At 64.9% G+C, this 52,419-nt stretch carries 42 protein-coding genes and 7 pseudogenes (1 of these 49 only partly in view); 24 read left to right on the forward strand and 25 right to left on the reverse strand.

Going from position 1 to position 52,419, the window contains the following annotated elements:
- Window positions 1-181 carry the 5' portion of a hypothetical protein gene (locus tag ACWDXS_RS07560; protein ID WP_449963242.1) on the reverse strand. 134 nt of this gene lie to the left of the window's left edge, so the window shows 181 of its 315 coding nt (coding positions 1-181); its start codon is at window positions 179-181; its stop codon lies off the left edge, out of view.
- A gap of 422 nt (window positions 182-603) precedes the next feature.
- On the opposite strand from ACWDXS_RS07560, the gene ACWDXS_RS07565 reads away from it, so the two are divergent.
- Window positions 604-816: a hypothetical protein gene (locus tag ACWDXS_RS07565; protein ID WP_449963245.1), complete on the forward strand. Its 213-nt coding sequence runs from the start codon at window positions 604-606 to the stop codon at window positions 814-816.
- A gap of 17 nt (window positions 817-833) precedes the next feature.
- Here the strand turns inward: ACWDXS_RS07565 and ACWDXS_RS07570 are convergent, their stop codons facing one another.
- Complete coding sequence (locus ACWDXS_RS07570; protein ID WP_449963248.1) at window positions 834-1,769, reverse strand: NAD-dependent epimerase/dehydratase family protein; 936 nt, start codon at window positions 1,767-1,769, stop codon at window positions 834-836.
- Window positions 1,770-1,885: 116 nt separating this feature from the next.
- On the opposite strand from ACWDXS_RS07570, the gene ACWDXS_RS07575 reads away from it, so the two are divergent.
- The 3 genes from ACWDXS_RS07575 (at window position 1,886) to ACWDXS_RS07585 (ending at window position 4,434) form a co-directional block, all read left to right on the forward strand.
- On the forward strand, window positions 1,886-2,494 hold the full coding sequence (locus tag ACWDXS_RS07575; protein WP_449963250.1) for a TetR/AcrR family transcriptional regulator: 609 nt from the start codon (window positions 1,886-1,888) through the stop codon (window positions 2,492-2,494).
- 1,211 nt (window positions 2,495-3,705) lie between these two features.
- Window positions 3,706-4,107 carry a YciI family protein gene (locus ACWDXS_RS07580; RefSeq protein ID WP_449963252.1) on the forward strand — a complete coding sequence of 134 codons (402 nt, stop codon included), beginning with the start codon at window positions 3,706-3,708 and terminating at the stop codon, window positions 4,105-4,107.
- A gap of 27 nt (window positions 4,108-4,134) precedes the next feature.
- Window positions 4,135-4,434 (forward strand): hypothetical protein, encoded by a 300-nt coding sequence (locus ACWDXS_RS07585; protein ID WP_449963255.1) that lies wholly within the window; start codon window positions 4,135-4,137, stop codon window positions 4,432-4,434.
- A gap of 104 nt (window positions 4,435-4,538) precedes the next feature.
- Here ACWDXS_RS07585 and ACWDXS_RS07590 read toward each other — a convergent pair whose 3' ends face one another.
- From ACWDXS_RS07590 to ACWDXS_RS07600, 3 genes are all read right to left on the reverse strand, one after another.
- A complete protein-coding gene (locus ACWDXS_RS07590) occupies window positions 4,539-4,805 on the reverse strand; it encodes a hypothetical protein (protein ID WP_449963257.1) in 267 nt (88 codons plus the stop codon).
- Window positions 4,806-4,847: 42 nt separating this feature from the next.
- A complete protein-coding gene (locus ACWDXS_RS07595; RefSeq protein WP_449963260.1) occupies window positions 4,848-5,105 on the reverse strand; it encodes a hypothetical protein in 258 nt (85 codons plus the stop codon).
- A gap of 228 nt (window positions 5,106-5,333) precedes the next feature.
- Complete coding sequence (locus ACWDXS_RS07600; RefSeq protein WP_449963263.1) at window positions 5,334-8,972, reverse strand: KAP family P-loop NTPase fold protein; 3,639 nt, start codon at window positions 8,970-8,972, stop codon at window positions 5,334-5,336.
- Between the two features lie 714 nt (window positions 8,973-9,686).
- On the opposite strand from ACWDXS_RS07600, the pseudogene ACWDXS_RS07605 reads away from it, so the two are divergent.
- A pseudogene (locus ACWDXS_RS07605) lies at window positions 9,687-9,932 on the forward strand (molybdopterin oxidoreductase family protein); the annotation flags it as partial.
- Between the two features lie 32 nt (window positions 9,933-9,964).
- Here the strand turns inward: ACWDXS_RS07605 and ACWDXS_RS07610 are convergent.
- Both ACWDXS_RS07610 and ACWDXS_RS07615 read right to left on the reverse strand, forming a co-directional pair.
- Window positions 9,965-10,292 (reverse strand): annotated as a pseudogene (locus tag ACWDXS_RS07610) (transposase family protein); the annotation flags it as partial.
- A 352-nt stretch (window positions 10,293-10,644) separates the two neighbouring features.
- Window positions 10,645-11,194, reverse strand: a pseudogene (locus ACWDXS_RS07615) (phosphotransferase); the annotation flags it as partial.
- A gap of 24 nt (window positions 11,195-11,218) precedes the next feature.
- Here ACWDXS_RS07615 and ACWDXS_RS07620 point away from each other — a divergent pair.
- The 3 genes and pseudogenes from ACWDXS_RS07620 (at window position 11,219) to ACWDXS_RS07630 (ending at window position 16,963) form a co-directional block, all read left to right on the forward strand.
- Window positions 11,219-14,338 carry a non-ribosomal peptide synthetase gene (locus ACWDXS_RS07620; protein ID WP_449963266.1) on the forward strand — a complete coding sequence of 1,040 codons (3,120 nt, stop codon included), beginning with the start codon at window positions 11,219-11,221 and terminating at the stop codon, window positions 14,336-14,338.
- A 71-nt stretch (window positions 14,339-14,409) separates the two neighbouring features.
- Window positions 14,410-15,724 (forward strand): annotated as a pseudogene (locus ACWDXS_RS07625) (condensation domain-containing protein); the annotation flags it as partial.
- 54 nt (window positions 15,725-15,778) lie between these two features.
- Window positions 15,779-16,963: a thioester reductase domain-containing protein gene (locus tag ACWDXS_RS07630; RefSeq protein WP_449963456.1), complete on the forward strand. Its 1,185-nt coding sequence runs from the start codon at window positions 15,779-15,781 to the stop codon at window positions 16,961-16,963.
- Window positions 16,964-17,011: 48 nt separating this feature from the next.
- On the opposite strand, the gene ACWDXS_RS07635 is transcribed toward ACWDXS_RS07630, so the two are convergent.
- A complete protein-coding gene (locus ACWDXS_RS07635) occupies window positions 17,012-18,733 on the reverse strand; it encodes an ABC transporter ATP-binding protein (protein WP_387443977.1) in 1,722 nt (573 codons plus the stop codon).
- Between the two features lie 112 nt (window positions 18,734-18,845).
- Between ACWDXS_RS07635 and ACWDXS_RS07640 the strand changes: the two genes are divergently transcribed.
- The 4 genes from ACWDXS_RS07640 (at window position 18,846) to ACWDXS_RS07655 (ending at window position 22,037) form a co-directional block, all read left to right on the forward strand.
- The gene (locus ACWDXS_RS07640) at window positions 18,846-19,403 is read left to right on the forward strand and encodes a TetR/AcrR family transcriptional regulator (protein WP_449963271.1); all 558 of its coding nucleotides are present in this window, start codon (window positions 18,846-18,848) and stop codon (window positions 19,401-19,403) included.
- An 86-nt stretch (window positions 19,404-19,489) separates the two neighbouring features.
- Window positions 19,490-20,440 (forward strand): ATP-binding cassette domain-containing protein, encoded by a 951-nt coding sequence (locus ACWDXS_RS07645; RefSeq protein ID WP_378987153.1) that lies wholly within the window; start codon window positions 19,490-19,492, stop codon window positions 20,438-20,440.
- Entirely contained in the window at window positions 20,437-21,249 is an 813-nt protein-coding gene (locus ACWDXS_RS07650; RefSeq protein WP_449963276.1) for an ABC transporter permease, read from the forward strand. Before ACWDXS_RS07645 ends, ACWDXS_RS07650 begins: the two co-directional genes overlap by 4 nt.
- Window positions 21,246-22,037, forward strand: coding sequence for an ABC transporter permease (locus tag ACWDXS_RS07655; protein ID WP_387443972.1), 792 nt, complete (start codon window positions 21,246-21,248; stop codon window positions 22,035-22,037). The genes ACWDXS_RS07650 and ACWDXS_RS07655 overlap by 4 nt, the downstream gene beginning before the upstream one ends.
- A gap of 789 nt (window positions 22,038-22,826) precedes the next feature.
- Here the strand turns inward: ACWDXS_RS07655 and ACWDXS_RS07660 are convergent.
- Window positions 22,827-24,185 (reverse strand): flavin monoamine oxidase family protein, encoded by a 1,359-nt coding sequence (locus ACWDXS_RS07660; protein ID WP_449963459.1) that lies wholly within the window; start codon window positions 24,183-24,185, stop codon window positions 22,827-22,829.
- A gap of 132 nt (window positions 24,186-24,317) precedes the next feature.
- A complete protein-coding gene (locus tag ACWDXS_RS07665; protein ID WP_449963280.1) occupies window positions 24,318-25,664 on the reverse strand; it encodes a flavin monoamine oxidase family protein in 1,347 nt (448 codons plus the stop codon).
- Window positions 25,665-25,725: 61 nt separating this feature from the next.
- Here ACWDXS_RS07665 and ACWDXS_RS07670 point away from each other — a divergent pair, with 61 nt between their 5' ends.
- Window positions 25,726-26,328: a TetR/AcrR family transcriptional regulator gene (locus tag ACWDXS_RS07670; RefSeq protein WP_378987169.1), complete on the forward strand. Its 603-nt coding sequence runs from the start codon at window positions 25,726-25,728 to the stop codon at window positions 26,326-26,328.
- A 1,211-nt stretch (window positions 26,329-27,539) separates the two neighbouring features.
- Here ACWDXS_RS07670 and ACWDXS_RS07675 read toward each other — a convergent pair.
- Window positions 27,540-28,103, reverse strand: coding sequence for a hypothetical protein (locus ACWDXS_RS07675; protein WP_449963283.1), 564 nt, complete (start codon window positions 28,101-28,103; stop codon window positions 27,540-27,542).
- Between the two features lie 464 nt (window positions 28,104-28,567).
- Window positions 28,568-29,584 (reverse strand): helix-turn-helix domain-containing protein, encoded by a 1,017-nt coding sequence (locus ACWDXS_RS07680; protein WP_449963286.1) that lies wholly within the window; start codon window positions 29,582-29,584, stop codon window positions 28,568-28,570.
- A 678-nt stretch (window positions 29,585-30,262) separates the two neighbouring features.
- On the opposite strand from ACWDXS_RS07680, the gene ACWDXS_RS07685 reads away from it, so the two are divergent.
- A complete protein-coding gene (locus ACWDXS_RS07685) occupies window positions 30,263-31,483 on the forward strand; it encodes a VWA domain-containing protein (RefSeq protein WP_449963288.1) in 1,221 nt (406 codons plus the stop codon).
- 773 nt (window positions 31,484-32,256) lie between these two features.
- Here ACWDXS_RS07685 and ACWDXS_RS07690 read toward each other — a convergent pair.
- The 4 genes and pseudogenes from ACWDXS_RS07690 to ACWDXS_RS07705 form a co-directional block, all read right to left on the reverse strand.
- Complete coding sequence (locus tag ACWDXS_RS07690) at window positions 32,257-32,781, reverse strand: hypothetical protein (RefSeq protein ID WP_449963291.1); 525 nt, start codon at window positions 32,779-32,781, stop codon at window positions 32,257-32,259.
- Window positions 32,782-32,806: 25 nt separating this feature from the next.
- Entirely contained in the window at window positions 32,807-33,151 is a 345-nt protein-coding gene (locus ACWDXS_RS07695) for a hypothetical protein (protein ID WP_449963294.1), read from the reverse strand.
- Window positions 33,152-33,268: 117 nt separating this feature from the next.
- Window positions 33,269-33,403: pseudogene (locus ACWDXS_RS07700) on the reverse strand (class 1b ribonucleoside-diphosphate reductase subunit beta); the annotation flags it as partial.
- A gap of 1,455 nt (window positions 33,404-34,858) precedes the next feature.
- Window positions 34,859-35,233, reverse strand: coding sequence for a VOC family protein (locus ACWDXS_RS07705; RefSeq protein WP_449963297.1), 375 nt, complete (start codon window positions 35,231-35,233; stop codon window positions 34,859-34,861).
- Window positions 35,234-35,344: 111 nt separating this feature from the next.
- Between ACWDXS_RS07705 and ACWDXS_RS07710 the strand changes: the two genes are divergently transcribed.
- Window positions 35,345-36,322 (forward strand): Lrp/AsnC family transcriptional regulator, encoded by a 978-nt coding sequence (locus ACWDXS_RS07710; protein ID WP_449963300.1) that lies wholly within the window; start codon window positions 35,345-35,347, stop codon window positions 36,320-36,322.
- A 136-nt stretch (window positions 36,323-36,458) separates the two neighbouring features.
- Here ACWDXS_RS07710 and ACWDXS_RS07715 read toward each other — a convergent pair.
- Window positions 36,459-37,370, reverse strand: a pseudogene (locus ACWDXS_RS07715) (RNA polymerase sigma factor); the annotation flags it as partial.
- Between the two features lie 258 nt (window positions 37,371-37,628).
- The gene (locus tag ACWDXS_RS07720) at window positions 37,629-38,417 is read right to left on the reverse strand and encodes an IclR family transcriptional regulator (RefSeq protein WP_449963303.1); all 789 of its coding nucleotides are present in this window, start codon (window positions 38,415-38,417) and stop codon (window positions 37,629-37,631) included.
- Window positions 38,418-38,590: 173 nt separating this feature from the next.
- Here ACWDXS_RS07720 and ACWDXS_RS07725 point away from each other — a divergent pair, with 173 nt between their 5' ends.
- The 4 genes from ACWDXS_RS07725 to ACWDXS_RS07740 all read left to right on the forward strand — a co-directional run bounded on the left by ACWDXS_RS07725 (window position 38,591) and on the right by ACWDXS_RS07740 (window position 40,744).
- Window positions 38,591-39,352, forward strand: a complete 762-nt coding sequence (locus tag ACWDXS_RS07725) for a CoA transferase subunit A (protein WP_449963306.1) — start codon at window positions 38,591-38,593, stop codon at window positions 39,350-39,352.
- Window positions 39,349-39,993 carry a 3-oxoacid CoA-transferase subunit B gene (locus ACWDXS_RS07730; protein ID WP_449963309.1) on the forward strand — a complete coding sequence of 215 codons (645 nt, stop codon included), beginning with the start codon at window positions 39,349-39,351 and terminating at the stop codon, window positions 39,991-39,993. Before ACWDXS_RS07725 ends, ACWDXS_RS07730 begins: the two co-directional genes overlap by 4 nt.
- Before the next feature lie 101 nt (window positions 39,994-40,094).
- On the forward strand, window positions 40,095-40,427 hold the full coding sequence (locus ACWDXS_RS07735) for a carboxymuconolactone decarboxylase family protein (RefSeq protein ID WP_449963462.1): 333 nt from the start codon (window positions 40,095-40,097) through the stop codon (window positions 40,425-40,427).
- 8 nt (window positions 40,428-40,435) lie between these two features.
- On the forward strand, window positions 40,436-40,744 hold the full coding sequence (locus ACWDXS_RS07740; RefSeq protein ID WP_449963312.1) for a hypothetical protein: 309 nt from the start codon (window positions 40,436-40,438) through the stop codon (window positions 40,742-40,744).
- Here the strand turns inward: ACWDXS_RS07740 and ACWDXS_RS07745 are convergent.
- Together ACWDXS_RS07745 and ACWDXS_RS07750 are read right to left on the reverse strand one after the other, a co-directional pair.
- A complete protein-coding gene (locus ACWDXS_RS07745; RefSeq protein ID WP_449963315.1) occupies window positions 40,708-42,105 on the reverse strand; it encodes a sensor histidine kinase in 1,398 nt (465 codons plus the stop codon). The genes ACWDXS_RS07740 and ACWDXS_RS07745 overlap by 37 nt on opposite strands.
- A complete protein-coding gene (locus ACWDXS_RS07750) occupies window positions 42,105-42,830 on the reverse strand; it encodes a response regulator transcription factor (RefSeq protein WP_449963318.1) in 726 nt (241 codons plus the stop codon). Before ACWDXS_RS07750 ends, ACWDXS_RS07745 begins: the two co-directional genes overlap by 1 nt.
- A gap of 173 nt (window positions 42,831-43,003) precedes the next feature.
- Between ACWDXS_RS07750 and ACWDXS_RS07755 the strand changes: the two genes are divergently transcribed.
- Window positions 43,004-43,402, forward strand: a complete 399-nt coding sequence (locus tag ACWDXS_RS07755) for a hypothetical protein (protein WP_449963321.1) — start codon at window positions 43,004-43,006, stop codon at window positions 43,400-43,402.
- Window positions 43,403-43,954: 552 nt separating this feature from the next.
- On the opposite strand, the pseudogene ACWDXS_RS07760 reads toward ACWDXS_RS07755, so the two are convergent.
- The 4 genes and pseudogenes from ACWDXS_RS07760 to ACWDXS_RS07775 all read right to left on the reverse strand — a co-directional run.
- Window positions 43,955-44,137: pseudogene (locus tag ACWDXS_RS07760) on the reverse strand (IS701 family transposase); the annotation flags it as partial.
- A 574-nt stretch (window positions 44,138-44,711) separates the two neighbouring features.
- The gene (locus ACWDXS_RS07765) at window positions 44,712-44,873 is read right to left on the reverse strand and encodes a hypothetical protein (protein WP_449963324.1); all 162 of its coding nucleotides are present in this window, start codon (window positions 44,871-44,873) and stop codon (window positions 44,712-44,714) included.
- 648 nt (window positions 44,874-45,521) lie between these two features.
- Window positions 45,522-47,069, reverse strand: a complete 1,548-nt coding sequence (locus tag ACWDXS_RS07770; protein ID WP_449963326.1) for a sensor histidine kinase — start codon at window positions 47,067-47,069, stop codon at window positions 45,522-45,524.
- On the reverse strand, window positions 47,047-47,751 hold the full coding sequence (locus ACWDXS_RS07775; protein ID WP_449963465.1) for a response regulator transcription factor: 705 nt from the start codon (window positions 47,749-47,751) through the stop codon (window positions 47,047-47,049). The genes ACWDXS_RS07770 and ACWDXS_RS07775 overlap by 23 nt, the downstream gene beginning before the upstream one ends.
- A gap of 356 nt (window positions 47,752-48,107) precedes the next feature.
- On the opposite strand from ACWDXS_RS07775, the gene ACWDXS_RS07780 reads away from it, so the two are divergent.
- The 4 genes from ACWDXS_RS07780 to ACWDXS_RS07795 all read left to right on the forward strand — a co-directional run bounded on the left by ACWDXS_RS07780 (window position 48,108) and on the right by ACWDXS_RS07795 (window position 51,855).
- A complete protein-coding gene (locus ACWDXS_RS07780; RefSeq protein ID WP_449963329.1) occupies window positions 48,108-49,067 on the forward strand; it encodes an ATP-binding cassette domain-containing protein in 960 nt (319 codons plus the stop codon).
- A gap of 233 nt (window positions 49,068-49,300) precedes the next feature.
- Complete coding sequence (locus ACWDXS_RS07785; protein ID WP_449963332.1) at window positions 49,301-49,873, forward strand: hypothetical protein; 573 nt, start codon at window positions 49,301-49,303, stop codon at window positions 49,871-49,873.
- A 72-nt stretch (window positions 49,874-49,945) separates the two neighbouring features.
- Entirely contained in the window at window positions 49,946-51,193 is a 1,248-nt protein-coding gene (locus tag ACWDXS_RS07790) for a sensor histidine kinase (protein ID WP_449963335.1), read from the forward strand.
- Window positions 51,190-51,855 carry a response regulator gene (locus tag ACWDXS_RS07795; RefSeq protein WP_449963338.1) on the forward strand — a complete coding sequence of 222 codons (666 nt, stop codon included), beginning with the start codon at window positions 51,190-51,192 and terminating at the stop codon, window positions 51,853-51,855. Before ACWDXS_RS07790 ends, ACWDXS_RS07795 begins: the two co-directional genes overlap by 4 nt.
- Window positions 51,856-51,893: 38 nt before the next feature.
- Here the strand turns inward: ACWDXS_RS07795 and ACWDXS_RS07800 are convergent, their stop codons facing one another.
- Window positions 51,894-52,178, reverse strand: coding sequence for a hypothetical protein (locus ACWDXS_RS07800; protein WP_449963341.1), 285 nt, complete (start codon window positions 52,176-52,178; stop codon window positions 51,894-51,896).
- Window positions 52,179-52,419 lie beyond the last annotated feature (241 nt).

A 52,419-nucleotide genomic window follows, 5' to 3' on the forward strand; every position in this document is an offset into this window, starting at 1 on the left:
TGGTCGCCCAATCGTGGAGCGGCGCCGGAATCCGGTATCTGACACCATCCTCGGCGACCAGATAGCTGTAGGTCGTTTCGCCGGGCAGGGCCAGGGGATTGTGGATCGCGATCTGGGCGACACCGAGAACCAGTCCCCCCTCCTCGGCGGTGAGCGTCGGCGGGTTCAAGTTGGTCTCCATACCCGGAGATTAGCTCAGCAAATATCTGGACAACTTCAGTTCGGCGCATCCCGCACATTGAGATCTCATGACAACGCCGTCGATCGAGGCGCGGCGGCGCACGCCTGCGGTGGTCCTGACTGCTACGCGCCAGTGCTCGGCCCGCGGGACTGGCAGGGTCGCGTAAACAACTGTCGCGAGTTCGTGGTGCCCAGCCGGACGGTTTCCGGGACCCGAGGGCCGGAAGCGTAACGGGTCCAGTCGGTAGCTGCGTGGGCAGCGGCGCGGGTAGTGGTCTTGTGGTGATAGCCGAGGGCGACGACGGGATCCGATCCCGATCGATACCAGCGACGACTCGCCCATGGCGGAGCTCGCCGGCGCGCTGCTGGCGCTTTTCGCGCACATGGAGCGAGTGTTCATGCGCGAGAGGGCCGCTCACGCCCGTGAGGTCGCCGACGCCGAGGGCGCCCGAGCCCGACGCCCCCGGCAAACTCACCGCCGCCCAGCTCGCCGCCGCTTCGGCCGCAGGGCAGCACATCGACGACCTCGTCCCAGCCTTCGGGGTCTCGCGGCCGACCCTGGATCGGTACCTCGCTGAAGCCATCGACTTCGAACAGGCCGGAACCTGCCGACAGTCTGGTGGGCAGACCGGCTGATGCTGCGCTCGCAGCGATCACATAGGCACGGTTCCCTCGGCAACGGCGTCGACCTGGTCCCGGATCGCGGTGTCGAGGTCGGTGGCGGTCAGGCCGAAGGTTTGCGCCGTTTCCGTCGCGTCCATCTGGAACGGTGCGTACCACTGGTAGTCCATCTCGGCCATCTCGCGGGCGATCGGCACGACGAGCCCGGCCGTGCGCATCACAAAGCGCGGCAGCTGGATCAGTTTCACCGGCGGTCTGCCCGCGGCCTCGGCGCAGCGCCGGGCGAATTCGCGGATGGTGATGGCGGGCGGGGACGGCACGTGCCAGGCGCGGCCCCACGCGCGTTCGTCCTGGGCGAGCGTGACCAGGGCCCGCGCCATGTCGCCGTTGAAGGTGAAGGTATGCGGCATGTCGAGGTGGCCGGTGATCCAGGCGGCGCGGCCCTCCTTCATGGCCGGCTCGATGAGCAGGGAGTAGATACCTGCCGCGTCTTTGCCGATGTAGTCGGAGCCGCGGACTTCGACCGTGCGGATACCTGCGCCGAGCGCCTGTTCCCACATCCGTTTTCGCAGCAGCCCTTTGTGCCCGGCGGCGGCCAGAGGGGTGTGCTCGTCCATCCTGCCGCCGGGCTGCTTGCCGTAGGCGTAGAGGCTGCCGGTGAGCGCCAGTACCGCGTCGTTCGCCTTCGCGGCGGCGATCACCGCGGTCTGCAGCGGCGGCAACAGGCGTTCCCACGTCGTGTAGGACGGCGGGTTTGCGCAGTGGTAGATCACCTTCGCACCGAGGGTGAGCTCGGTCAGGCGGGACGCGTCGGAGGCGTCGTCGGCGATTCGCTCCACCAGCGGGTGCTCGGGGCCGGACCCGCTGCGCGTGATGATCCGGACGCTTTCGCCGCGCTCGACGAGGAGGCGGGCGACGTTGGTGCCGATGGAACCGGCGCCGATGATGACGTGCTCGTGCTCGGCCATGACAGACCTTTCTTGTTCTAACGTTGTTAGATCTTTTAACATCGTCAGATTAGAGACGTCGTGGCAGCCCGTCAAGGTGGCGGATAGTGTCCGGACGTGAAACGAAGCGAGGGAGCATGGTGATCAGCGCGAGACGGGCGCGGGAACGGGCGAGCACCCGCCAGGCGATCATCGAGGCGGCGCTGCGCATCCTCGAGGCCGAGGGCGCCGCGGCGTTGACGATCCGGCGCATCGCGACCGACATCGAGTACACCGCGCCGATCGTCTACCAGTACTTCGCCAACAAGGACGCACTCGTGCTGGAGTTGGTCGCGCACGGCCACCGCCTGATGCTGGCCGAGTTCCGGCGAGCGGGCGAGGAGCCCGACGCCGACCGGCGCATGCTGCGGGTCGCGGCCGAATGCATCCGATTCGCTGGCGAGCACCCGCATCTGTACCAGGTGATGAATTCGCCCGAGGTCGACACCGACGAGCGCCTGCGTGCCGCGGAACCGGCGATCGCGTTCGTGGAGGAATTGGTCTCGGCCTGGGCGCAGGCGCACGACGTGGTCCTCGCCGACCCCCATGAAGCGTGCGAGATTCTCTGGGGCGTGCTGTACGGCGTTGCCTCGCTCGGCTACCTCGGCGCGGTCGGCCACCAGCGCGCCGAGCGGCTCGCCGAGCAGGCGCTCCGCGCGATCCTGCTCGGCTGGCGGACCCAGGCGCAGGAAAAGGGGTTCCGGTAAGAATCGCGCCACATGAGGCAATCGGGGGGGGCGATGGCCGCGCATGTCCGCGAGACGCACGAATCATTCCATCCCGGAACAGGATTCAGCAGTTCAACTACCCTGCGTGCTGCCTAGCGCCGGCTTTCTCGAATCCGGACCCCCTATGCCTGCTCTGGTCGAGCTACGGCGCTGCGGCGGATCCGGGGATCCGGTCCTAGTCAAAATCCCTGTTGTACGGAAGAGCCGTCCCCGGTAACCCATTCCACTGCCGTCAGCGCGGACAACAAGGCCGGATGATCATGAGCCCATCGTCGGCCTTCGAGCGGTTCGATCACACAGCCACAGCGCCCCGTACGCCTCGAACCTTCATCAAACATAGACCTCGACTACACGCCGACCGAACCAGCGATCAATCGCAGCCCGGAAACAACGTTCAGCACGGGCACTCCACTTGTCCGCGTGCGGTATTGAAATACCCACCGCATTCTCCCCCATGTGGTCACCGCCCTCCGAACGATCCTCGACGATGCCAAGCCGGGAACTGAACTGCCCAGTGCACCAGGTGAATTCGACGACCTGATCCTGAGTTACGTGCGTTACCAGGCACGGCTGGCCGCAGAGCTAGGACAGAGTCGACCGGGATAGACGTATCCGAGCACATTTCATCTCCTGATCGCGCACGGTCGGTTCTTCACACCCTGCGAAGCGGCCATACGACATCGACAAAGATGAGCGATCGACTGTGCTACTCCAACGCCGCCCGCACCGCCCTGAACAGCGCCCAATCCCTGATCTACGCCGAGGGAATCGCCTGCCCGAAAGATCTCCCCGTGCCGATCCACCATGGCTGGTGCGTCACCGTCGACGATCCCACCTGGGATCCGAGGGGATTGCCTATTTCGGAATTCCGCTCGCGCAGCAACAGTCGTGGCCGACCAACGGCGGTGGACTCCTGTCCGACTTCTCGCGCTACCTGCCCATCCTGGAGAACGGGATTCCCCAAGAGTTCATCACGGACCGCGTTCGCTCGCCATCCGTGCACCCGAGCGAGGGCCTTGGCAATAGCCAGCAGTAGGTCGGCCGGTCGGCGACCTTGATACGGCGGCGTCGAGCCACTGGCGCCCGCGGCTGCGATCACATCGTTGGCTGACACATCCGCGGTCAGCGCTCGGTGCAGACTTCAACCCACCTTTCGCCGCGTTCGACGAACCGCGGTCGAAGTCTGCACCATGAAATTCGCACTCGTGATCTTCGAGACGGACGAGTCACGCCGCCGGATCCACGCCGACCGCGCCGCGTACCGCGCGGAATACGCAGGCTGGATCGGCACCCTCGCCGCAGCCGGGAAACTGGTCGGCGGCGACGCCTTGGAGACCGAACACACCGCTCCCGCGACCGTGCGCACCTCCGCCGACGGGACATTGACGGTGACCGAGGGCCCCGCGCACGCCGGCGAGGAAACCCTCGGCGGCGTGCTTCATCGTCGAGGTAGCCGACCGCGCGGAAGCCGTCGAACTGGCCACGACTCTGCCGACACCGGAGACAGTCGAGATCCGCCCGATCCTCGAATCCGCGTGAACACGCGCGGCGGCCGAGGGAAGAAAGCACGGTTCGTTAGCGCATGCAAGTAGATGGCATTCGCTGATAGGTTGCGTCCCATGCCAGCCTCCGACGCTCCTGAAAACCTCGGCCCGCCGCGCCGTACCGCCAAGCGCGTGCTCGGCGGCATCGCCTTGATTCTCGTGGCGATTGTGCTGCTCGTCGGCGGGATCCAGGCGATTGTCAATCCGGCCGAGGTGGTGGCCGGGTCCTCGCACTCCGGGCATAGTCCGGACACCGATACCGAGGCGAAGATCGGCGGGTTACTGCTGTGCTTCTTCGGGCTCACGGTGTTCGGCTTCGGCATCGCCGCGTGCACCAGCAAGAAGCCGCTGTGGGCGAAATCGCCAGGCGTATAAGGATCCCGGCTCGGCGGCGAGCCATCATTCAGGATTGATCCGATGATCGACATGCGTGACAGACCTCGAAACAGCCCCGTACGCGGCATGCGCGGGCGTTGCGCCTAGACGCTGTCGGACTGGTCCAGGTTGTCTGCGCGGTCTCGCAGGTAACGCTGTTCGGGCAGGCTCGTTGTGTAGCGGGCCGCCAGTTGGTAGTTCGTGCGAGCCTCGACGTGGTCGCCGGCCAAATCCTGCAGGTGGGCGCGGACGGCGTGCAGGCGGTGGTGGCGGGCCATCCGAGGGTCGTCGTCCAGGCCGTCCAGAAGTTCGAGTCCGGCCCGCGGACCGCTGGTCATCGCGACGGCGACGGCGAAATTCAGTGTGACCATGGGGTTCGGTGCGATCCGGCCGAGGATCCTGGCCAGCCAGGATCAGGCCCGAATTGTCATGCGGTGGGGACGAATTGCGATGACCGTCACCTCCGCGGAACAGGTGCAGCGGATGCTGGGACTGTTCGGGTTGGCCTGCCAGGCGATGATGGGTGTGGCCAAGCGAGTAGTGATGCCGGTGGTGGTGGAGCCGTCGGTCTCGCAGGTGTCGGTGTTGACCGCAATCACCTGGATCCGCGCGCCGGTCGGTTCGGCGACGATGGAACAGACGACCCACCTGGGCATGTGGCGGGTGATCACCTACGTCGCGTTGACGATCGAGCCGATCACCTTCCAGATTTTCGACCGTGACGGCTCGAAAGCGCGATCAAGGCATTGCCGCGCGCATCGCCGTCTACGCCGACGGACTCCGCTTCGCCAAGGATCCGAACACGTCCGGGTGGCGGCGCGGCAACCGTCGCCATCTGACGCCCCGCGAAACCACCGGACTCGCTGGTGCGGTCAGCGGTTCGCCCGGTGCCCATCTCCTCAGCGACCGACGAACTTTTCGAGAAGATTCTTCTTCTGAGCGTCGAGCAGTCCGAGCTCTGTGAGCCGGGCTGACAGCTCTTTCGGCCAACGTTTGGTGTCGGCGTGTGCGTTGTTGAAGCCGATGCGCAATTTGGCGGCGGACCGATCTCCCGCCCCACCCGCCCAGATCACCAGCTGGGCAGCAGTTCTCCGATCGGCGGCGGTGCCTTTGTCCAGTAAGTACAGAGCAAGTTCGCTGACGGCACGACGGACGTCGCGATTCGCGGCATCCTCGGTGGGACATGTCGCCGCCAACAGTCGTCCAACGGCGGCCGACCGGTCGTCAGCCCGAGAGATAGACGCCACCGCGACACGAACGACTTCGACCGCGCCCGCCCCGATACCACTGCCGCCCAACGCGTCCAACAACGAGGCCGATCCGTTCGATTCCCAAGCAGCCGACCAGAGGTCTGTCCGCTCGGTCACAGACCGTCTTGCCGCATACGCGCCAAGGTTCTGTGGTTTGAACGGCACGTCGCCGACGAGTGCGCGGACGTCTGCGGACGGCGGTGTCAACGCCAGCCAGTCGTCTGTCATCGTGGAGTCGACAGCGCCGTCGGGCAGCCCGGCGAGCACTGCGGCGGGAAGCGCTTCGCCGCCGAAGCATCGGCGCACGCCGAGTTTCATGCGCACGACTGTGGCCGGATCGTCGTCGTCGAACAGATACTCCTCGAGCTGACCCGACAACGACTCCGCCGCCGATTCGGGGAGGCGGCGGACGATCGGCAACCAACTCTCGATGAGCTGCTCGTCGATCAGCAAGTTGACGACGGGGGCTATCAGGTCCGATACGAGAGTTTCGAGTGCGGTGCCACCGCTCTCGGCCCCGAGCGCCAGCGCTGCTTCTGCCACCGCAGTCTTGCGGGCCCAGACCGTTGCCGACACGGGATCGGAGTCGCGCGGTGCTACCCACTGTATCGGGGTTGTCACAGCCGAGATCGCCTCGGACAGAACAAGATCATCAATATCCGCCAATCGTGCCAAACTGCGCGCTACCGCAGGCAGTCCGGCACAAGTGTCGTCATCGGCTATAGCGATCGCCGGGATCAATCGTTGGATCAGCACATCGGTGGCCAGTGGTGACAACATCACGCCCGTGATGCCGAGATCTTCCGCGACCAGATATGTTTCCCATGTGGGCCACGATTCCACCGGATAGTGCAGCATTCCCAACAACGCGTGCCTGGTCCGAAACACCGGCGATGCCATCGTCGCGATCAACGCATCTGCCTGGTCGAGCAGCCACGCCCCGGCACCCAACTCGGAGTCTTCAGTCTGCGCGGAGGCAAGGATCGCCGAGAGAATCTCCTCGTGGTCCTGTCGACCACGAACGGCCGCGACCAACTCGCTGAGCAACGCGGTACCGCGCCCATCATCGAGCGGTGTTTCGGTCAGACCTGACCCAGCTATGGCCACACCGGTCGACACTGCGGGCGATGAATTCTCGCGCTTGACGAACTCGAACACACTGGGTCTAACCAACTCCCACAGGGCAACCGACTCGGCGACGGGAAGCGCGACCAATGCCGAGACGAGTGGCTCGGGCTGCGAACCGAAGTCTCGGACGAGCAGCTCCGCAATTGACCGCTTTCCGCTCTCTTCCAAGTAAGTGAACAACGCGACCAACTTGGTGCGTACGTCGGCGGGTAATCCCGCGATCAGTAGCCAATCGAGAGTCACCTCGACGTGGTCGTTCTTGCCCGCCCAACATGCCGCGAGCAATGCTCCCGGCATCGAGCGCCGCGACAGCTCGCGCCCGGTGGTCGCCGCGGTCAGTGAGGGGACCGTCGCCCGTACCACCGTCTGGCGCGCATCCTCGTTGACTCGATCGATTTCCTCGATGAGCCGGCAGGCGGATTCGTAGGCGAACGCCCGCCCGGGGCCGTGATTGTTGTCTCCTTCGATCACTAGTAGGGCAGCACCGACCGCGAGCGTTTGCGAGTCCTGTCCGGCAAAGGCCCGAACCACATCGTCCGGGGCGGTATCGGCGGCGAAATCGATGACATCCCCTAGACGCGGGTCATTCAGGGCAAGCCCGTTGTCGGCGCTTTGCAGATACAACAAGTCGGGGCGCGGATCCAGTATTCCGGCTGCCCGCACCTTGGCGAGGTAGCCGGCCAGGTGCCGACGCAATGTGAGGTCCGCAGTTCGCCGTTTGTGTCCGCCAGAATCGGCCTCGTCGTCGGAGAGCAACTCACCGGCGGGTGTCTCGGATGAATTGGCACCCGGAGTGTCCGCTTCGTCATCGTCCACCCGTAGCCCGAACCGACTGACCAGGTCTCGTACTTCGGGTGCCTTCGACTCTCCGTCCCCACGGAGGTACTCCAATAGACGTGGCACCCTCCTCAGCTCTTCGGCTACCGCCGGAAACTCCGTCTGAAGCACAGTCAGAACCGCCAGTTCACTCGCCCGGTCCATCGAGGCAATACCGCGGGCTTCGGCAATACGGCACGTGGTGGCGAAGTTGTTCAGAAGGATCTTCACCCGACGTGGGCTCCGGACGTGCACCGGCACCAGTGCGAAGACGGCCCGGTCGAAGGTCTCCTGACCGTGCTCACGCAACCTTCTCCACAAGCCACCCTGGTTCTCGACTAGATCCTGTGCGAATCGGGTCAACGCTCGAGCGCGCAATGGCGGCAAAGCAATCTGATGCTGAAAGATTTTGTCCAAGAACGCACCGGACGTGGCGAAGTACGGCTCATCCTCACGTACCGGTTTCGCCTGCGGCGTCTTGCGCAATGACTGCTCGATCACATCACGATCGGCTGCGACAATGAACACGCAGTGTTCCTGGTCGAGGAACGTCTTGAGATCGATGAGCGTCGAGACGACGTCCTCGGGTGAGCAACGATCCAGCTCATCGATGAAGACGACCATTCGTTCGACCCGGGCCGTCCTCGCTTTCGAGACGAGTTCCCCGAAGCGTTGCGCAAATTGATCGGCCCCCGATGGAGCGGGCCGCTTCTTCGAGACGACTGCCCCCAGCAGTGCTTGCGGACCCACCACTACCGCGACGAGTGCAGCACCGAAAACGATGGCGGTCGGCGGAATCAGGGTCTTGAAAGCATCGGTGAGCGGACTCTTCCCGACCCAGACCGCGACAGCAAGTAGAATCGACGACCAGATCAGGGCAATCCCCACTGCGATACCCAACCCGAGTACTAGCGATATCCAATTACCTTTCAGCCACCCTGGGATGTCCAGTCGAGCAGTACTTACCTCGTCTGCCAGGTCCTCGTCGAACTTACGATCGTTCCCCAGCCCGAGCTCATGGGCAACGCTGTGGACAAAGTTTCGTTTGAGGTCTTGCCCGCCATACTTCCACGCGTCGTATCGCGCGATACGCACTTCGTCTGGCGCGATGCGGTTCAGGTGGTTCGTGATCATCGAGTAAATGCTCGACTTGCCCGATCCCCATGCACCGAACAACGCGATGTTGACTGGTGTTCGCGCGGCCAGCGCGATCTCGGCGACTCCCCGCGCGATCGCGTCGTGTTCGAGAAGGTCGGCCTCGCTTCTACCCAGTCGACCGTCCGGGATGAGATCCGCCGCCTCGATCAACTGGAACTTCGCGTGCCGTCGTCGCCGGATGCTCACCCTGTGTTCCACTCCTCGCAGCGGTCGTTCATCGATGAGCACCATATCTAAGAAGCAGCGACCGCCGCGACTCCCGTTACACCTCGGCAACCAATAACTCCGCGATCTACCCATTCTGGACCGCCGTACCTGGATATTGCTGCCCCACCGGTGCCCGCCACGACAGCGCTGTGGCTTCTCCTGGGCCTCTGAGACGAGTGGCTGATCGACGGCGCGGGCGCGAATTTCGGCACGGTTCGCGGAGATCCCGTCGGCCGCATGGTGCTGTCGTACCGTTCATCGGCTGCGAGCCGCGAAAGGCTAACCCATAATGCGGGACGTGCGCGGCCGCAGGCGGCGCACCAAGTACTGCAGCGGCATTCAGTTGGGTGGGGTCCTCGTCGTCGGTAGTGCGGCAGGCGTGCCTGGTGTTGGTGCCGACGACGCCAGTACGACCAGGTCCAAACCTGTCGAGCATCGCTCGATGATGTGCAAGGACCAGGTTGATGGTCAAACGGGCGAATCCAACTAGAATGAAAGCGATCATGCCCGTCGATTGATCGCTGGTCCCCCTCTACCGCAACTGTTTTCGCACCGGCAAGCCAAGCGTGGGCGAATTCCGACAAAGGTGACGTGGGCATACCACGCCCGCCAGGAACGGGCCTGGTCGTGGTCGACCGGCTTCGGCACCGGCCGGCGCTCTACGACGCGGTGGTGGTACCGACCGCGCGCATCATGGCGGCAGCCCTGGGTCGACTGGAGAAGGCGGGAAACACGCCGGTCACCGGCGCCGACATCATCGGCGGCCTGACTCCCTGTAACTCGATCGTCGATGAGATTCTCACCGCCCACCCGGATCGGTTGCGCGACATGTGGATCGACTCGTCCAACCCGGCGCACTCGCCACCGGATTCGACGCAGTTCCGCCGGGCGATGCGGGACCTCGAGTTGAGCGTCGTCGTTGACGTCGCCCTCACCGAGACCGCCCAGCACGCCGACTACGTCCTACCGGCGGCCACCCAGTGTTCACGGTTGGGGACCAGCGTGCCGTCCACGATCAAAACCGCCCTACGAGCAAACCGGGCCCTGCGCAGCAGCGCCAAAGCCGGCCCGAGGTCCTCGACTACCCCCGCCGCGGCCGATTTCGAGACTCCGAACACCGCCGCGAGCTGACGCATCGTGAGGTTGGTCCGCCAGTAGGTCGCCACCAGCGACACCCCGGTCCTCGAACGGCAATCCCCATGACCGACCCCGCAAAGGCCGGTCGGCACCCTCGCGCAGCAGCCGGGTGATCAACCGCGCGAACCTGTGTGCCCGCAACCCGGAGAACAACTCCACCATCACCGGATCAGACACCGAGATCACCACCGGAGAGACGATACCGGTTGCTGCCCAACGACTTACGGCGCATCCCTGAGTGAGTAAAGCGGCGCCTTACCAAGCAATGAGGTGGCCGAAGCGCCGACCAGGCCGAGGATGATCGCAGCCCAGTTGGTGTTGCCACCCACGGTGGGGAAACTCGTACTCACTTTCTGTAGCGCGGCCGAGACCATCGTGTTTGCAGCGGTACGACCTCGATGTAGAGGATTATGACGACAATGATCAAGGAGATACGCCTGTATCAAGTTCTTGGCGGTGGCAGACATACAGATCACCAGGAAGAGAACAGGTTAGGCGCGTCGATTCCAGCGAATCACCGAGACAGTTCGGCTATCGCGGAGGCGGTGTCGAGATCGGCGTAGGCAGCCGAATAGCGTTGCGCCAGAGCCAGGGCGATATCGGGACGCTGCCAGAACTCACCCGCGCTCGCGGTGCACAACCACAGGGTGAGTCCGTGCGCCGACGGAAGCTCGGTAGCCGAGTTCAATCTCGATCGGTGTGGGCAGATGGGCGGCGGGCAGGTCGAGTACATCGCGGTAGATACCGAGCAACTCGTCCTCGCCTCGACGGCGGTCCTCGATGGTGAGCGCGCCCTGGAGGAAGTAGCCCAGATCCATCGACCAGTTCCCGCGCCGAGCGACCTGCCAGTCCAGGAAACCCACTTCACCGTCAGCGAGCAGATAGGTGTTACCGATATGGGCGTCGCCGTGCAGTAGCGTCTGCGGGGTACGGGTCAACGTGCGGATGTAGGGCTTCCAGATGTCGTCTATGAGTTCGCCGATACTCAATGCCATGACCTGCGGCGGGGCGTCGGGGCCGAGGCGTTCCAGTGCGGCGGGCAGTGGCGCGATCTCCATCCCGTTCCGACCGATCAGAACCGACGTCGCGTGCCTGGCAAATGTGTCCGCGCCTATGTGCGCTTCACCATCGTCGACGGGCAACCGGGACAGGTGCACGACGACGGCATCGACGATCATATCGCCGTGGTCGACTGCAGCGGGGAATCCGACCCGGAGCCCGCCGCCCGAGCCTGGATGCGGGCCGATCAGTGCGCGCCGTTCGATCTGATCGCCGATCCACCCATCGTGACCACGGTCCTGCGACTGAGCTCGCAGCGTCACCTGCTCTGCACCCGTGCCCATCACCTGGCGCTCGACGGGTTCGGCGCCGTCCGCATACAGCACCTGCTGAGCGGTCACTACACGGCCCTGCTGGAGGGAACCGACCTACCCTCGGCCGCAGTCGATTCGACGGCTGTGCTCACCGCCGCGGAGGAAAGCTACCTGGGCTCGCGGCGCTACGGAACCGACCGCAAATACTGGCGCGAGCAGCTCGCCGGGCTGCCTGCCCCCGTCACCCTCGCGACGCGACCCGGTTCTCCCGATCCGCTGCCGATCCACGCCCGCGCCGAGCTGCCGGCATCGCTGGTCGAGCGACTGCGGACGCGAGCCGACTTCCCCGGCATCGCGCCCGTGCTGGTGGCGGCGTTCGCCGCGTTCCTCGGCAGGCTGACCGACACCGACTCGGTGGCGCTGAGCCTGCCGGTCACCGCGCGCACCACCGCCGCGTTGCGTGCATGCGGCGCCATGACATCGAATATCGTGCCGCTGCGCTGCTCGGGTGACACTGTCGGCACCGCCATCGCTGGCGCGCGTGCCGAGCTGAGCGGGGCACTGCGCCACCAGCGCTATCGCGGTGCCGAGATGGTCCGCGACAGTGGGCGCCGAGCCGAGTCGCTGAGTTTCGGACCGGCGGTCAACATCATGAACTTCCACACGGAACTGATGCTCGGTCCGGCGCGCGGGGTCATCGAACTGCTGTCCACCGGGCCGGTCGAGGATCTCGCACTCAATGTGTATCCGGTGACCGGTTCCGGCTCGCGGATCGAGTTCGAAGCCAACCGTCACCGCTACACCGAGGCCGAGGTCACCACGCGGCTGGACCGGTTCGTCGGCTTCCTGACGGCGTTCGCCGCCGCTGACGACGATGGTCCGATCGACCGGTTGCCGGTCCTCACCGCCGCCGAGGCGAACCTGCTCGTCCCCTGGTGCGGGCCGACGGCGGGTGCACCGGCCACACTGGGTGAGCTGATCGCCGCCGCCGTCGCGGCGAACCCGGACGGCATCGCCGTCGTCTACGGCGAGAAGCGCTGGACCTACCGGGAATTCGACGCGTGGACCGACCGCCTCGCCGGTGCGCTGCAGGCCGCGGGCGCCGGCCCCGAGACCTTGGTCGCGATGGTCATGGAACGGTGCGCCGCCTCGGTCGGCGCGATCTGGGCGATCGCGAAGACCGGGGCGGGCTTCGTGCCGATCGACCTGGGATACCCGGCCGAGCGCATCGCCCACATCCTCGGCGACTGTGGCGCCACCCTCGGCGTCACCGGCATCGAGCACCCGACCGATCTGCCTGACTCGGTGCACTGGACGATCGCCGACCCTGACGCGACGCCGGATGCGGAGCTGCGGCAGCCCGTCTCCGCCCGGCCCGCGCACCCCGCCTACCTCATCTACACCTCCGGTTCCACCGGTGTCCCCAAGGGCGTACTGGTGACCCACGGTGGACTCGCGAACCTGGCCGCCGAGCGCCGCGACCGGTATGCGTTGCGACCCGGAGCCCGCACCCTGCACCACGCCTCCCCTGGTTTCGACATGGCGGTCGGCGAGATCCTGTGCGGACTGGCCGGTGCGGCGACGCTGGTGGTGGCCCCGCGCTATGTGATGGCCGGACCGGACCTGGCCGAACTCATGCGGCGCGAGCGGCTGACCAATGCCATCATCACCCCGGCGGTGCTGGCCACCCTCGACCCCGAAACCCTGCCCGACCTGCATGTCCTCGGCGTGGGCGGGGAGGCGATCAGACCCGATCTGGTCTCGGCCTGGTCGCGAACCCGGTTGATGCGCAACGGGTACGGCCCCACCGAGGCCACCGATATCGCGACCATCGCGGAGCTGACGCCGGACCGGCCGGTGACGATCGGCGCGCCCCTGCGCGGATTTCACGCGCTGGTGCTGGATGCCCGGTTGCGTCCGGTGCCACCCGGCGTCATCGGCGAGCTCTATCTCGGCGGCCCGGCCCTGGCCCGCGGCTACCACGGACGGCACTCGTTGACCGCGGCCCGATTCGTCGCCGATCCGTTCGGCCCGCCCGGCGGACGGGTGTACCGCACCGGTGACCTGGTGACGCTCACCGCCGATGCCGAGCCGGAACTGATCTACCACGGCCGCAGCGACTTCCAGATCAAGGTGCGCGGTCACCGCATCGAGCCGGGCGAGATCGAGACCACGCTCACCGGCCTCCCCGGTGTCGGCCGTACCGCCGTCACCGCACATCAGGACTCCCGGGGCACCCATCTGGTGGCCTACCTGGTGCCGGACGGCCCACTCGAGGTGGAGCGGGTGCGGCTCCAGATCGCCGAGCGGCTGCCCGCGTATCTGCGGCCGAGCGCCTACCTGGTACTCGACACCTTGCCGCTGACCCCCAACGGCAAACTCGACACCCGTCGCCTGCCCGCGCCTGTGTTCGGTCACGACGGTTCCCGGCCCGTCTCGACGGATACCGAGCGGACGGTGGCGGCGGCTTTCGCCGAGGTACTCGCGGTCGAGGTCGCCAAGGCCGAGAGCGACTTCTTCGAACTCGGCGGGACCTCGCTCACCGCGACCACACTCGCGGCGCGCCTCGGCATCGGTGTCCGCACCGTCTTCGACGCACCGACCGTCGCGGCGCTGGCGCTGCGGGTCGAGGATGCCGAGGACCAGGCCGAGGACGCACCGCTGCCGGTGCCCCGGCCCGAACACCTGGCGCCTGCCCCGGCACAGCTGCGGATGTGGCTGCTCAATCAGCTCTACCGGGATTCCTCGGCGTACCACTTGCCGATCGCGTTGCACCTGACGGGATCTCTCGATGTGGCGGCGCTCGATGCCGCTGTGCGAGATGTGGTGGACCGGCACGAGGTGCTGCGCACGGTGTATCCCGCGCCGGGCCGCAGGTGCGCATCCTCACCGTAGACGCGGCGCTGGGCGATGCACCGCTGATCGCGGACGCACTCGACCGGGCCGGGCTGGACGCCGAACTCGCGGTGGCGGTCGCCGCGCCCTTCGACGTCACCACCGACGCGCCGATCCGGCTGGCGCTGTGGAATCTCGGTCCCGACGACCACGTGCTGGCGCTGGTCGCCCATCACATCGCCGCCGACGGCTGGTCGCACGGTCCGCTCGTGGCCGACCTGTCCGTGGCGTACACCGCGCGGGCGGCCGGACGGCCACCGCAGTGGGAACCGCTGCCGCTGCAGTACGCCGATTACACGCTGTGGCAGCATCGACGCCTCGGCGATCGACACGATCCGCGGCCCACCGCCGCTCGTCAGCTCGCCCACTGGGCGCAGGCCCTGGACGGCGCGCCCGACCGGCTGCCGCTACCGACCGATCGAGTCCGTGTTCCCGGCTCCGGCAGGCCGGGCGGCACCGGCGCGGTGATCGACTTCGAGATCGGCGCCGACATCGGCGCGGCACTGACCGAGCTGGCTCACCGGCACAACGCGACGCCCTTCATGGCCGGTTACGCGGCGTTCGCCGTGCTGCTCGGTGACCTGGCCGGGATCGCGGACGTGACGGTCGGGACCCCCGTCGCGGGCCGTGGCCACCCTGCCCTCGACCGCTTGGTCGGCATGTTCGTGAACACCCTGCCACTGCGCCTGGCCCTCGATCCGCGAGAGCATTTCACCATGCTGCTAGCGCGCCAGCGAGGTCGCGCTCGCCGGGCTCGACAACGCCGACGTTCCCTTCGATCACATCGTCGAAGCGGTGAATCCGCCGCGCGACAGCACCAGACACCCGCTGTTCGAGGCCGTGTTCTCCTACGAGAACCTGCCCCCTTCGCCCACGCTCGATCGCGGCGGGCTGACCGTGAACGCCCTCGATATCCCCTGGGAAACAACGCATTTCGACCTGACCTTGACGCTGCGTGAGCATTCGAGCACGGGCGGACTGACGGCGAGCCTGCGCTACGCCACCGGTCTCTACGACGCGGCGACGGTGGCCGGGTTCGCGGCGCGGTTCCTCGAGATCCTGACAGCGATCGCCGCACATCCCGACGCGACTGTCGCGCAGTTGTCCGGCTCCGTCGCGGCCGGGCTCGCTCTGCCCGAGCGTCCGGAGCGGGACAGCGACGCTGCCGCGGCCGGTGGCGGTGAGCCGGCGACCGTGCGCGAGCTCGCCGTGGCCCAGGTGTTCGCCGATGTGCTGGAACGAGATTCGGTCGCGATCGATGACAGCTTCTTCGATCTCGGCGGCACCTCACTGCTGGTCTTCACCCTCCGATCGGAGCTGCGGAACCGCCTCGACATCGACGCCGACCCCCGCATGCTGTTCGAAGCGCCGACGCCGCGGGCGGTGACGGCGGCCGTGACAGCGGAGTCCGGTGCGGCGGCCGCCGGGCACTGGACCGACATGCTGATCGACGACGCGCGCCTCGACCCCACGATCACAGTGCCGGAAGCGTTTGCGGCGCCACCGATCTCGGCCGACGATGCGCTTCTGACCGGTGCCACCGGTTTCGTCGGTATCCATCTGTTGCGCGAACTGCTCGACCGCACCGACTCGCGCGTCTGGTGCCTGGTCCGCGCCCAGGACGCCGACGACGTGCTCCGCCGCCTCGCAACGACGCTTCAGCGATACGGACTCGGGACCGAGGGGCTCGCGGACCGGGTCGTGCCGCTGCCGGGCGACCTCGCCGCGCCGCGCTTCGGGCTCGCCGCCGATACCTGGGCCGAGCTGGCCGCGCGGATCGAGGTGATCTACCACAACGGCGCCCGCGTGAATCATCTGGAATCCTATGCCGCCCTGCGCCCGGCCAATATCGCCGGAACCGTCGAGATCCTGCGGCTGGCGGTCGACACCCGGGTGAAGGCCCTGCATTTCGTGTCCACCGTGTCGGCCGCGGTCGGTGTCGGGCACACCGGAATCGTCACCGAGAGCACCGCGATCACCGCCGACCAGGTGCCGCGCAATGGGTACCTGGCCACCAAATGGGTGGCCGAGCAGCTGGTCCTCGCGGCAGCCGAACGTGGGTTGCCGGTCGCGGTGCACCGGCCCGGTCTGGTCGCCGGATCGATCAGCAGCGGCGCGAACAGTGCCGATGACGCGTTCTGGACGCTCATCCGGTCGGCCGCTCACCTCGGGGTCGCACCCGACATCGAATCCGCCGACGTCACCTTGGCCCCGGTCGACTACGTGGCACGGGCGCTGGTCACTCTCGCCACCGGCCGGCAGCCGAACACCGAGATCTACCATCTGGTCAACAGCGCGCCCACCAATGTCGGAGACATCCTGAACACCCTGCGCCGCAGCGGTTTTCCGGTCGACACCGTGTCGGTGGCCGATGCCGCCGAGCGATTGGCCGGCCAGATCACGCAGCACGCCGACCTCATGCGCGCCGCGCTCGTCGCCGACAACTACCTCAACGGCGGCGGCGACGCCCTGATCGTCGACGACACCGGCACCCGAGCGGTACTCGCGCAATCGGGTGTGCGTTGCCCGGCCATCGATGCCGCTGTCCTCCAGCGCTACGTCGACGGTTTCATCACCGCGGGTCTGCTCCCGACCCCGGTCGCCGACCCGTCCGAGGTCCGCTAGGCGCAGGAGGCCGGGCCGTGGTCGACGCCGCCGCGGAAGACTGTGCGCCTAAGCGAATCCACCGGCGCGGACCATCCGCGCGTAGAGGTCGTCGGCGCGCATCAACTCTTCGTGCGTCCCGACCGCCCGTACGCTGCCCTCTTCCATCACGACGATCCGATCGGCGTGCCGCACGGTCGACAACCGGTGAGCAATCGTGACGACGGCATGGGTGCGCGCCCGCACGGCGATAGCTTCGACGATCGCCGCCTCGGTCAGGGTGTCGATCTGCGACGTCGCTTCGTCGAGCAGCAGCACGTCGGCGTCACCGAGCATCGCGCGCGCCATCGCGATCCGTTGCCGCTGCCCACCCGAAAGGTCGGTGTCGCGAACGTGGGTGTCCAGACCATTCGGCTGGGCCGCGACGACCGAGTCGAGCCGGAGAATGCGAAGAACCTCGGCCACCTCGTCGTCGGTGGCACTGTGCCGCAGGAACAGCAGGTTGTCACCCAAGGTGCCCGGCACCAAAGGGGATTCCTGCTCGACGTAGGCGATACGCGCGCGAACTTCCCGCATCGTCAGGTTCCGGTAGGCCACACCGCCCACCGAGATCGTCCCGGTGTCGGGTTCGACGAATCGCAGGATCGCCGAGAACACCGTGGTCTTGCCCGCGCCGGACGGTCCCACGATGGCGGTATGGCCGGTCGCGGGAATCCGCAGCGTCAATCCCTTCAACGCGTGCGGCGCATCAGGTGCATAGCGGACCGTGACGGCATCGAAGCGCACGGCGGCGTCGGGCTCGGTGGTCGTCGCCGACGCGGGCTCGTGCGCCACGTCCGCTTCGGAGTGCAGCGTCTCCATCTCCCGGATACGCATGGCGGCCGCAATACCCGACTGCATCGCCGTGATGTGCGTGGTCAGTTCCTGGATCGGTCCCATCAACGTGAACGCGTACAGCAGGAACGCGATCAGCGTCGAGACGGTCAGCGAACCGTTGTCGACGCGCCAGGCGCCGATGGCCAGAATCGCGATGATGGCGCCCTGCACGCCGGTCCACGCGACGGTCCATGCCGTTGCCGAGACGCGCACCGACTCGATCGCGTGGGTCCGGGCGTTGCTCGCGTCGGCGCCGATCAAGGTGGCGATGCGGTGCTCGGCGCGTGCCGCCTTGACCGTGCGCACCGAACGCAGGCTACCTTCCAGCACTCCGCCGAGGCGGCCGAGCGATTCCTGAGTTTGCGCGTCCGCCTTGGCAATTCGCGGCATGAGCGTCCCGAACAGGATGCCGACGACAACGATCGCCAGCACAGTGACACCGAGCAGCATCATGTCGAGCACACCCATGAAGATCACGGTGCCCACCGTCAGGAAGGTGGCGTTGATGATGCCGATCACCGCCGACGACGCGGCCTCCTTCAGCAGCAAGGTGTCTGCCGTGACGCGCGTGACCAACTCGCCTGTGGGACGCGCCTGCACCGACGGAACCGTCGCCCCGAGCAGTCGTCCTACGAGCATCGTGCGTGCGTCGAAGACGATGTTCTCGGCGACAGTCCCGAGCAGAATCCAGTAACCCCACCCGAGTGCGGCGCCGATGACGAGCAGCACCAACAGAGCACCGGTCGGGCCCATGATCGACGCGCCCGTGCCGAGTGCGTCGAGGATCGACTTGGTCACCATCGGCGTCGCCATCACCGTCGCAGAACTGCCGAGGGCGAGGACGAGTCCGATCAGCAGGGTGCGTGTGTGCGGTCGGGCATAGCCGATCAGGACACCCAGGTTCGACATGGTCATCGCTGGAGCGGTATCAGTCGGAGGTGCAATCGTCGTCACCCCCTCAATGGAACAGCATTGTTCCATTTTAGTAAAGTGAATATCCAGGATGGATCTCGCTTATGCTGCACCCGTGGATGTCGAAGAGACCAGTGCCCGCGAACGCACCCGTCGCGCGATTCTCGACGCGGCAGTGGCGACGTTCGCGAAATCGCCCAACGCCTCGCTGACGGAAGTCGCCGCGAAGGCGCGCGTCGGGCGTACGACGCTGCACCGCTACTTTCCCGAACGATCCGACCTGATCACCGCCGTCGGGCGGCTCACCGAGCAGGCCGTGGCCGACGCTGCGAATCGTGCGCGCCTGGCAGACGGGACAGGGCTCGACGCCGTCCTGCGGCTGTGCCAGGCGTACTTCGAACTCAGCGATGTCCTCACGGTCATCTTCTTCACATCCGGCGTGTACGACGAGACCACGTCGTGCCTGTCCGACGACGACGCGATCGCGGCGATAGAGCGGGGGCGCGACGACAGCTCGATCGACGCGGCGCTCGACGCCTCGTGGATCCTGAACATGATGTGGGCGCTGCTGTATGCCGCCGTCGACCACGTCAACCGTGGGTCAGCCAGTCGCATGCACGCACAGACACAGGCGCTGACGAGTCTGCGCAAGGCGATTGGTTCGCCGACGTAACCACCGCCACCCCACCTCGTTGGTCCGATTGCCGTATACCGGTGCAGCCTACCTATTTCTAGTTAGGTTAGGTTAAGTTAACTCCCATGGTTGACTATGCGGTCGAGGCGGAGGGCCTCGTCAAACGGTTCGGCGGGGTGACCGCGCTGGATGGGCTCGGTTTCGCGGTGGAACGGGGCACGATCGCTGGGGTGCTCGGACCGAACGGGGCGGGAAAAACGACAACAATCGATGTACTCACCACCCTGCTGGTTCCCGACGCGGGTCACGCGCGAGTCGCCGGTCACGATGTGGTGGCCGACGCGGGCGCGGTCCGGTCAGTGATCGGCCTGACCGGGCAGTTCGTCGCCCTGGACGAGAACCTGACCGCGCGCGAGAACCTGGTCCTGTTCGGGCGGCTGCTGAAACTGGGACGCCGGCGGGCTGCCGAGCGCGCAGAGGAACTACTGGTCCGCTTCGATCTCACCGAGGCCGCCGATCGGCGCAGCGGTACCTTCTCCGGCGGCATGCGGCGACGGCTCGACCTCGCGGCATCGTTGATCGGCCAACCGGAAGTACTCTTCCTCGACGAACCGACCACCGGTCTCGACCCGCGCAGCCGCGCGGTGCTGTGGGACGTGGTCCGGGACCTGCGCGACGACGGCATGACCATCCTGCTCACCACCCAATACCTGGACGAGGCAGACGAACTGGCCGACCGGATCGTGGTGGTCGACCACGGCCGTGTCATCGCGGACGGCACCGCCGACGAGCTCAAGGACCAAGCCGGAGGTTCGGTCTGCCACGTCACTGCGGCCGAGGGCGACCGCCCCCGGATCGCTGCCGCGCTGGCGGACATGACCGGGCTCGCCGAGCTGAGCGACGGCGTCGCAGTCGCCGCGTCGGGTGCCGCGACGCTGGTCGATGTCGTGCGCAAGCTTGATGCGGCCGAGATCGCCGTCGACGACATCGCCCTGCGCCGCCCCACTCTCGATGACGTGTTCTTCCGCCTGACCGGTCACCCCAGCGTCTCGGGCGAGCCCGAGGAGACCCCGTGACGACCACCGCCACATCGAAAACCGTTGCCACGGTGACCCGTCCATATCCGTCGATGCCAGCCGACACCGCGATCCTGGCCGGTCGCCAGCTGCGGCTGATGAGCAGACGCCCCGCCTCTGTCATCGGCGCCGTGGTGCTGCCGTTGGTCTTCGCCACGATGTTCTACGTCGTGTTCGGCACCGTGGTCGAGCGCCGGATCGGCAGTGATTACGGCCAGTACATGCTGCCCGCGGTTATTCTGCAGGCGATGCTGTTCACGGCCATGTCGGCGGCCATTCTGTCGGTCGAGGACGTGACCGGCGGCATGATCCGCAGGCTCCGCTCCATGGCGGTCTCACCGATCGCCCCGGTACTGGGACTTGTCGGCGCGGAGCTGACCCGTGCGCTGCTGACGATCGCGGTCCTGCTGCCCGCCGGTGCCGTCATGGGCTTCCACCTCGGTGGTGGTGTACTCGCATCGATCGGATTCGTGCTCGTCGCACTGTTTTTCGCTGCGGTGGTGTGCACCGGGTTCATCGCGATCGGTTTCGCGGCAGGCAAGGTGGACTCGGTCCAGGTCATCACCAATGTCATCTTCTTCCCGTTCCTGCTCGTGTCGAACGCTTTCACACCGACCGAGGCGTTCCCGGACTGGTTGCAGCCGTTCGTCGCCAATCAGCCGCTCAGTTGCACCGCAGACGCGCTGCGGGCGCTGGCCGACCCGCAGGCAGCCCTCGCCGGGCCCGTCACGACCGCTCTGCTGTGGTTGAGCGGCGGGTTCGTCGTGTGTGTCGCGCTCGCGGCCAGGGCATATCGGAGGTCATTGTGAACAAAACCCGCACGCCGACGGGACCCCGCCCGCATGTGCTCATCGACGGGTGGGCACTCACCATCCGGGCTATCCGGGTGACGCTGCGCAACCCCGTCCTGCTGATGATGGCGACATTCTTTCCCCTGATCCTGCTGGTGCTGATGACGATGTCGTTCGGCTCGCTGGTCGTTCCCGGCGGAAGCCGGGCCGACTACGTCAACTTCAGCCTGCCGCTGTTCGCCGTGATGGGTATCGCGTTCGCCGGGCTCGGCACCGCCATGACGACGTACGACGATCTGCAATCAGGATTCGACCGCAGGCTACGGGCGATGCCGATCGCTCGAGCGGCCCCGCTGATCGGGCGCATCGCCGGGGATGCGGTGCGCAACCTGATCACCCTGCTCGCGGTGATCGGAGTCGGCTATCTGCTCGGATTCCGTTTCACCGGCGGCACGCTCGGCGTCATCGGCTTCCTCGTGCTGCCGCTGATCTTCGGTACCGGGGTCGCCTGGATGATGGTGGCGATCGCCGTCCACGCCAAATCCGGGGAGGCGGTGGGTTCAGCGCTCAACGCGATCCTGCTGGTGGCTTCGTTCCTGTCGACCGGATTCGTCCCCCGCCAGGATCTGCCCTCGTGGATTCAGCCCGTCGCAGCCGCTAATCCGGTGTCGTCGGTGGTCGAGGTGATGCGCGGGCTGGCGGCATCCGGACCGGTCGCCGCGCCCATGTGGCGCGCGCTGGCGTGGACAGTGGCGCTGACCGTGGTTTTCGGCACGCTCGCCATTCGCGGATACCGCCGACGCTGAACCACGCGCCGAGGCCCCCACTCGACCCGCGTCGCCTTGCCTGTCGTGCCGGCGACGCCCGGAACACATGGGCTCTCCCTGGCCTCCGCTGAGGACCACAACCCCGTCGACAGCCACGTCGTAGCCGCCACATGTGTGTGCCGCGACTGTCGCGACGATCGCCTCGATCACCATTCGTTCTGGGAATGGGCTTCAGGAAGAAACGGCACAACGAATCCTGTACAGATCGAGCGCACATCGCATATCTGCCTGCGTTGCCGATGCGCCGCATCGCTGACATTCACCCGGTGGCCAGGACGGTTCGCGTGCGGGTCCTGGCTCCGTATCGCATCAGCGAACCTGGTGATGAACGCCCGGATCGCTGCGGTGGTGTGGACGATGCGGGTGCGTATCGCGTCCATGTTTCGCCGAAGCTGATACGCCACAGCAGGTTCCGGTTCTGACTCGATACCAGCTCGTTGAAGATGGTGGTGCCGCACGACCGACACTGCGGCCATGTCGACGAGGCCGGCTCATGTCGGCGACGACTCTGCCGAACCCACGACGGGTCACGTTGTTCTTCGGTGGATCCCGCAACACCGTGGTCGCTCGCCACACCCGATTCGCGTTGCCGAATTCGCGAGCTTGGCTGATCCACACGGCAGGCACTCCCCTACTACGCCTTCCAAGTGCGCTCGACTGATCATCGAGTCCCAGCACCTCGACAATCGCCGATTCATCCTTGCAACGGCCACTCCCGACTCGCCACTCAGTCGTCTCGCTGCGGAAGGATGCTTACCGTCGGTTTCGCTATCGCGGCGTGAGCTGGTCTCGCTGCGCGAGGGCGTCGAGGACTTCGTGGGCTACGCGGGTGCCAGATTCGATGGCACCGTCGAGGTAGCCCGGGTGATCGACTGCGGTTTCGGTACCGGCCCAATGGATGTCGCCCACCGGCGTGAACGGCAGTGGCATGAGCGCATCGGTGCCCGGTTCGGGAAGTGCGGTGTAGCCGCCGCCGACGTTGTCGTCGAGATGCCATGCCTTCTCGTGCCAGCTCACCGGCTCGAGGACCTCGGTGCCGAGCTGGGAAATCAGGGGACCGAGGAGGGTTTCGCGCCGAGAGGCGGCGCCGAGCTGGTCGAGTGCGCGTGCGTGCGGGCCGGCTACCAGCATGCACAGGTGGCCGGGACCGTCGGGTGGGCTGGTGTCGAACACCGCGATCCCGGGAGCACCGAGGACCATGATCTGCGCATTCGTGCCTCGGTCTCGCCAGAACGGCCGGTCGAAGACCGCGATCGCTTTGTAGACCGATCCCATGTAGGTGCGGGTAGCAACGGCGACCCGATCGGGCGGCAGGGACGGCTGGAACCTGATGCGGTCCAGCAACGGTGGCGGAATTGTCACCACGATTTTGGTGGCGTGGATCGTCCCCTCGGTAGTAGCGAGGGTGACGCCGTCGGCGCCCGCCACGATCGAGGCGACCCGGTGCCCGAGACGAACACGGGAGCTCAGGTCGTCGGCAAGGCGATCGACGAGGGTACCGACACCTTCGACCAGCAGATCCTCCTGCGCACCACCGGTGGTCGACAGCATGGTCCGCAGTCCGCCCTGCAGGCGGATCAACGTCATCATCGCCTGCACCGACAACCGGTCGAGGTCCGCGGTCCACGAGGTCAGGGCGGCCAGTTCCAGGAGTCGTCGTGGCGTGCGCCCGGGCACCTTGGCCAACCAGTCCGCGACCGTCGTGGTGTCCCACCGCTGGGGCGGATGGATGTGCGACAACGCTTCCAGGCCGAGAAGAAGGCCTACGGTCGCCAGCATCGACGGCGCGCCCAGCGGTACACGGCGAGCACCGTCGAGGATGGTCGGCAGCGACGTGGTGTGCATGCGGAACTGGGTGGCACCGAGCTCGCGGGCCAGCGCGGCGATGCGGTGATGGTGGTGGCCGATCCATTGCCCGCCCAGATCCACGCGTGACCCCAGCGCGGTGGTTTCGCTCATCGCCCGCCCGCCCAACCGGTCGGCGGCCTCGAGCACGAGCACATCGACACCTGCCCGGTGCAGAGCGCGCGCCGCTGTCAGTCCCGCCAACCCTGCCCCGACCACAGCCACCGTTGTGGTCTGAGCCGAACCGGAGGGGCCCTCAGTACGCGTGGAGTCCTCGTGCATCATGTCTGCCTTTCCGGGCGGACGAGACCGCCCTGTCAACAACTGAATCAATCGCAGTGCACCTGTGCCGTGATGGCCTGTGTGCGCGAGCAACAATCGGCGATGGCTGTCATTTGTTCGCCGCAGCGACGGTCAGGCGCTGCGGATCTCTTCGGCGACGCGGTGGCCGGACTCGGTGGCACCGTCGATGTAACCGGGCCAGCGCGTGGCGGTTTCGGTGCCTGCCCAGTGCAGCGGGCCGATCGGGCGGCGCAGTGCGGGTCCGAAGCGGGTCAGCGTGCCGGGCGTGGTGAACGCGCCGTAGCAGCCGCGGCTGTATTCCTCTTCGGCCCAGTCCTTTTCGATGTAGTCGATGGGTTTACGCGCCCGCGGGCCGAAGTACCCGGCCAGATCCTCGAGCACCAGCGCGCGACGGTCGGCCGAGGCCAGCCGGGCGCTGGTGTCGGCGTGGCGGCCCTCGAGGAATCCGACGAGAACGCCGAGGCCACCGCCGAAGGGGGTGTTGTCGAAGACGGTGCCCAGGGCTCGCCGGTCACTGTTGGCCTGGCCGGACCAGCCCTCGGCCCGCCAGAACGGCTCGTCGTAGGCGACATTGACCTTGATCACCCGGCCCATCGGCATCCGCTGCACGAGCTGGTCCCGATCACCGGGCAGACCCGGGGCGAACCGGATCCGGGCGGCCAGTGGCGGCGGCACCGCGATCACGGCACGGCGCGCACGCACCGTCACGCCGTCGGCGCGGACTCGCACTCCGGTGTCGTCCCAATCGATGTCGGTCACCGGACTGTTGAGGACGATCCGGTCCCCGAGTTCCTGGGCCATGGCCAGCGCGATGGTCTGGGTACCGCCCACGATCCGGTCCTGCTGGGCGCCCTGGGCGACGTTGATCAGCGCGTCGAGTCCGCCCGCGGCGCCGATGTAGAAGTTCGCCCACAGCGCCGACATGTCCTCCGGCCCCGCGGAGAACACGGCCTCGGTGATCAATCGGAAGAAGGCTCGCCCGTCGGCGGTGTGGGCGTGGTTACGCAGCCAGGTGTCGAAGGTCTGCGCGTCCAGGGACTCTGCCAGCTCGTACTCCCACGGCGCGGCCCGGGCGACCTTGCGCGCCAACCGGTCCAGCCGCAGCTGCGTCTGGGCGATGTCGAGAAGCGCCAGCGGGTTCACCCGCGGGATACGGCCGGTGTACTCGGAACGGGATCGACCCAGCTCGGCGATGTGACGCCCGACGGTGTGGGTGGGGTAGGTCCGCAGGCCCAGCTCCCCGATCAGCGCCATCACGTGATGCTGGGTCGGACCGACCCACTGCCCACCGACCTCGATCGGCGAGCCACCGGGCAGCTCGGCGTTGAGCAGACGGCCACCCACCCGGTCCCGCGCCTCAAGCACCAGCACCTCAGATCCACTGCCCACCAGGTCACGGGCGGCGACCAAGCCCGCAGCTCCGGCGCCGACGATCACGACGTCCACCGACTTGTCCATAAGCCACATCCTCGATTCACGGCGAATCTGACATACACACTGTATGTGCTAAACATAGCGCATGGAGTCTTTGCGTGACAAGCACGTCGAGAACACTCGGCAGACGCTGCTCGAGACCGGGGCTCGCCTGTTCGCCGAACGGGAGTACACCGATCTGTCGGCAGAGGAGCTGGTGCGGGCCGCCGGCCTCACCCGCGGCGCGCTCTATCACCACTTCGATGGCAAGAAGGGGCTGTTCGAGGCGGTCGTCGATGACCTGGAACAACAAGCGGCACAACGTATCCGAGCCGCATTGGACTCCTCAACCGATCCAGTGGAACGCATCGAGCGCGCGATGGAAACCTTCCTCGATATCTGCACCGAACCCGCGTATCGCCACATCGTGCTGCTGCAGGGCCCCATCGCGCTGGGCTGGCGACGCTGGCGTGAAGTCGACCAGCGCCACCTCATCGGGCTCGTCATCGAAGGCGCCCAACGCCTGCTCGATGCCGGCCATATCCACCCGCACCCGCCCGAACTGCTTGCCAGCGCCTTCTACGGCGCCCTCACCGAAATGTCGCTCACGATCGCCGAATCCGCCGATCTCACCCTCAGTCGCGCGCGAGCGGCAGAGCTGGCGCGCGCCCTGCTCGGCGGGCTGATCATCGGCGCCGCGCGCCACTGAAGACCGTACGAAAACCAGACCGACCTTCGCTACCAAGGCCGGGCGGTCTCCCTGTGCCGACATCGAGCGTGCCGAATGCCACGACTCCTTCAAGCTAGTGCGCCCGTCCCAACCCTTGGCTGCCGCGACATCCATGTACCGCTACAACCAGCGGCTTGTGCCGCCGGCTACCAAGGCATGACGACTTGGACGCTCGGTAACGACGATTCAGGGAATGCGCGGCGCATTGACCAGCTGAAATCGGCGGTGACGAGTGCGGGGCGTTCGTGATTGGGCAATCGGCCGCGCACACGCTTGATACAAGCTAATGGTTGGCGTTCACAGCGTATCGGCACCCTCCCCGTCGTGGGAACCAACCGTCTAAGGCCTCCCCCACCGCATGCGTCAGCCCACCACCAACGACGTCTGCTGGGTTAGCTGGTGTGCGTAGTGGTCGAATCGCCCTCCGGACACAATTCTTTTCATCGCATTACCCCTCTGACCAGCACATACGGCCGTGTGCCATTGAGGCCAGCCGAGTCAGCTAAGCCGCAAAACCGCAGGCAGGAGCCCGTGGGGGTTCAAAACGGGTAAACCTGAGAGATCCTTAAGAAACCAACGACATCAGCGGATCATGGAACCCCCTACCGCGGAGGCCATAGGCCGATCGAGTCCACCACAGGCAACCCTGACCAGGCCACCACTGCCGAAGAGGAACCCACTGCAGAAACCAGGCCTGCCCCAGAACCCTTTGCCGACGCGCGCCACCCACCGGGACGCCAGCACGGAACCGGCAGAGCTCGAAGTCATCATCCCGACGAATCCGCCCGAGCCTCACACCAACCGCGGCTCGTGCACTGATGCATCTCCTCACCAACCTCGCGAACAGGCCGCTAGAGCCGAAACCCGCGAAAACCGATGTCGATCCCACGGCGTAGACCGAAGGCGAGACCTCATACCGCCTCCACGCCCCGTCCCGACGAAAAACCCGAGCGCCTCGCAGCTTCGGCCGGGACGATCGGGAGCACTCCCATTCAGCATGCTGGTCGACAACAGCGCTGACCCGGCTCAGATGGGCTGCCTTCAGGCTTGACGGGATTCGAACCTGCGACCACCTCGCGAGCGTTCCAGTTGTCCAGACCTCACCCATCAGTACCCAATAATGCTCAGCACCAAGCATTTTCGCGAAGCGACCGTTCTCATCGGTTCGCATCAATTCCCATTGATTCCGGTCAAGAGTGTGGGGTTTCTGTGGGGCGCTCGGCGAGGTCTTCGGCGAGGACCTCGCGGATCGGTACGAGCTGGGTCAGGGCATTGTCGAGAAAGCCCAGCGCGCGCTCCCCAGCGAGCATGCGGGCTTCGTCGCTGTAGTCGTCAGGAGTGCGAGCGGCCCACTGGTCCAGCGAGATCGAGATGAACCTCGTCGGGACGACGAACCGATCGAACGCCCGCACCACCGCCCAGCCCGCCCCGCCGTGCTCGAGACCCGAGATAGGTGCGCCCGGCCCGACAGGGTCCGGCGCCGACGCGACTGTCGCGGCCAAGCGGGCGCGGACCACGGCGAGGTCGGTCAGCGCGGTGTCGAGGGTGGCCAGCGCATGGGTACCGAGGTCGGCGCGGGTAGCGGGCGCCAGCGTGGCCCACCTGCCGTGTCCGGCCCACTGGTCCAGCGGGACTCTGAGGAAGTCGAGGAAGTGCACGATCAGCTCGCACTCGCGGGCGATCGCCCTCCGGTCGCGATACTCGTCCCGCACCGCCGTAACGGGACCGGCGGTGCGCTCGTCCCGCTCGCTCACTCGGCAGCCGCGGGGCGAGCGGCGGCTCCGGAGACCGGGAACAGGTTGGCGGCGACCGGGTTTGAGTGAGCCACAATGACGTCACTGTGAGGGTGGGCGCTGAACAGCGACACCGCCGTGGGCATGTCCGGGTGCGGGTCGATCATGGTCGTTCCCCCTGCATGGGTTGACGAGCTGTGGTTTCGGCGAGCGTAGCGGTATCCACCGACCGTTCCGGTCGCCGTAGCCATCTGAGCGGCCTGGCCGGTCTGCGCTAATTCAGCCCCGTGGACAGTTGAGTCGACGCTCCCCTACCCCCTCCCTGATCGTGTCCGCCGGAAAAGTGCAGCTACTGCACGGATGATCGCGGGCCGATGCTCCGGCTGGACACCCTGCAAGGCGATCATGCACACAATGATTCGCGATGCTGCAGCCGACAGCGCCACCACCGCAGAGGAGATCGCAACGACACCTCCCAAGTCCATCTAGTCCCCAGCTGCCTGCGTGCTGGCCAGCAGCTTTTCGATGGAGCCGGAGGCATCGCGTGGCTTCGTCGCTTCCACGGCGAGCAGATTCGCTACTTGCAGGTATCGATTGATGTCATTCTCACCCTCTAAGTACAGCGTGCTCGTCGGTTGCGTGACACAAACGATGTCGGGCAACTGCCTGTCGACGAAGCGTAGGTAGACGAACGCACTTCCTGCCCGCGCTGGCCCGCACGCCGCGTCTCCCACAATCTGAACGCTGATCCGCGGCTCACGGCTCATCCTCGCGAGGTGTTCGAGTTGATTCCGCCAGATCTGGTCGTCTCCGATCCGCCGTTGAAGAGCGCTCTCTTCGACCAGGGTCCATAGATGCGGCGAATCAACGTGGCCGAGGATCTGCTGCCTACGCAGCCGCACGGTCAACAGACGGTTAATCTCCGCTTCGGGATGTCCTGGATAGGCCAACTGAAGTGCAGCCCTGGCGTATTCAGGTGTCTGCAACAGTTCGGGAACCACGGCAGGTTCATAGCAGCGAATCAGGTGGGCGGCCGATTCCAGGCTGAGAAGCTCGAACCCCTTCGGGAGTGAATCGCTGTCGCGGTGCCACCAACCCGGCCGACTTCCCAGGTCAACCAGCGACAGGTACTTGTCATGTTCACTCGGATCTGAGACTCCATAGAACGCCAGCAGCTCGACGACGCCATTGCGGTCGAGCCGGACCAGACCTGACTCGATCCGACTGATCTTTGATCCGGAAGCCCAGACCTTCTCGCCGACCTCCTGTTGGGTCAAGCACTGTTCCCTACGCAGCTGTTGGAGCCGCAGCCCCAGCATCCGACGTAGAACGGTGGGGACGTCTCCGACACTCGTACTCGGCCGGGGTTCGGTCTGTTGGTCGTAACCAACGCTGCGGTGTGTATCCACACGACGAGTCTTGCACTCCGACAACAGAATTTGCGTGCAGATGTGCTTGCAGATGTGCTTGCATACGCCTGCATTCGCAACGTTGGCAGCCATTTGGGGTATCCATGCCTACTCAGCTCGCCCCCGACCATCCACGCCACCGCGGGGAGCGGCGCGGTGCCCCAGGCGCTCTACTCACCTCGGCAATACAGACGGTGCCGCGCTGAACTCGCATCTGGAAACGATGCTCGCATGATTCGGTCCGCTGAGAAGTCACTGATACTTGAGCGAATACGGCGCTCGACTAGTTGAACTCCCACGAACAATTACGAGAGGAAGGCAGGATGAGCGGCGCGAGTCTGCGGTCCGAACCGCCCACCTACCGCCAACAGGCAAGCAATCTCGGTGTAATGCAACATATTTGCCTCGCCCTACCCGATGGGCATCTCGTTGCACCAAGAATACCCGCCCTTCTCGCGGCTGCCACACGCCGCGTACCCCAGAGGGTGCCGACGGCATCCTTCGCCGCAGGTCGTGGCCGACCACGTCGGTGCATACCAGCCCGAGTGCCGGTTGGCTCCACGCGTCATCGATCCTGGATGTGTTCGAGCAATAGACCCTTTCGACCGATTCTGCACAGGTATCCGACGCCGATGCGAAACGGCGCACTACCGCAGTATTGCGAAATTCAAGGCCTCGGAAGGTGTTGTGCCATAAGCTCACTCGCGCTCGCTCGTAGTGCCACTCCGGTCCACGCCGCTCGGCTGGACAACTGCTGAAGGGAACGACTGCATGACTGCAGCATTGCTGCGAAAAGGCGAGAACGCGGTTCTGACGTCCGGTTCGCTCGCGTGCACGGTCGCGCCCACAGGCGGGCCGGTCGACGTCTCCGCACTCCTTGTGGCTGCGAACGGAACGGTCCGCAGCGACAACGACCTGGTGTTCTACAACCATCCGTCACAGGATGGTGTCTCGGTGGCAGGAATGACAGTGACCGTCGAGTTCTCGCGCGTACCGCACGACGTGGACAAGATCATCATCGTCGCCAGCGCCGACCCATTGCATCCCGGCACGGTGTTCACGACTTCCCCCCTGTTGACGCTGAAATCGACCACCGGACCTGAACTGCAGTTCACCGCCCCGGATTTCAGTGCGGGCGAGACGGTGGTGCTACTCGCTGAGATATACCGACGTAGCGACAGCTGGAAGGTGCGTGCGGTGGGCCAGGGCTACTCCTCCGGTCTCGCAGGCCTGGCCACCGACTTCGGCGTGACCGTCGACGACGAACCCTCCACTACGACGTCACCCACCGCAAGTCCAACTTCCAACGCTCCTGCGGCTTCCTCGGTCGAGCTGACGAAGGTCGCGAGTCAAGCTCCTGCGTTGTTGGCGCCAGCCCGCCAAGCGGGGCAAGCACTCGTCAGCAGCGGTCTCGCCAACTGCCGTGCTGCCGTCTACCTCGTCCTCGATCACGGCTATGACATGAAAGACATGTACGAGTCGTTCGCCATTCAGGCCTTCGCCGAGCGGGTGCTTGCACTGTCGGTGAACCTCGACGACGACGGCATCGTCCCGGTGATCTTCTCCGGCGAAGACGAACCGTTCCTTGAAGAGATCAGCCTGACCAACTACCGCGGTCGGATCGGCCAGCTCCACACCCAGGTCGACTGGGGCTGGGGAAATATCACCCAGGCGATGCGTCGAATCGTGAGCCACTATCAGGAATCCGGTAGCTCCGACCCGGTTTTGGCGATCGTCCAGGTAGGTAGCGAGCCCTACGACAAAGCCGAGATCCGTTCCCTGCTGCAGAACACCGCCTCGCTGGGGGTATTTTGGCTGTTCGTCGGGTTCGGCCGCGGCAAGCTGGCCTTCTATAAGAACCTCAATGCCTCGGCATCAGCCACTTTCAGCAACGTCGCGTTCTACGACGCCGGCAAGAACCCGGGAGCGGTCCCGGGAGAGGAATTCTACGCCGGTTTGCTGGATGCGTATGGAGTGTGGGCGCGTCGGTGAGCAGCTGGCCAGGTCGTCGTCGACTACGATCTGGAAGCTGGTCTCCAGGGCTGTGGGTCGCGGCTGGTCTCCTCGCGGCGCTGCCGCAGTGTGATCAATTTCTGCGGCAGGTCGGTGGGCCGCAGTACGTTTGGATTCCCACCCACAGAACGCCTCTCGGACTACGATTCATGGATGGCGGTCCATGGGGATAGCGGCAGCAAGTTCGAGCAACTCCGCAACTCCGCCGCGAGACTTGAGCACTGTGCACGGGGGCTCGCATCTGAGCGATCTCGCCAAGGCGCATCACCCGATCTGGATCGACGGCGTGAACTGGTCTACGCGGAGATTGACGAGCTACTGTCCACCCTCTCAGTCAAGGTCAGCGGAGGAAAACGCTACCGAGTTTTGCGTAACCGGATTCGGAATATTCGCGACAGGGAGTTGCCCTACCGTTCGCCAACGTCACCCGGGCGACGGAAGGCTATCGTGGCTGAGCGAGCGGAAGCAGTTCGGCGTCGGCAGGCTCCGCTCGCTGTTGTCGGCCCATCCGAACTGCCCTACAACCGCATTGACTCAGGGCACCGCCTGCTCCCGAATGGCAAGGCCAGGCCCGGGAAAGCGGGGTCGACTAACACCAGCGTTCACACGGTCAGCGGTGGCCTTCCGACGCACGGGAAGCGGGTGTAGTCGATACGCTGTGCGCTCCCGTAGCACCAAAACGCCCAATAGTCGCCCTCGGGCTCGAAGGCGCTGCCGTTGACAGATCCCGCGCCGACCCCGAGAAGGTTCCGCTAGCTTCCATATGCCTTCACGCGAAATTCAATGTACCCGTAGTTCTGCCTATCCCCTCCGATTACTCCATCGGCATTGCCCCGCACTCCCGGCAGTAGTTTATCGCCACGCACTACCCGGTCATCAACTTTGATGAACGGGTTCTCATAAATAGCGAGATGCGCGCTTCCCGGTATATAAGAAAGCGTGGTGGGTATCGCCGAAAGGATCTTGCAGCCATTCCATATTTTTATGGCATTGTCCCCGGAGAGTGTGACATTCAATACGGGATTGAAGACCGGCCTGGAGTCGACCAGCAGGTCCATCCGAGCACCCCTTATGGCCTGGTCAGGGAGCGCACTGGAATTGTCTATTAATACAAAAACTAGAATTTCAACATTGCCACTGATCGCGACTTCATCCGCGAGCGTGTTCTTGCTGTCCGCGACACGGCATTGCACAAAATTTCGTTCATCGCCCATCTGCTTATTGTCAACAATGCTATTGAATACTGCCGTTGGGGAGGCTTCTTTCTTGGTGTACACCTCCCGCATCGGACCCCACCCATAGTTATTGCTGCCAACGCCAGGTCCAGGTGCCGGATTCGCGGTGGATGCGATCGACGTGGTTGGCGAATCCGCCATAGACCCGATCTTGAAGTCGACTGTGTCGCGAAAGAGCGCGAGCACGGCAGCAACGGCACCGACCAGTCCCGCTACCCCGAGAACAACACTGTTCTTCCACCACGATGTCGGTGGCGTGGCCGGCGAGGGCGTTGGCGACGATGCCGCGGGTAGAGGTGTAGAGGAAGGCGGAGGTGTCGACGAAGAGGAAGGCGGAGTCGTCGGGTTCGACATACAGCCATTCTTGACGATTCCTCCGTCGTACATAACCCACTTGGGCGACATCGGCCATAGTTGGCGCCTTTAGTCAGGTCGGCACACTCGGCCATCCTTCACAAAGGGAGAATCCGCTGGATGCCACCGAATAGCCTGAGCTGCAACCCACCGGGACTCGACAGATCGATGAGGGTCAAAATTCCCAGTCGTCATCCTCGGTCTCGACAGCCTTGCCGATGACGTAGCTCGACCCGGACCCCGAGAAGAAGTCGTGGTTCTCGTCGGTATCGGGCGAGAGGGCGGACGGCATCGCGGGGTTGACCTTGCAGACGCCGCGTCGGACCAGGCTTTCGTAGCACCGCTGCCTCACCGAATCGTTCGTAGCACTCCCCGATGTCGACTTCACCATCAATGGCCGTCCTCCCGTTCGACGTCCACATCACCCGGCCCAGACACACCGACCACCGATCGATCCGATCCACACGTGCCATCGGGTTGGCGCCCGACCACACGCCAACGGCGAAGTCGCGTTCCATACGGACCGAAGTCGTCGGAATGCTCGACAGTAGGGAACTTCGACAGCGGAACCTCGTCAGCAATGATCTGACCGCGGTGGACCTCAACCGATTCGAGGTCGGTAGTGGCCCGCAGGTGTGGGCAACCAGTAGCCGCCATGGAGAGGCACCCCTGGTGCATCGCGGTTCCCGAAACCACTTCACCAGCACCGTCGACGACCACCCATGCCCTCTGTGAGAGCTCCAGACCACAGACCTGACACAGCCACGCCGCTTGGCATTCGAGAGCTAACTGCGAGTCGAAGCGGCGCCAGTCCGGGGCCCCCTCGTGTCCGAAGGACGTGACGTAAGGAATCGGCCTACCCGCACTGTCCCGAGGCCGTGGAAGACCGCGCTCAGCAAACCCAACGAAAGCCGGACCGTTTTCAGGCGAGTCCGTCCTGGACGGTGGCGACGCGAGGTCACACCGGCCCGCGGCGACATTCAGCGATGAACGGTCAGTCGGGTCGGCCACTTCCAAACCTCCGATCACCCCGGTGTCCGGAAGGATTGGATCATGAACCCTTCGGGGAAGCGAAGCCAGCTCATGGTTTTCCTCGTGTGCAACTGAGCTCCCGAAACCGAGCCGCCTCACCAAAGCCCAACCGCGCCCGTAGCGCGCCCCCGACCATCCACGTCACCGACCTGGCTGCCACCGATCCATATCGCAGCTGAACCGCCCGCAACTTGGCCTAGGCACAGCAAGGCTAAGAGCACCGCGATCGGCCGGGCACTCCACTCAGCTCCGTATTGAAGGCGGGCCGAGCTGGACTCGCATCTGGAAGCGGTACTTGCATGATTCGTAAGGTGAGAAGTCGCTGACGTGTGCGCGAATACGGTGCTTGACTCGTTGGACTCACACGAATCGGCACAAGAGGACGGCAGGGTGAGCGGCGCGAGTCTGCGGTCCGCACCGCTCACCTGCCGCCAAGAGACTAGCAATCTCGTTGCAACGCAACGTATTTGCCCTCGGGCTACCCGTATGGCGTCACGCTGCACCACCAATACGCCTCCTCACAGGTCGCCACACACCGTGTACACGAGGGTGACAGCGACAGCCATGGTCGAGCGCCAATGCCGTGCTTGTCGAGCGCCAGCACGTGCAGCAGGCCGGACCATGCTGTCGATTGCCGCACAGCAACCACCGCGATGCCGACCACCCTAGAAAGATTCGACGTCTAGGCAGTGGCCTCGACTGGCATTCCCGAGGGATTCGATGTCGGTTCCTCTCACAGCCGTGACTGGGAGCGGCGCACGGTTTCCGGGTCGATCTCCTGAATCTGGATCACGACCCCGTCTGGGTCAGTGACGCGGATACTACGGCCGAAGTCCTCATCGACGAGAGTGTGCTCGTATCCGTCGTCGGTCAGGCGAGCAGATACGTCCTCGAGCCGCTCGTCGGTGGAGAATCCGAGCTCGACCGTCCCAGGTGGGCGCCCCTTGGATACGGCGGCGTCATGGACGCCGACCGCGCCGGCAGAGGCGTCCAAGTGCGCCCACACCGCGACACTGACATCCGCGCGGTAAGTCAGGCCGAGTCCCTCATAGAAGCGGCGGGATGCGGCCACGTCAGCGACATAGCGGATAGGCAGAACAGTGAGCACGGAATCCTCCTGGCAACTAGGAATATCGGTGTCCCAACTCTGAAACATAGGCCCTCGATAGTCGCTCAGACAGTCCACATTTGGTGGATTCCGACGTTAGACTGCCCATTAATGGTGGATCACGTCACGCTCGGCACCGACGACCGGCGAGTGCTGCACGCCCTGCAACTCGACGGCCGGGCGTCATTCGCGCGGATCGCGGCCGCGCTCGGCATGTCCGAACGGGCCGTCTCGCGCCGCTATCATCGGCTGCGGTCTCAGTTGGCACTGCGCGTCGTTGGTGTCACCGGCCACCACCAGCAAACGCATGAGGACTGGTTCCTGCGCATTTCGACCGCGCCCGCGTCTACGGAGGCCGTCGCGCGTGTGCTCGCCGCCCGCTGGGACATCTCCTGGGTAGCTTTCCTGGCGGGCAGCGGCGAGCTCAGTTGTATCTTGCGCGTTCCCACCGCAACCGGTGACGGCGGCAGCGCACTCGAGCAGTTGCGGCGTGGGACAGGTGTCGGAACCATGACCGCCCAAAGGTTGCTCACCCCCATCGCAGGCGTGGGTGGGTGGCCCGGTCGGCTGCAAGCACTGACCGCTACCGAGCAGCAAGCCCTGAAACCGGCCATTACGGGGCACAGCACTCCGGCACCGCCGTCAGATGAGGACGAGCAGCTCCTGCGGCTGTTGGCCACCGACGGCCGTACCAGTACCGCCCGCCTCGCCAGCGCCTCGGGCATTCCCGAATCGACGGTACGGCGCCGGATCGGTGACCTTACAGCCCGCAGTGTGCTGATGTTCGAGGTCGAGGTCGACCCCAAGCTCTACGGACGGTACACAGACGCGATCTGCTGGCTCGACGTACAACCGGCCGCGCTCCGCACCGTCACCGCTTCGCTCAGATCCCACACCGAGGTCGCATTCGCCGCCACGACCACCGGAACGAGCAACATCGTCGCCATACTCGAGGTCACTACCGCCGACGCACTCCACGACTACCTCGCCGACCGCATCGGCGCACTCCCCGGCGTGCATCGAGTTCAGACAGAGATCGTCTCCCGATGGATCAAGCGAGCCGGCCCCCGCCTGTCGCCGCAGGCCTGATGATGGCGGCTACGCACCCGGTACCTCACATCCACCAACGACGTGAGCAACAGGTGAATGGTCAAACATGTTCTGATTGTCAGAACATCGGTTTTCCGGGCGGCTCCGGCCCGTTACGGTGGGGCTCCGAAGCGGTTCAGTCGAGGTAGCCGAGCAACGGATACGAGCGTGCCGGATGACAGAGTTTCGACATCGTCTTCGCCTCGATCTGCCGAATCCTCTCTCCTGTTACGCCGAAAAGTCCTCCGATGTCGTCGAGCGTTCGTGACTTGCCATCAGTCAGGCCGAACCGCAACCTCATGACGGCCGCTTCTCGCTTGGTCAGGGAATCGAGCACAGACGCCATATGCCGCTGCATCAGGGCGAACGACACCGCCTCGACGGCGACCACACCTTCGGAATCCTCCACGAGATCACCAAGGCTCGTGTCCGCTTCATCACCGATCATCTGGTCCAGGGAGACTGGTTCGAGCGCTAGTTGTTTGAGCTCCTGCACCTTGGTCGCCACGATGCCCATCGCTGCGGCGATTTCCTCTGTCGTCGGTGCGCGGCCCAGTTCCACGACAAGAGCACGCTCCACACTGCCGAGACGGTTGATCACCTCCACTCCGTGCACAGGAATGCGGATAGTGCGCGCCTGGTCGGCCATCGCGCGGCTGATGGCCTGGCGTATCCACCATGTCGCGTACGTCGAGAGCTTGAACCCCTTCTTGTAGTCGAATTTCTCGATGGCGCGAACGAGACCGAAGTTTCCTTCCTGGACCAAGTCCAGGAAGTCCAGGCCGCGCCCGTTGTACTTCTTGGCGATCGAAACCACGAGTCGCAAGTTCGCCTCGAGCAAGTGCTCTTTGGCCCTGACGCCATCGCGCGCGATCCACATCAGATCCCGCCGCCTGGCAGCACTGGGAGCCTTGAATCCCTCTGCAATTTCCTGCAACTTCGCAGCAGCGACCAAGCCCGCCTCGACGCGGATGGCCAGATCTACTTCCTGTTCTGCGGAGAGGAGATCTACCCGGCCGATCTGCTGGAGGTAGGCCCGCGTCGAATCCACCCCGACGCTGCTCTCACCCCGAACACCACTGCGTACCATTGCCTTCGGCTTTGTTGCCATTTTCGACCTCTCGAGTGACACAGTGGCATCGCGACGTGAGACCACGATCTCGGAGAGGCCATAGGATCCTCTGTCGAGTCTCGCGGCCCACAGCTGCCCGAACAACCAACCGACAGCCCAGAATTCAAGGCCCGAGAATGGGCGCGTTGCCCAATCGGGCACATCGCGCGACCGCGCCCCCGTGCGGCGCGGCGTTCATCGGGTAGCCGGTCCTGAGCCGCGCCGCGACAGCGTCAGCGTCAGCTCGTGGGCGCGACGCAGCAACAGCGTGCCCAACGCGTCGTGACGCTCGGCGCGGAATCGACTTTCGACCCCAGTCAAGCTCAAAGCCCACCGCGGCTCGCCGCGGCGATCGAACACGGCCGCTGCCATTCCCCAGCTTCCCTCGACCAGCAGTCCCGGGTTCACACACCACCCGGTTTCCCGTGTCGCGGCAATACGCTGCGTGAGCTCGTCGCGCGTGTGGCGCGCACCCCACTGTGCTGCCAGGTCGTTGCGTCCGAGCCAGTCCTCGATGTCGCGGTCGGGCAGGTGCGCGAGGAGCACCAGACCGGCTGAGGCGACGCCGAGAGGGAAGCGGATGCCGACGTGCAGCACGTGCGAGCGCAGCGGAAAGCTACCTTCCTCGCCGACCAGGCACACCGTCTCGTTGCCTCGCCGCGCGGACAGGAACGCGCTCTCCCCCGTCTCGCGGGCGAGCTCACGCAGCACCGGCCTAGCCACGTCGGCGATGTCATAGCGCTCGGCAGCGAGCGAGCCCATGAGGAACAGTTCCGGTCCGAGAAACCACAGACCCGAGCTCGCATCGCGGTCGAGGAAGCCCTCATCGGCCAGCGAGGAGAGCAGGCGATGCGCGGTGGGTCTGGCGAGATCGGTCCGACGTGCCAGCTCACTTGTCGAGACTCCGATGTCGCCGCCTGCGGCAACCGCACGCAGCAAGGACGCCGCGCGGCCGAGGACAGAGGGGCTCGACTCTCCGGTCATGGTCGCATCCTACGTCCACTCAGTGGACGTAGGACGCTCCACCGTCCACTCGCCGAGCAATTCAACCCAGTCGGCGATTCTCATCTTGCCAGTTCCAGGTGCAGGAGTGTTCTGTTTAGCCGACCGGCGCAGGCGTCCAATCAATGAACGCCTTGACGAAAGGCAAGTCACGAATGAAATCGAAAGTGGTGGATACGACAATCGCCGCCGTAGCCGATATCAGCTCGGGGGCGACGTTGGCAGTCGGCGGGTTCGGGTTGTGCGGTGTCCCGGATGCGCTGATCGCGGCGATCACCGAGGGCGGGACCACCGACTTCGAAGTGTTCTCCAACAACTGCGGCGTCGACGACTACGGCCTGGGAATCCTGTTGTCGGCCGGGCGGATCGCCCGAGTAACCGCATCGTATGTGGGTGAGAACAAGGAGTTCGCACGCCAGTACCTCGGCGGCGAACTCGAGGTGGAACTGATCCCGCAGGGAACCCTCGCCGAGCGACTTCGGGCCGGTGGAGCTGGTATACCCGCCTTTTACACCCCGGCCGGCGTCGGGACACCGATCAGCGATGGCGGCCTCCCGTGGCGCTACGCGCCGGACGGTTCGGTGGCGCTGGCCTCACCGCCGAAGGAAGTCCGGGAGTTCGGACAGCGCCGCTACGTCCTCGAAGAAGCGATCGTCGCCGATTTCGCCCTCGTTCACGCCGCCGTCGCCGACACCGAGGGGAACCTGATCTTCGAGAAGTCGGCCATGAACTTCAACCCGCTGGTCGCGATGGCAGGGCGGATCACCATCGCGCAGGTCGAGCGGCTCGTCCCGGCCGGCGACCTCGACCCGGCACACGTTCATCTGCCGGGGGTGTTCGTGCAGCGGGTCGTGCACACCGGCGCCCAGGAAAAACGCATCGAGAAGCGGACCGTCCGACAGGAGGCCACCCGATGAGCTGGACACGCACAGAGATGGCCGCTCGCGCGGCACAGGAACTCTCGCCCGGGGAGTACGTCAACCTCGGCATCGGCCTGCCCACCCTGATCCCGAACCACCTGCCCGCCGGCGTCGCAGTGGTCCTGCACAGCGAGAACGGCGTCCTCGGTACCGGCCCGTACCCGGACGAGGACGCCGTCGACGCCGATCTGATCAACGCGGGCAAAGAGACCGTGACGGTCGAACCCGGCGCCTCGTTCTTCGACTCGGCGCTGTCGTTCGGCATGATCCGGGGCGGGCACATCGACACCGCGGTACTGGGCGGGATGCAGGTCTCGCGAGCCGGTGATCTGGCGAACTGGATGGTGCCCGGCGCGATGGTCAAAGGCATGGGCGGGGCAATGGACCTCGTCCACGGCGCCCGCCGGGTGATCGTGCTGATGGAGCACACCACCCGCGACGGCGCACCCAAGATCGTCGACGCGTGCACCCTGCCCCTTACCGGCCAAGCCGTTGTCCAGCGGGTGATCACCGACCTCGCTGTCCTCGACATCGCCGAGGGTGAAGTGATTCTTCGCGAGACCGCGCCCGGTGTGAGCGTCGAGCAGGTGCGCCGCGCCACCGGAACACCACTGACCATCAGTACAGTCCTCGCCTGAGGACTGGTCTCTTGCACCAGGAGGTAGCAGTGTCGTTTCCCGATGACTCCCAGCACGAATCCGCCTCGTGGAAGGCAGGTTTGTCGGTCCGCCGGGAGGTGATGGGCGATTCGTTCGTCGACCAGGCGCTGGCCCGTACCGAGGGAATCGAGTCGGCGAAACTGCAGCGCTTCGTCACTGAGCACGTCTGGGGTGCGGTGTGGACTCGTCCCGGCCTAGACCGACGCAGCCGCAGTCTGCTCAATCTCGGGATGCTGACTGCGCTTCGAGCGCACGAGGAGCTCGCCGGCCATGTGCGTGGCGCACTCGCCAATGGCCTCACTCGCGAAGAGATCGTCGAGGCGATCATCCACACCGCCGGGTATTGCGGTGCGCCCGCGGCACTTTCCGCCATGCGTATCGTGCAGCACACTTTCGACGCTCTCACCGAGTAGGCGGATATGTGGCTCACGAGCTGTGTGCCGACGCCACCGCCACACGAACGCTCATCGCCCGCTTCCTCACCGACTTGGAGGCTTATAGCAACGCTTCCGCGGCGTCGACGTTCTGGCCGCGTGCGAACGTGAGTTTTGTCGTCCACGACACAGAGGGACCTGACGAGGAGGAGATATCCGAACAGCTACACGTAGGCCCGTTAGCCGCACGCGTCCATGTACAGCGGGCGATGACGAAACTCGGTGAGCGCGACCGCGCTCAACTGGTGGTGATCGCGGTTCAGTCGGGTCTGGTGGGCGTCGAACGACCAGGCTGATCGACACCACCGATCCTTGCAGTAGCTCGGGGAAACTCGATCCAGAAGCTGCTACCGCGACCAGGCTTGGCGTCGACCCCAAAAGTTCCATCGTGCGCGTGCATGATCGCAGCGACAATCGCCAAACCCAGACCATTGCCGCCCCGGCTGCGCGCGCGACCGCTGTCGGCCCGATAGAACCTGTCGAACAGATGCGGAAGATGCTCGGGCGCGATACCCGGCCCGGTGTCATCGACCGAGATTCGTACCGAATCGCTGATTCCGAGGACGCGGATGGTGATCGTGGAATCAGCGGGAGTGTGCCGCATCGCATTCGTAGCCAGCGACAGCACTGCTTGGATCACCCGATCGGGCACCGCGGCGGCGCAAAGGGATGCGGGCATTTCGACACGGATGCAGCGCTCGGACTGGATGACATGCAGATCGTCGACAACGGCTGCGATCAGGGGCACGACGTCGACCAGTTCACGATCCGCGATGCCGTGCTCGTCCAGATCGTTGAGGTCCAGTAGTGCTTCCACGATGCCCGTCATTCGGCGGGCCTCGTCGTTGATTCGGCGCATCGCGTCTTGTACCCCACCTGCATCGACGGGTCCATCGGACGAGTACAGGGCCGAGTATCCACGCAGGGTTGTCAGTGGCGTGCGTAGTTCGTGAGATGCGTCGGCGACGAATCGCCGCATCCGGTCCTCGGTAACTTGAATGGCGTCGATCATGGTGTTCAACGCCTGGCTCAACCGGGCAGCCTCGGTCCCCGGCCGATACGCCTCGACACGACGATCTGTGGCTCCGGCGGCAATCGCATCGGCAGCCTCAGTCATCCGCGCGATCGGCGCCAAACCGAGACGGTGCACCCACCAGACGACCGAACCGACAACCAGTCCGATGATCACACCGGCCGCCGCCAGCGCGAGGATCAGCCGCGATGTGGCATCGCGTGCGTTCTGGGCTGATATTCCGATGACCGCGGTGGCACCGAAGGATTCGATCGTCATCACCCGCATCTCCGACGCGATGCCCGCCGTCGTCGGGCGACCTGCCGCCACGGGAAGCGACTGCACGCCATGCAGGTTCGGCACCACGTCCGGGTCATCAGTGGGTGCCTGAATGGTGGTCAGTGTGCCGTCGCCATTGCGAATCCCGAGGTAGATGTCACCGAACGCGGCGGGGAACCTGCTGACCTGTCTCGACCGCTGGCTCAGCAATATCGGCACCATCGGATTCCCTGCCAGCTGCGACAGTCGGGTGTCGAGTTGCTGGACGAGGTAGTGGCGTTGGATCACGACAACCGCGCCACCGGCGGCCAGCATCGTCAGAGTCAAGGCGATGAGCGCCAGGGTCAGCCGCCTCGCCAGCGACATCAGACGTCTCGGATGCAGTAACCCACCCCACGCACGGTGTGGATGAGCTTCGGACCGCTGCGGTCGATCTTCTTACGCAGGCTGCTGATGAAGGTTTCGATGACAGCGGACTCGCCGTCGAAGTTGTACTGCCACACGTGATCCAGGATCCGTGCTCGGGTGACCACTCGACCGACGTTGGTGATGAGACATCGAAGCAGGGTGAATTCGGTGACCGTGAGATGTACTTCCTCGTCACCACGCCACACACGGTGCGCTTCGTCGTCGAGCACCAGATCCGCCACTCGCCATTGCGCGGGTAGCTCGGTGATCGCTCCCCTCCTGCGCAGCGCGACCTGGACGCGGGCGACAACCTCCTCCAGTACGAACGGTTTGACGATGTAATCGTCACCGCCGCTGGTCAATCCGCGGACTCGTTCGGCGGTATCGGATCGCGCGGTGAGGAACAGGACCGGTGCGTCGCATCCCCGACCACGCAGTTTGGTCAAGACCGCGTAGCCGTCGTCGTCGGGCAGCATGATGTCGAGCACGATCGCATCCGGCCGATAGCTGTCCGCCAGCGCCAGCGCTTCCCTGCCGGTCGACGCGATCTCCACCGCGCACCCCGCCATACGCAAGCCAGTACCGACTAGATAGGCGATGTTCTCTTCGTCGTCGACCACGAGGACCCGCGGTGTCGTCGACGATAACTCGACTGCGGGCAGTGACGTCGATGTCGCGAGCATAGTGACAGGATGCCCGTCGACGGTGTGAGGTGGCTGGAGGTTTCCTGGCGATCTCCTGTGAACCCGCCCCCAGGAAACCGCCAGGAACTCCTCGAGGGCCCGCCAGCCGCGCCGTCGAGACTCAGGCAGTCGCCGCGGTCGCGGCGACTGAGTCGAGGAAAGGAAGCGTCGGTATGCGTATCGTCCGCAATTCGTTCGTGGCCATCGCCATGATGGGGATGGCTCTGTCTGCCGGTCTTGGCGGCGGAACCGCATCGGCCGCGCCGGGCGAAGGGCAGGGCCACCATGCCCAGCTCACCGATGAGCAGAAGCAGTGCCTGGCCGACCGGGGACTCAGCCGGGAGAACCGACCGGAGGGCAAGCCCTCTCAGCAGCAGATCGATGCGATCCGGGCGGCGTTTGCCGCGTGCGGGATCCCCATGCCCGAGCGCCCCCAGCTCACCGCCGAGCAGAAGCAGTGCCTCAGCGACGCCGGGTTCAGTCGCGAGAACCGACCGGAAGGCGAACCTTCTGACGAGCAAATCGCCTCGGCCAAGGCTGCCTTCGAGGCGTGCGGTATCTCCCGGCCGTGACATAGCTGTGACACGTCGGACTGGGCGGCCGTCGCGTGGTGGTCCCCCAGCGATCGACAAAACGACCAGTCGATCCGACGAAGCGTCCGACTGCGATAGAACAGCCCTGCAGCACGGCGCACCGCGCCGTGCTGCAGGGCTGTTTCTTACTCCGCAGGGGCCCTGGGCAGGCGCGATGGTCGTCGCGAAATGCTGCACCGCAGTCATAATCGCGACCGGAGCAGCGACGAACAACTGGCCGAGCCGAGTTCCGACCGCGCCAGCGGCGGCATCGCCGAGGCATGACGGGAGTGACAGCGGGGCGAGCAGCTCGGACGCCGCCACAACTTTGCTCATCTTGCCTCCTTATCCGGCGGCTGCGGACCTCCAATACTGCAACTGCACTCGGTGGTTACGCGGGTGGGTGTCCACGGCGGCGGGAGCGTGATAGGCGGGCCCGGCGTTATCGGTGTCGTCACCAGCGTGATCAGGCCCAGACGTGGTTGGCGGGATGGACGGGGGTGGGTATGAATGCGATGATCAGGCAGCGGAGTTCGGGTAGCGCCAGAGCGATCATGCCCTGTTCGTGTTCGCTGGTTCCCCTTTGGTGGCAACGGTTTTCATGGAGCGAGCCACGCGAGAGCGAACATGGCCAAGGTGATGTGGCCATAGCAGGCGCGCCACTTTCGGACCTGGTGGTGATTCAGTCCGGCTTCACCCCTTGGCCTGCTGAAACGCTTCCTCCACGTGCCGGCGAAATAGCGCAACTGGTTTCGGTCGTTCCCGAATTGGCCAATTTTGCGCGATGCGTCCGGTATCGCCAGCAGAAAGCCGAGCCCTTCCCGCGCTCGTCTGCTTCCGAGATAGACGGAGTGAATCCGTCCGGCCAGCGAGTCTTGTCGTCGTAGCGAATATCGGTGAGATTCACGCCGGTCAGGTTTGCTACACGAGGACCGGGAGCCAGATTGTCCGCGCTGGTGTCCCGGCAGAGGCTGGCCGCTTCACCGTCACCGCACCGGCCGCAGTGAGGTCCGCTCGCAGAAGGCGGCGAGAGCGGATGCGGCCGAACAGCTCCCAGGGGACCAGGGACTCAGCGGTCGGACAGCGTCGACAGCATGTGTGCTTTTTGCGCTGAATGGCGGACGGGCCTTCAATGCGACTGCCGATCCAGGTAGTGCACTACTCGTGGCCCGGCCACCGCGTCTGTTGAAGTCGGTTGTCGGCTTGGTGAATTCACAAGCCCGAGCACTGGTCAGGCCTCCTCCGCGCACGGCGGAGGAGGCCTGGGTCGCCTGAGGTCAGCTGCTACCGAAGGAACCGGTCTGAGGCATCATTCGGCCTGGCCACTGATCGAAGCCCCCACCCGGGCCGCCACGATGGCCTGGCCGATGCCCCTGATCGAAGCCCTCACCTGGGCCGCCACGATGCCCTGGACCCTGTCGATGATCGTCGCCGGGTCCCGGTCGACGGTCACCACCAGGCCACGCTTCATTACCGGGGTAGTGCGGCCCGCTGATCTGTGTAGCGGTCGGCACCGAGGCGTCGGCGGACGCCGGGACGGCCAACGCAGTCACCGGAACGGCGATCAGCGCGCCTGCGATGGCCGTGCGAGTCACCAGACGACGGGTCTTGGTGGGCTTCCTTCTCGAAAACAACATGAGGTCCTTTCAATCAGTGGATCAAGCCACCGTTCAGCGGCTCGCTTCCGATGTAACAAGGCGGAGCTGGGTTACCGCTATGAACAAACTATTTATTCGGCTAGGGGATTTCGGCAGGTCGGAGGCGACTGTCATCGGACTTCCGATCTCGGCACGAGTGGCAGCGGGCAGCGCCGCCACTCGTGCCGAATCGTTTCGGACACCGGCCGACTTCGGTCCGCGCCGGAGGGAAGCAGCGAAACGATCCACGTCGGACCGGTAGAGACCGGAACGAGCCGACACCCTGCCCACATTGGACATGAAATCGATGTTCGGCGGCGACCGCGGTCCGCAATCGAACATCGACACCATTGGTACCGACAGCTCGATCGAACCCTATGAGCCTGTCAATAACTCAGCAGGATGCTGTGAATAGACCCATAAGGTGACCATCCGCGCGCAGCGGCAGAATTCCAGTCTTGCCGCGCAACGAATTCGCCGACCTACATTGGAAGTGGGCGCTGTTCACCCTTCGGTAGGTGGACGATGAACTCGGTGGCGCCAGGAACCGATCTCAAGACGATTGTTCCGTCGTGCGCCCTCACCACTGCAGCGACAATGGCTAGCCCGAGCCCACTACTTCCCGAACGACGGGATCGCGACGAATCGCCCCGGGCGAAACGCTCGAAGACCTCGTCCTGCAACGCGTCCGGGATACCAGGACCATCGTCGATCACACGCCACAACGCTCCATCTCGATCGTCGGACTCCAGCGTCACGGTGATGGAAGTACCAGGCAAGGTGTGTATGCGCGCGTTGGCGAGCAAGTTCGTCAACACTTGTTGCAATCTGTCCGCGTCCCCTGTGATCATCAATGGAACCTCTGGCAAATTCAGATCCCAGCGGTGCTCGGGACCGGCGATATGGGCATCACTGACGGCGTTGACCGTCAGCACCGACAGGTCCACGTCCTCGCGCACCAACGGACGCCCCGAGTCCAAGCGGGCAAGTAGCAGCATGTCCTCGACCAGGCCGGTCATCCGCTCGGCCTCGGACGACACCCGGCTCATTGCATTGGCGACGTTGTTCGGCACCTGCGACCAGTTACGTTGTGCGAGTTCGGTATAGCCACGTATCGCAGTGAGAGGAGTGCGCAGTTCGTGGCTGGCATCGGCCAGGAATTGGCGCACACGAGTCTCGCTGGCATGCCGCGCAGACAAGGCGCCGGCTATGTGGGTCAGCATCAAGTTCACTGCGGCGCCGAGCTGTCCGACTTCCGTGCGCGGATCGGTGTCACGAGCAGCGACTCTGACCGGCAAGGCGACTTCGCCGCGATCGAGCTGTAGATCAGCGACGCGAGCCGCGGTGCTCGCGACTCGGTCCAGCGGAGCCAAAGCACGGTGAATGATGACGATTCCAGCGGTGGCGGCCGCGGACAAGGCAATGCCGGTAACAACAAGAAAGATGACCAGCACCCGAAATACCGTTTCGGTAATCTCCTTCATCGGAACACCCAGCACCACCGAATGCCCGGCAGAGTCAGTCCGGGCAACCATTAGATAGCGTCCCTGCCCGTCGATGACGCGGGTGACAGGGGCTTGGTCGACAGCGAGTGAGCTCACTTCGGCGGACGCCTCCGGCGAAAGCTCACCGCGGGCTTCTCCAGAGGTAAGGACGCCACCGCTGACGAGCATGCCGTCGTCGACGACGGCCCCGATAGCGCCGATCGGTTGCCCGGGCGCACCAAGGAAAGCTGGGCCCGGGCCGGTCACACCCATTGATCTTGGCGGCGATGTCGGAGAACTCACCGGGTGTTCCAGCTTGGAATTAACCAATCCGTTCAGGTCCGCCGCTCGTTGACCGAACTCACTGACTTCGGCATTCAGCTTGTCCATCATGAACTGGTGCAATGCGAACACGGTCGCCGCGCCGACACACAGGCAGACTACTGCCATCAGCAGCAACTGCCCCGCCAACAGCCTGGTCCGCAACGACGACGTGCTTCGCCAACTGTGAGCCGACCCGGCGTCAAAGCGTCGGCTTGAGCACATACCCGGCTCCGCGCAGCGTGTGGATCATAGGTTCGCGACCGGAATCAATCTTCTTGCGAAGATAGGAAATATACAACTCCACAACGCTGGCCCGCCCGCCGAAATCGTAGCGCCATACCCGATCGAGGATCTGAGCTTTACTCAGGACTCGCTTCGGATTGTGCATCAAGAATCGCAGCAACTCGAATTCAGTAGCTGTCAACGCGATCTGCTCGCCCGCCCGTGATACCTCATGACTGTCCTCATCCAAGATCAGATCGCCAACGATGATCTGGGCCATACGGCTGTCATATTCGGCTCCTGTGCGCCGGAGTAGCGCGCGTATACGTAGTACCACCTCTTCGATGCTGAAAGGTTTGGTCACATAATCGTCGCCGCCGGCCGTGAATCCCGCGATCCGATCTTCTACCGAATCCTTCGCGGTCAACAAGAGGACCGGTAGATATGGTATTTCCTTCCTTATGTGGCGCAATACCTCCAGCCCGGTCATATCGGGCAGCGTCACATCCAGCAGAACCACGTCGGGACGGGATTCGCGAGCCTTTTCGATCGCACCTGCACCATCATCCGCGGTGGTTGTATTCCAACCCTCGTACCGCAATGCCATGGCCATCATGTCGGCAAGCATCGGCTCATCGTCAACGATCAGCACCGAGATCACGCCCCCGTCGCTGCGCCGCAGAGGTTCCCGCTCGATCTGCCCGGGCACTGCGCCTGCGTCCACATATGACATCAGCCCAGTGTCAGCAAACTTGCTATGGACTGGCTATATGAATCCTGTGTGCCAGCTGTGATTCGGATACCGGCGGCGACATCGCTGTCCGCACTTCTGACCCATCCCAACCCGACATTGCCCGGCTCTGAAACGCGACAAGACCGACCCCGCGCCGACGACAACCTGCAACCGGCGCTTCACAACCCCCGCCGGTAGTACCACAGTAGGAACCTGCAACATCGGGTTCCGTCCCCGGGATGACGTGTGCGCGGCTCAGCCCTCCTACCGTCGAAGTATCCCGTAATCGACATCAGGAAGCGACCATGATCGAAGTTGAAGGTTTGAGCAAGAGATATGGCGACAAGATCGCCGTCAACGATTTGAGCTTCGTGGTACGGCCTGGCAAGGTGACCGGATTTCTCGGCCCGAACGGCGCAGGCAAGTCCACCACCATGCGGATGATCGTAGGCTTGGATAGTCCCACCTCCGGCGAGGTTCGGGTGGCGGGCGGTAGATACGTCGACCTGCCCGCGCCACTAACCACCCTCGGTGCGCTGCTGGAAGCGAAATCAATCCACCCGGGCCGTAGCGCTGCCAATCACCTCCTGGCGCTGGCACGCACTCACGGCATCGGTCGTCGACGAGTCGACGAGGTCATCGACCAGGTTGGGTTGCGCGAGGTGGCCGGAAAACGGGCGGGTGGATTCTCCCTCGGCATGGGCCAGCGCCTGGGAATCGCGACGGCGCTGCTCGGCGATCCTTCGATAGTCATGCTCGATGAACCGGTGAACGGCCTGGACCCCGATGGCGTGCTGTGGATACGGAACCTCCTGCGCGGGCTCGCAAAGGAGGGCCGCACAGTCTTCCTCTCCTCACATCTGATGAGCGAAATGGCTTTGACCGCAGACCAATTGATTGTCATCGGTCGCGGCCGACTCCTCGCGAGTTCTTCGGTGCAGGACTTCATCGACGAAGCGAGCGAACAGCGTGTGCGGGTGGTCACCGACGAGGCCGGACTCCTCGCGTCGCTGCTCGCGGCGCCGGGCGTCGCCGTGTCCTCCGAGACATCCGGCGAGTTACTGGTCTCCGGACTGGACAACAAAGCGATCGGTCGTCTCGCCTCGACGCACTCGATCACCCTGTTCGAGCTCACCCCCCAAACAGCGTCGCTGGAGCAGGCCTACATGGAAATGACCAAGGATTCGGTGGACTACGAGGGCACTGTCGGCACGGCGACCGCTCTCGTCACGCCGGAACTCGAAGCAGCAGGGGTAAAGCGATGACCGCACAGATACAGAACAAGCCGACGACACCGGCGCTGAAAGTGACTCAGGCCCGGGTTCTGCGTTCGGAGTGGACCAAGATGTGGTCGCTGCGTTCGACCTGGATCACGTTAGCGGTCGCGGGGCTATTCGCGGTCGGTCTCGGCACCGTCGCGGCGATCACGCTGGGTAACGCCGAACCCGGAAGTAGGCCAGGCCCGGTTGCCGACGCGGTGAATGTCAGTCTGAGTGGCTTGACGATCGCCCAGTTTGCCGTCGGTGTGCTCGGCGTACTGCTGATGGCGGGTGAGTACTCGACTGGGATGATCCGAGCGACGTTGGCCGCAGTTCCGAAACGGTTGCCGATGCTCTGGGCGAAGGCGGTTGCGTTCGGCGGCGTGGCATTCGCGATCGGGATCGGGATCACGGTGCTGGCATTCCTTGTGGCACAACCCTTCCTGCCCGCAGCACTGAGTGCGAACCTCACCGATTCCGGAGTATTCGGCAGTTTGGTCGGCGCCTCGTTCTATCTGGCGGTAATCGCGACCCTGGGAGTAGGAATCGGCGCCCTGGTCCGAAGCACGCCGGCTGCGATCGGCATACTTGTCGGCGCCTTGCTCGTCGTGCCCGGTCTGATCGGATTGTTGCCTACCAGCATCGCCGACGCGGTGACCCCCTATCTGCTCAACTACGCCGGTACCGCTGTGATGTCGACAACTCAGCAGGACGGAATGCTCAGTATGGTCGGCGGCGTCGCGGTTCTGTGCTGCTACGCGGCTGTCGTGATGGGCGGCGCTGCGCTGCGCTTGAAAAGACAAGATGTGTGAGAGTCACAAGCGTGGCTGACCCGGTCGGTCGGCACGAAGTAGCTCACCGAGACGGTAGGTGAAAGGAAACCGGTGCCCGAGACCATCGATCGAGTCGGACATGCCGTCGCAGCCCGGGTTCTCACCTTCGGCAGTCGGATCAAGACATTCAGCAACCGGCACCCCGTCGTCGTGGACGGCGGGCTGGTCGCACTGCTGCTCCTAGTGGTGGCTATCCGCCCGCCGTCGGACGCGGCCAAGTTCGCGGATATGCGCCCACCCGCACAGGTCGCCCCGCTGATTTCTGTCGCGATGGTTATGGCCGCCACCGTTCCGCTGGTACTACGGCGGCGATACCCTCGCGGTGTCTTCGTCGCCATCGCCATCGCCACGACCATCCAAGCCGTATTCGGATCTTGGACCAACGGTGACATCCCTCTACTGATCGCCCTCTACGGGATAGCGCTGGGACAGTCCTTCTCCTGGATGCTGGCCGCGGTCGCGGCCGCGGAGGCGGTGGTCGCGGTCCGGGTGCTGCGATGGGCGCTCAGAGATGGTGTCGAGATCTTCCTGCTGCTGTCCGCGATGACAGTCGCCGCGGCGAGTATCGGTCTCGCGGTACGCAGTCGTCGCAGATACATCGCCTCCCTGCACGATCGCGCCGAACGCATCGCTCGCGAACGAGCGAGCGACACCGCATTGGCGGTCGCTGCCGAGCGGGCGACCATTGCCCGAGAAGTACACGACGTGATCGCCCACAATCTTTCGGTGATGGTGGCCCTCGCCGACGGTGCCGCGTACGCCTACGAGAAGAACCCGACGACCGTTCGAACGGCATTGGACAGCCTCGCAGTGACCGGACGCAGTGCGGTCGCGGAACTACAGCGATTGTTGTCGGCCTCCGGAGATCACATCGACACCGCCCATCTGAGTCCACAACCCGGTCTCGACGATCTCACGACGATGGTCGATCGAGTGCGATCGGCCGGACTCCCGGTACGGCTGACGGTCGGAGGATCCGTCGGAGACACCTCGCCGGGCACTCAACTCGATATCTATCGAATTGTCCAGGAGGCGTTGACGAATGCACTCAAACATTCTGTGATCGATGGATCAGCGTCCGCGCAGGTGATCCTAGAACGCACCGACGATCGGATCGACATCATCGTCATCAACAGCGGCACCACGACCGACCGGGCGCCTGGAACCAGCCGGGGCATCATCGGAATGCGTGAACGAGCGGCCCGCTACCACGCGACCCTGCACGCCGGCCCGATTCCCGGTGGCCGGTGGCAAGTGCGCACCCGGCTCTACATCGGCGACGAAGAGGTCGCGTCGTGATCACTATCCTGATCGTGGACGACCAGCCACTACAGCGCCTGGGCTTTCGCATGCTGTTGGAAAGCCAGCCGGATATGACCGTCGCAGGTGAGGCGGGCAAAGGCAGCGACGCGGTCCGCATGGTGCAAGATCTGCGCCCCGACGTCGTTCTGATGGATGTGCGGATGCCCGGCATGGATGGCGTCGCCGCCACCGGACACATCGTGTCGTCCGGGAGCCCCGCCCGCATCCTGGTGCTCACAACCTTCGACCTCGACGAGTACGCTTTCGCTGCACTACGCGCGGGCGCGAGTGGCTTCCTCGTGAAAACCGCGCTGCCCGAAGAGCTTCTGGCTGGAATACGTGCCGTCGCTGTCGGTGACGCGGTCGTCGCGCCGAGTGTGACCAGACGGCTGCTCGACCGCTTCGTGGACCGACTTCCCGGCCCGGCAACGACTACGGACCACCCCGACCCGCGCCTCGCTGCGCTCAGCCTTCGGGAAACTCAGGTCCTCACCGCCATCGCTCTTGGCCGCACCAACACCGAAATAGCAGCCGAACTGGTCTTGGCCGAATCCACGGTCAAGACGCACATCGGTCGGATCCTGGCCAAGATCGATGCGCGCGACCGAGTGCAGGCCGTTATCTTCGCATACGATACCGGCCTCGTCACGCGCGGATAAAATCCGGATCATCGGCCGATGCTCGGTACCTGGCCAAGTTATTCCTCAGGGACAAACAATGTCCGCAATGCACGAGCAAGGGTCAGTCGGCCGATCACAGGATGGTTCTTGATGCCGACCTCCAGGATCATGGCGATCCGGCCGAGACGTTGCTTGTGCAAACACTGCCCGCCATCAGGCATAATGCGCAGGATTGCCGAGTCGCAGTCGGCTACCTCAAGGATCTTCGTACAGAGCAGGTCACTGGTAGCAACAAGCGAACGGAACCCCGAGCGGTATGAGCGGCCGCGACGCGCGCAATGCAAGCCCTCGACTTCGTTCACCACACGGGCTGTCCCAACTCGATCTAATCCATCCGGTGTGCACAGCCGCGCGGGGTCGACAGTTCAAGTCTGCAAAGGCGATTGATCAGCCCCGCAGCGTGGGTCTGTGGTCACGCTGCAGGGCTGTTCCTCACTTCGCGGGAACTGGGGCTGGGGCGTTGATCGTCGTGAAGTACTGCACCGCAGCCATAATCGCGACCGGAGCAGTCACGAACAGCTGACCCAACACCGTCCCGATCGC

The sequence above is a fragment of the Nocardia sp. NPDC003183 genome, assembly GCF_053590715.1.

Bases quoted from the DNA above. Each gene is read 5' to 3' on its own strand.
- ACWDXS_RS07570 (WP_449963248.1), bottom strand. From the start codon at position 1,769: ATGGCCGAGCACGAGCACGTCATCATCGGCGCCGGTTCCATCGGCACC.
- ACWDXS_RS07575 (WP_449963250.1), top strand. From the start codon at position 1,886: ATGGTGATCAGCGCGAGACGGGCGCGGGAACGGGCGAGCACCCGCCAG.
- ACWDXS_RS07580 (WP_449963252.1), top strand. From the start codon at position 3,706: ATGAAATTCGCACTCGTGATCTTCGAGACGGACGAGTCACGCCGCCGG.
- ACWDXS_RS07585 (WP_449963255.1), top strand. From the start codon at position 4,135: ATGCCAGCCTCCGACGCTCCTGAAAACCTCGGCCCGCCGCGCCGTACC.
- ACWDXS_RS07590 (WP_449963257.1), bottom strand. From the start codon at position 4,805: ATGGTCACACTGAATTTCGCCGTCGCCGTCGCGATGACCAGCGGTCCG.
- ACWDXS_RS07630 (WP_449963456.1), top strand. From the start codon at position 15,779: ATGCTGATCGACGACGCGCGCCTCGACCCCACGATCACAGTGCCGGAA.
- ACWDXS_RS07635 (WP_387443977.1), bottom strand. From the start codon at position 18,733: ATGACCATGTCGAACCTGGGTGTCCTGATCGGCTATGCCCGACCGCAC.
- ACWDXS_RS07645 (WP_378987153.1), top strand. From the start codon at position 19,490: ATGGTTGACTATGCGGTCGAGGCGGAGGGCCTCGTCAAACGGTTCGGC.
- ACWDXS_RS07660 (WP_449963459.1), bottom strand. From the start codon at position 24,185: ATGCACGAGGACTCCACGCGTACTGAGGGCCCCTCCGGTTCGGCTCAG.
- ACWDXS_RS07665 (WP_449963280.1), bottom strand. From the start codon at position 25,664: ATGGACAAGTCGGTGGACGTCGTGATCGTCGGCGCCGGAGCTGCGGGC.
- ACWDXS_RS07670 (WP_378987169.1), top strand. From the start codon at position 25,726: ATGGAGTCTTTGCGTGACAAGCACGTCGAGAACACTCGGCAGACGCTG.
- ACWDXS_RS07680 (WP_449963286.1), bottom strand. From the start codon at position 29,584: ATGGCTGCCAACGTTGCGAATGCAGGCGTATGCAAGCACATCTGCAAG.
- ACWDXS_RS07685 (WP_449963288.1), top strand. From the start codon at position 30,263: ATGACTGCAGCATTGCTGCGAAAAGGCGAGAACGCGGTTCTGACGTCC.
- ACWDXS_RS07695 (WP_449963294.1), bottom strand. From the start codon at position 33,151: ATGGCCGATGTCGCCCAAGTGGGTTATGTACGACGGAGGAATCGTCAA.
- ACWDXS_RS07710 (WP_449963300.1), top strand. From the start codon at position 35,345: ATGGTGGATCACGTCACGCTCGGCACCGACGACCGGCGAGTGCTGCAC.
- ACWDXS_RS07720 (WP_449963303.1), bottom strand. From the start codon at position 38,417: ATGACCGGAGAGTCGAGCCCCTCTGTCCTCGGCCGCGCGGCGTCCTTG.
- ACWDXS_RS07725 (WP_449963306.1), top strand. From the start codon at position 38,591: ATGAAATCGAAAGTGGTGGATACGACAATCGCCGCCGTAGCCGATATC.
- ACWDXS_RS07730 (WP_449963309.1), top strand. From the start codon at position 39,349: ATGAGCTGGACACGCACAGAGATGGCCGCTCGCGCGGCACAGGAACTC.
- ACWDXS_RS07735 (WP_449963462.1), top strand. From the start codon at position 40,095: ATGGGCGATTCGTTCGTCGACCAGGCGCTGGCCCGTACCGAGGGAATC.
- ACWDXS_RS07745 (WP_449963315.1), bottom strand. From the start codon at position 42,105: ATGTCGCTGGCGAGGCGGCTGACCCTGGCGCTCATCGCCTTGACTCTG.
- ACWDXS_RS07750 (WP_449963318.1), bottom strand. From the start codon at position 42,830: ATGCTCGCGACATCGACGTCACTGCCCGCAGTCGAGTTATCGTCGACG.
- ACWDXS_RS07755 (WP_449963321.1), top strand. From the start codon at position 43,004: ATGCGTATCGTCCGCAATTCGTTCGTGGCCATCGCCATGATGGGGATG.
- ACWDXS_RS07765 (WP_449963324.1), bottom strand. From the start codon at position 44,873: ATGAAGCGTGGCCTGGTGGTGACCGTCGACCGGGACCCGGCGACGATC.
- ACWDXS_RS07770 (WP_449963326.1), bottom strand. From the start codon at position 47,069: ATGTGCTCAAGCCGACGCTTTGACGCCGGGTCGGCTCACAGTTGGCGA.
- ACWDXS_RS07780 (WP_449963329.1), top strand. From the start codon at position 48,108: ATGATCGAAGTTGAAGGTTTGAGCAAGAGATATGGCGACAAGATCGCC.